We start from the raw sequence: 57671 nt of genomic DNA on the forward strand, positions 1-57671 counted from the left end.
GCAACGAAAACAAAAGAAAAAAAGGCGACCTGGCGGAAAGTAAATTTATCCCAGGCAATGACCGCCGCCATAACCAAATAAGCCATCACCCCGAAAAAGACCAAGTGAGCCGCTTTGTCATAAAAAGTGACGCGGGAAAAATCGGTCGGCAGATAGATCAGCGGATACCAAAGCAATGACAAAACAGCGGCCAGCCAACAAAGCAAAACAAAAATCAATAAATATTTTTTCATCGATAAAGTCAATTATTTTTTTTAAATTTCGACTTTTCCACCCAAGCAAAGCCCATGATCAGACAAACCATGATCGCGAACAGGACTCCGACCGCCAATAATTTACCCAGGCTTTGCAAAAAAAGCGCGCCCAAACCGAATAACAGGGAAAAACAATAAAAGATCAAAACCGTTTGGCGCTGTCCGATTCCCAAATCAAGCAGCCGATAATGCAGATGCGCCCGATCAGCCGTCTTGAAAGGATTTTTGCCGGTAGCGAGGCGGCGGATGATCGTCCAGACAAAATCCAAAAGCGGCAAACCTAAAACCAAAAGGGCGATAGCGATTTTTCCTCCGGAAATAATGGCTAATACTCCCAAAATATAGCCAATGAGCAGAGAGCCTCCTTCGCCTAAAAAAATCCTGGCCGGATACCAGTTAAAAACCAGAAAACCAAGACAGGCGGCGGCAAAGACAAGCGCCGCAAAAGCGATATCCGGCTGAAAATATTTAGTCGTGATGGTAAAAAGAAAAATGATCAAACCGCCGATGCCGCCAAGTCCGGTCACTAAACCATCCACGCCGTCCAAAAGTTTGGTGGCGTACATCATCGCCAATAACCAAATAACCGTGAACAAGACGGAAGCGATCCCGCTGAAATATAAAAAACCGCCCAGCGGATTAGTGATTTTACCGATACCGATCTGGCCGAGAAGAACGCAGGCGATCGCCAAGATCGGCCAAATAATTTGCTTGCTCGGTTTTAAATTATATTTATCATCAAGAAATCCGCCGATCATCAAGCAACAAGCGCCGCCAAAAAACCACCACCAATGCCGATAGGTCAGGATGCCCAAGACCAGCCGATCGTGAAATAAAAATAAGATTAAAAAAAATGCCGCAAAGACCGCCAGACCGCCAAGCAATGGGATTGGTTTCTCGTGAAATTTTCTTTGCCCATCAGGCCGGTCGATGACTCTTAATTTAATGGCTAACCTAACGGCTATAATGGTAAAAATCAAAGAAAAAACAAAGGCGAATACGGCGGGAATAAGGTAAGGCACCATTGACTTTGGTTAAAATATATTTATAATTTAAATACAGGGGGTTCTTTCGCAAACCGTTTACCGTCAGAAGGAGGTGAATTATGAACAGTCAAAAGATCAAATCGATCAGGTCAGGCAGACGGTATCGAAGCGCTCTGATTTTTTCTTCAGGTCCGCCGGAGCGGAAAAATCATCGGCCGGCTTTGGATGTTTATGCTAAAGTTGCCGAGGAAATCGCCGCTCAAGAAGGCAACAAAAATGTGTTGTCCGAACAAGCCCAAAGATTTTTGCGAATTTTGCAAAAAAATCTTTTGGGCGGCTTGCGCACTTAACCTGGAGGAACAATGACCAGAGCAACAATCTTAGGACGCGACTCTTTTTTAATAATTTTAAAAAAGATGCGCGTCCTTTGTCTTTTTATGACAGAAACATCATAACACTCTGCCCTTGATGATCTCAATATCGGCGTTGTCGTTGATCACCACCGTATCTCTTCTTTGCAATTCATTGCCCAGGATCTTTTTGGCAATATTGTCTTCGATCTTATCTTGGATCAAGCGGCGCAAGGGACGGGCGCCGAATTTAGGATCAAAGCCCAGATGAGCCAGCGTCAATAATCCGCCATCGCTTATTTCCAATCCCATTCCCTTGCTTTTCAGCATTTCGGCCACATCCGAGAGCATTAAACGGGCGATAGCGACGATATCATCTTCGGAGAGCGGCTTAAAGACGATAATGCCGTCGAAACGATTGATCAATTCCGGCCGCATCACTTGGCTTAACTGCTCGTTGATCAAAGAATTTTTGATATTCTCAAGCGGCGCGCCTTTATTCATTTCATCTTGGATGAATTGCGAACCGGCATTGGAAGTGGCGATGATAATGCTGCTGGTGAAATCGATGGTTTGGCCTTGGCCATCGGTCAGGCGCCCGTCGTCCATCACCTGCAAGAACAGATTGAAAATTTTGGGATTGGCTTTCTCGAATTCATCCAGCAAAATAAGCGAAAACGGTTTTTGCCTGACCGCTTCGGTCAGATAACCCTTAGTACCGTCGGTATCGCCGATCATTTTCTTGATGCTCGCCTCTTCCTGATATTCGCTCATATCCAATCTGACCAGCAGATCTTTTTTATGAAAATAAACCCGGGCGATAGTTTTCGCCAATTCGGTTTTTCCCACGCCGGTCGGCCCCATAAAAAGAAAACTGGCGATCGGCCGCTTGCCTTCGCGCATTTCCGTGCGGGCGCGGCGCAAGCTATTAGCCACCATATCGACTGCTTCCTTCTGGTCGATCATATATTTATGGATCTCTTCTTCCAAATTCAATAATTTCGCGCTTTCCTCGCCGCCCAGATCCTGCACGGGAATTTCCGTGAGCTGATTAATGGTCAGGGCAATATCGTTCTTGTCGCAAATATATTTTTTTCCCTTATGTTCGCCGGCGACTCTGACGGCGGTTTTTTCCAAAATTTGAATCGCCTTTTCCGGCAAAGATATTTCATGGATATATTTTCCGGCCAGCTCGACAGCCGCTTCGATCGCGTTGTAGGAAAAGAAAATATTATTGCGCGCTTCCAAATAGCCGATCTTGCTCTCCAGAATCTGGATCGCCTGATCGTTATCCGGCTCGGCAATTTTCAAGCGGGTCATCACCCGGCCGATCGCCGCTCTTTCCACGAACTGGACATAATTTTGGTCGTCAGCCGTGGCCAAACAGCGGATAAAGCCTTTTTCCAATTGCGTCGCCAGCACTTCGGAAAGTTCCAAACTGCCTTCGGCTCCGGCGGTGATGCCGATCAAATTTTCCAAATTATCGATAAAAAGAATAATGTTGCCGGCGCGATTTATTTCGTCGATGATCGCCAACAAGCGGGCTTCGGCATCCGCGGCCGTGGCTCCCGAAACCAACCGGGCGATATCCAGTTCGATCAACCGCTTATCGCGCATAAACTCCGGTACTTTTTCTTCAGTAACCATTTCCCGGGCAATGCCCTCGATGATCGTCTTTTTTCCCACCCCTTTCGGGCCAGTCAGTAAAACGCCATTTGATCCGGTTTTGAAAGCATCAAAAACCGCGGCGATTTCTTTGGCTCTGGCCACGCAAAGCTGCAATCTTCCCCATTTGGCGGCTAAAGTAAGGTCGTAGCCGTAATTATTCAAGATTGGAGTTGCTACGGCGGTATACGCCCGATCCATCACTGTTTTAGGCTTGAAAACCGCCAATTTCCGGTATAATTTATAATTAGCCACTTGCTGTTCGTTGATGCGAAACCAGGCAATGGCATTTTTAATTTTATTGGTATCGATTTTTAAATCCAAGAGAATTTCCTCGAGAGTCGGACTACTGGCAACACAAGGTAAGAGCAAATTCAGCACCGTGGTGTTGTCTTCCTTGAATTCATAAGCCTCGACAAAACCTTGCATGAGAATTTCCTTAACTTCGTTAGAGATCACCAGATCCGCTTCCTTTTTAAGCGTTTGAGGCAGCGTTTTGAGCTGGCTGCTCAATCTTTTCACTAAATCATGCCCGCTGACATTAAGACGGCTCATCAGGATAGATATTTTTACGGAACCCAGCATGGCATAAAATAAATGCAACGAAGTAAGTTCCGGATTTTTTAATCTCAGGGCTACTTGATAAGCATCCTCGATGATCGCCAATGTTTTATCGCGAAAGGTCAGGGAAACGTCCAGCCGTTTTTTATAATGGCGCAATTCATTCCAATTGTTGGGATAAATTTTTAACTCAACTAATTTAAATTCTTTGATCCGGGCTTCGTCATCGCGTGCTTTATCGGCCCGATAGATCAGAAACATCAGCCCCAGGAACCCGATCCAAAAAAATAAAATAAAAATATTTTTTTCCCGCCAGAAATATAATATTTTATTGACCAGATCAGCCTGCTGATTCTGCCAAACCCAAAAAACGAGCGAACCTAAGCCGCCGATAAACAAGAGCAGGGCCATTAGATCCAGCAATAAATCCAGAAAACGCCGGACTTGGCGCAAAAAAATCATCGCGCGGTTGATCCGCAACCCCCAATATAAAAAATTGCCCTGATAAAAAAGGCCTTCGCCTAAGCCGGCGCAATTAGGGCAAGAAAAATTCTTGTCATTAACGCCCGATCCTTGGCAAGTGGGGCAAGTAATAAAAGATATGTTATTATTTTCCGCCATATATTAAAAATATTCGGTTTGCCGATCAATTTACTAAATTAATCGGTTTCTTTTTGATCCAAGCTTCCACGTTGTCGATCATGATATCATTAGCCGTCCGGCAGGTCATATCGGTATGGAAAGCGATGTGCGGAGTTACGATAATCTTTGGCGATTGCCGGAGTTTTGAATAAATATCATTTTTCGTGTTAAAGATTCCTACTCCTGCCGGGTCAATAGCCGCGCCTTTCAGCCGGCCAGAGTCAATTGCTCCAATCAAAGCGTCAACATTATAGATATCGGTGTCGGTAATACTGACAAAGAAAGCACCTTCTTTCAGAGATTCAAAAAACTTTTTATCCAGCAAATTCTTTGTCTCCGGATTATTCGCCAAACAATTAACCACGAAATCAGCTTGCTTGATCAAATTGATAAGATCGCCGCCCCTCTTGAAATACGAAACTTCCATGTCAAATACTTCGCAGATTTTTCCGACTCTGATGCCGACATTACCCTTGCCCAAGATAACAACTTTTTTTCCGGCCAAGCCAGGCATGTGTTCCAATACATCTTTTTCGCCAACTTCCTCAATATTGATATATTTCAAAAGTTTGCGCGAAAGAATAATCATCATTCCGACAATCCACTCGGCAACCGCCGATTTATTGCAGCCTGGCGCGTTTGCCACTTTAACATTATTATGTGCCAATTTTTTCAAATCAAGCCAACCGACGCCGACAAAAGGCAGTGAAATAAATTTATTCTTCAAATCATAGATAATGTCCGCAATCGGCACGCTCTCGGCGCAAATAATATCGGCTTCAGATAATTTTCTTAAGCGTTCTTCCTTTGATCTTCCTTCTCCTTGCAAAAAATCAATTTCTCCGAGAGACTTTAACCTGCCTATCTGATCTTCGGCTAATTTCAAATTATCAGTAATGACAATCTTCATATCAAATAAAATTATTCCTATTTCGCCGTAATCTGCCACACGATCATATAAATTATCAAAATCGGCGCCAAGAACCAGATCCAAAAAACGATCAGGGCGATGATGATCCAGAAAATCAAAATTACGCTGCGGAAAATAATTTGGGCCAGCCGGATAAAAAAACTGATGATCGCGCCCTGGATATCGCGCTGGCCATACATCGGCACGAAGATGTTTTTTATCCAGACTAGCAATGCCAGCGATTTTTCTTTATCAGCGACGAAATTCGCCAAATTTTTGATAATCTTAAAAAGACCAAGGGAATACCACCAGAACGGAAAGAAAAAAATATCCATCAGAATACTAAAAAAAATGCCGCCTAAAGTTAAATTTGAGCTTTTTGAAGAAATCATTTTTGTATCATGTATAATGTATTATGTATAATGTGCCAGATACAAGATCCTTAATACATTATACATAATACTTAATACTATTATACCATTTTTACCCAAATAAAAAAGCCCCCGATAATTGTCATGGGAGCTTATCCGCAAAAGAAATCTTAGTCGTTTAAAGACAGGTTTGAAAACGGGCTGAACCGGATAAACTCAGCTATCCGTTGGTTGAAATCACTGCCCGGGATTAAATGGTCAACGATCTCTTTCCCGGCTAACGGCAGAAAGAACCGATATCTGGCCCGCGGGAGATAGATGTAACAAAAAAAAGTGCCTATCTCGAGTATTGGCCGACGGTTTTCCAGGGCGTCGCTATCACCGGTATAGATAAAAAATTCGCCAAGATACATAACCGGATACCAGCAATCGAGGTCATTCCTTAACCGCTCCAGAACGATCTCAAGAACGGCGTGCCTGTTTCTTAAATACCGGAAAAACCGGCAAATTGTTTTAATCATCACAACCTCCTTATCTTAGGCTAAATGGCTAAATCAAGAAAATAAGTTCATAATAAATTGTTTGTAAATGAGCAACGCTGCCTCGCTTATATTCTTTGAAACCATATTTCTCATAAAGCCGCCTGGCAGCCGCTTGATTAGTGTTAGTGTCAAGAATGATTTTTTCATAGCCCAATTCGCGAGCCCGATCAATCAAACGATCCAGGATTGTGGAACCGATTCCTTGCCTTTGATATTTTAGGTCAACTCGCATCCGTTTGATTTCCGCCGTCTGCTCATTAATTTTTCTTAAAGCGCCCATGCCAATTATTTCATCATTGAGCATTGCCATTAAAAATTCGCCCCGGTTATTCAAATAAATTTCTTTGATGTTGGAAAAATCCTGATTATACTTCGGGTCATCAAGAAAACTTTCGGTTTGTTTCAAGCCCTCGACATGCAAACGTAAAACAGTATCTTGATCCGAAGTCCGATATCGTCTTAGTTTTATTTTGCTCATGTTTTTCAATCGCTCCCTTCCTTAAAGTTTTGCGATCGCCTTCTTTATTTTATCGATGGTTTCGGACTTGCCTAAAACATCGGCCATCTCAAACGGCGAAGGGCTGGCTTTTTCGCCGGTTAGCGCCACGCGCATCGGCCAGAGATAATCCCCCACCCCTTTATTATTATCTTTGATATATTTAACCACGATCTCCTCTATTTTTTCCGTTTCCCAATCGGCATCAACGATTGCCTCCAAAATTTTCAATAAATCTTCCAACGAAGCGCGCGCGCTTTCGGGCGTTGATTTTTTCCAAACCAGCATCGCTTTATCGTATGACAGATTGTCCACAAAAAAGAATTTGGTATGCTCCCCTATTTCGGACAATTTTTTCAGCCGTTCGCGTTCCAAGGCGATGACCTTGCCGACGAATTGATCGGATTTTTTATGTTCATTAGAGGTTAATTTAAGATTCTCTTCCAGATACGGTTTGCACAAAGCGATCAATTCCGGCAATTCCTTCTTGCGGATATAGATTCCGTTCAGATAATCCAGCTTTTCCGCGCTGAAAACCGCCGGGCTAGTCCCGATATCCTGATATTTGAATTCCGCGATTGCCTCATCCATGGAAAAAATTTCCTTCTCGCCGGCAGGATGCCAGCCCAAAAGCGCGTTGTAATTCAGCAAAGCTTCCGGCAGATAACCCTTGGCGCGGAAATCTTCCACGGCAACATCATTATTGCGCTTGCTCAATTTTCCGCCGTTCTTATCCAAAACCAAAGGCAAGTGGATGAATTTCGGCGCTTCCCAGCCGAAAGATTTGTAAAGCAAAATATTTTTCGGCAAAGACGATATCCATTCATCGGCGCGGACGACATGGCTTGTTTCCATCAGATGATCATCGACAACCACGGCGAATTGATAAACCGGTATGCCGTTCGATTTTATCAAAACATAATCATCCAGATCAACCAGATTGAATTTTATATCGCCGCGCAATTCGTCATGCACGGTAATTTCTCCGGCAACGGGCAATTTGTGGCGGATGACATATTTTTCTCCGGCCGCGATCCTTTTAGCAACTTCTTCTTTGCTCAAGTCCCGGCAAGCGCGATCATAGCGCGGCGGTTTTTTCATCGCTTCGGCATCGGCGCGCATCTTAATCAATCTTTCTTCGGTGCAAAAACAAGGATAAGCCTCGCCCTTGGCCAATAATTCTTGAGTGTATTTTTTATAGATATCCAAACGCCGTGATTGAATGTATGGGCCGTAATCTCCAACATCCTTATTCTCATTCGGATGGGCGGCATTCGTAGTGCCGCGGATAGATCCTGGACCTTCATCGAATTTTATCCCGACCCAGTCCAAAATCTCAATCAATTTTTCAACAGCGCCCTCCACCTCTCTTTTTGAATCAGTATCTTCGATGCGCAAAAATAAAATTCCGCCCAACGATTTGGCGATCAGATAATTATAAAGCACGGTGCGCAAACTGCCGATATGCAGAAAACCGGTCGGCGACGGGGCGAATCTTAATCTGATTTTGTCGGACATAATATCGAAAAAGGTGATAAATTATGTTTTTATCTTACCATAATTTGCAGAAAAATAAAGGGCGAGGATTAGAAAAAATTTGTATTGACAAAATATTATTTAAATGCTATGATGTTTTTTTAATTTCATCGCACCTTATCATTTCAAGTCCAATAAAACATTTTTTAGGGGAGGTTCCATGTCTTCATTTTTCCTCATCTTAGGCCTGTTTCTCGTCGCTTTTGCTGTTTTGGGATACTTTACCGAAGGCAAGGCGTATTTCGCCAGAATCAAAAATTTGCAAAAACGGCGCGCAAAAAGTTCCAACTCGGGCATACCGCCATCGGAAGTCCAGAATGAAGCGATTTGCGCTTCGATATTCGTGACGATGATATTAGTCGTTGCGATTGTCGGACTAGCGATGTCGATAATTTCCCTGGACTGCAAAGTTCATTTCATTTCCTAACCCGCAAGGGCAGCAAAAAAGCGCTATCAATGACGATGGCGCTTTTTCATATCCTTTAATTACTATAAAAAGCCGTTATTTCTGTTTGACGAATTCTTTGAATTTTTTAAGGAAGCGCTGGGCCGAGCGCTTGCGGATCAGATGGACCGAATCGACCAATTTGTCAGAGTCGACCCATTTCCAGGCCGAATGATCCCAAAAATTTATCTTAATATCTTCATCGCGGCCGGTGAATTCGGCGATGAATAAACCCTGTGATTGGCCTTTGAAGCCGGTGTGCTTGCGGCGGGTCTTGGCCTGCATGCTGGTTTCGCCCGGACGATTGCCGAATTTATAGCGGTAGACATCTTTAAAAACTCGCTTGGCGATGAATTTATCGGAATTAATCTCTTCACTTAATTCTCTCGCTCCCGCGACGAGCAGTCTTTCCCGGTCCGTGCCGCCCTGGGGCAATTGCCAATGACCCGGTTCGTTCTGCCGCTCGACGATCAAAATTTTATACTTATCCCCCTCTTTCTTGTACAAAAGACAAGCGACATTATGGCGATAAAAAAACGGGTAGAAAATTTTTCTTTTGATAAATTCCCAGGGAAAGATAAAGATCGCGTTCCTGATCCGCTCTGATCTTTTTTGGCCCACGACCTGCGGATTGAAAAAAAAGCGCCAAAGCCATTCCATCCCGATGAAACGGATTATTTTCAGCGCCCGCTTGCGGCGGCCGGTCATAAAATCAAAGGTGCCGCCCACGCCCATCATGATTTTCGCCGACGGAATTTTCTTGATATTATGAAAAATAAATTTTTCCTGCCAGGGGAAACCTAAACCCACTAAAACGATCACTGGGCCGTAATTCAAGAATTTATCGCCTACTATCGTGTCAGTTTCGCGGCCGATGCTCTCGACCATAAAATCGAGCGTTGGATATTTTAAGCGCAAGGCGTCTTCGACTTCATTTTTTTTCGACAAGCCGCCTTTCCAGATCAATACCCCGACCTTGGTCTTTTCCGCCGCTGCCAAATCAAGCAGATCAGCGCTGAAATCCGCTCCGGTGATCCGCGGTAAATTTTTGCCGTTAAGCCAGCTGGCGATCTTCAAACCGATCCCGTCGCCCAAGCTCAAATCCGCGCTGTTCAAGATATAAAAAAGCTCCTCGTCGCGGTCGGCGGCCATGATGATTTCCGGATTGGGAGTGACGATAAAATGCTGCCCGCTTCCGGCCAAAAATTCTTTGGCCTTCAAAAGCAGTTTTTCCCTGTCCAGGTTTGTTATTTTGATGCCTAAAATAGAGATTGTTTCCATAATTTCATTATATCGGTTAAACCTAAAATTGCCAACAAAAAACCCGGTTTTACCAATAAACCGGGCTGTTTTAAATGCTATTTTTTAATGAGCTTCTGGCCGGCTTCAATAAGTGTCAAGAAATCCGATCTATTAGTACCGGCAAACATCAACTGAAACTTATTGAACTGCGTTAAGCTGATCCCCTCCAGCTTCTCGCCAGCCTCGACTTTTTTTAACATTTCGCCAAATTCTTCTTGCAAATTAATCCGGATCTTTGCGTGCCGCATCGAGCTGCCTCCATTGTTAAAATTAACTGGAAAAAGAATTTTTGTTAATATTAACTAAATACTAAATTTTTGTCAAGGATATGATTTGACAATATTTTATAAATACCCTATATTTATATTAGCACTCCCCTATTCCGAGTGCTAAATACAAAACTAATTCATAATTTATAATTTATAATTGATTATAATATGTTCAATAAATTCACGACCAAATCTCAAGAAGCCATTATTAACGCCCAGATAATCGCTCAGGAATATGGCCAGCAAAATATCGAAGCTTTGCATCTGCTCGCTTCCCTCTTGGACCAGGACGAAAGCCTGGTCAAGCCGATCTTGGAAAAGGCGCAGATCGATCCGGATAAAGTCCGGGATGATGTTTTTGATGCGATTGAAAAACTGCGTAAATCAACCACCCGCGGCTCCAATGCTTTCGGCGAAGGCGGTGTCGGCACGGTTTCCGGTTCAGCCGAAGCGGCTTTTGTTCTGGAACGCGCCAAAAAGGAAGCTGACAAGATGAAGGATGAATTTATTTCTACTGAACATATTCTATTGGCTTTGATCGGCATTAAAACCCAGGCTCAAGAAATATTATTGAAGGCGGGTTTGGAATATGAAAATATTTTGAAAATTTTAACCGAGTTGCGAGGCGGAAAAAATATCACTGAGCCCGATCCGGAAGTGAAATACCGCGTCTTGGAAAAATATACCGTTGATCTGACTGAATTGGCCCGAGCAAAAAAACTTGATCCGGTCATCGGCCGCGATACGGAGATCCGCCGCATTATGCAAGTCTTGCTTCGCCGCACTAAAAATAATCCGGTTTTGATCGGTGATGCCGGCACGGGCAAAACCGCGATCGTTGAAGGACTGGCGCAAAAAATAATTGCTAATGATGTGCCGGAAAATTTGCGCGATAAAAAAATCGTTTCGCTTGACCTGGGCGCGCTGATCGCCGGCGCGAAATTCCGCGGTGAGTTTGAAGAACGCCTTAAAGCGGTTATTAAAGAAATCGAATCGCAAGACGGCGGCGTAATTTTATTTATCGATGAATTGCATACTTTGGTCGGCGCCGGCGCTTCGGAAGGAGCGATGGACGCTTCTAATATGTTAAAGCCGGCCTTAGCGCGCGGCAAAATCCGGGCGATCGGCGCCACCACTACCAAAGAATACCAAAAATATATCGAGAAAGACCAAGCCTTAGAAAGACGTTTCCAGCCGATTTACGTGGCTGAACCAACGGTCGAAGATACAATCGATATTTTGCGCGGCATCAAGGAAAAATATGAAGTCCATCATGGCATCAGGATCACCGACGAAGCTTTGATCGCGGCCGCGAAATTGTCATCTCGTTATATTACTGACAGATTCTTGCCGGATAAAGCCGTGGATTTAATGGACGAAGCCGCCTCGGCTTTGCGGATGCAAGTCGATTCCACGCCGGAAGATCTGGAAAAAATGAAAAAAGAAATCCGCCATTTGGAAATAAATAAAATGAGCCTGACGAAAGGCAAAGAAAAAATTTCGCCGGAAATATCTGAAATAAATAAGCAGCTGGCCGAGCTGAAAGAAAAAGCCAATCAATTGGAACTGCATTGGAATAATGAAAAATCGGCTATTTCCAAGATCCGCGAATCAAAAAGAAAAATCGATGAACTGAAAATCCAGTCCGAGATCGCCGAGCGCCGCGGCGATGACTTGATGAAAGTCGCCGAGATCCGCTACGGCCAAATTCCGGCTTTGGAAAAAGAAGTGAAAAAGAATGAAAAAGAATTGGCGGAAATCCAAAAAAGCGGCCAATCGATCCTGAAAGAAGAGGTTGATGAAGAAGATATCGCCAAGGTCGTCGCCCGCTGGACCGGCATTCCCCTTTCCAAAATGCTCGAGTCGGAAACGCAAAAATTAACGCATCTGGAAGATGAATTGAAGAAAAAAGTCGTCGGCCAGGACGAAGCGATCAGTGCGATCGCCAAAGCGATACGGCGTTCCCGCGCCGGTATCAACGAAGAAAGCCATCCGATCGGCTCCTTTCTGTTCGTCGGCCCGACCGGCGTTGGCAAAACCCAATTAGCCAAAGCGCTGGCAGGATTTATGTTCGATGACGAAAACGCCTTGATCAGGATCGATATGAGCGAATATATGGAAAAGCATTCGGTCGCCAAAATAATCGGCTCGCCGCCCGGCTATGTCGGCCATGAAGAAGGCGGACAATTGACGGAAAAGATCCGCCGCCGCCCCTATTCGGTCATCTTATTCGATGAAATGGAAAAAGCCGATCCGGAAGTCTTTAATATTATGCTGCAAATTCTGGACGACGGCCGCATTACCGATTCCAAAGGCCGGATGGTCAACTTCAAGAATACCATCGTGATCATGACGTCCAATCTGGGCAATGAGATCATCAAGAAATTCTCGATCGGCTTCCGCGATTCCGAAGATGGCAAAAGCGAACGCGAGATCGGCTTTAAGGATATGAAAGAACAGATCGACAAGAAGCTCAAAGATCATTTCAAATTGGAATTTTTGAACCGCATCGACGAGATTGTCGTCTTCCATTCCTTGGATAAAGCATCTCTGGAACGCATTGTCGATTTGGAACTGGCAAAAGTCCAGAATCGTTTGCGTAATAAAGATATTACCCTCAAGATCAGCAATAAGGTTAAAAAAATGCTTTCCGACGAAGGCTTTGACATCACTTATGGCGCCCGGCCGTTAAAACGCCTGATCCAAAACCGCATTCTCGATGAATTGTCTTTGGAAATCATCGAGGGCAAGATCAAGGACGGCGACAAAGTAACGATCGATCTGGGCATCGAAAACAAAGTACTCTTGAGCGTTAAATAGTTTTGTCATTGCGAGGAGTCGACCGAAGGGAGACGACGAAGCAATCCCGCCGAGAATAGTATTCACGGGATTGTTTCGCTTCACTTCGTTCCGCTCGCAATGACAGTATTAAAAAATCCGCGGCGCAGGCTGCGGATTTTTGTTAATCCAAATTTAAAAGGCCACCGAGTCTTTTTTTAAAAGACTAAGTGGCCTGGCGTGGCTCATGCCGAAACGTTCTTCGACATCAGGGATTTGTACCCCGAAATTATGATAAAACTACACAGCTAATGTCCCGAACCACTGAATTGGGCGCCTAAGAGGCTATTTATTTACCGCTTTCGGCACCGGGGATTCGTACCCCGAAAAAACGTACTAATTAAAGTTTACCAAAATTAATTATTTTGTCAATAATATATTAAAAAACTGCCAATGATAGCAGTTCTATATTGAAAAAATATTTAAATTTAATTTTACTACAACTAAGTACCTAATCAACTAATTAACTAATAGCATCTTTCAAATCATTTTAACACACCCCGTCCCGCCGAGGCGGCGGTCCACCCCTCTCGAGAGGGGAATTTTTCATCTCCAGATCGGCACCGTAAAGCTGAACATCGAGCCCTTTCCAACTTCGGATTTTTCCAGTTTCAATTCGCCGCCATTGGCTTCCACGATTTTTTTGGCGATATAAAGTCCCAGTCCGGAACCGGACGGGCGTTCGTGCACCGCGCGCTTGCCGCGGACGAATTTTTCAAATAATTTTCCCTGATCTTCGAAATCGATGCCGCAGCCGCTGTCTTGAATATAAATTTTTAAAAACTCGTTGCCGATCAATCCGAAAGTGATCGCCACCGAGCCGGAATTGGTATAGGAAATGGCATTTTCCAATAAATTGCTGGCCACTTGGGTAATTTGTTTAGGGTCGCTTTTAATCCTGGGAATGTCAAAATTCTTTTCAACTTCCACCTTCAATCCCCGCTCTTTAACTACCGGCGAATTATTATTGGCATTATCCACCAACTTGCCGATGATTTCTTCCAAATTTGTTTCCCGCAAATCCAATTTCACTCCTTCGCCCTCAAAGGAAAAAGCTTTCCAAAAATCAGTGAAAATTTCCTCCATCCTTTTGACGCCTTCATCGACGAAGCTCAAGCCTTTTTCCAAAGAAAACGCGCCGGACTTGATCATAAAAATGGAATTCTTAATGATCGATACCGGCGTATTGAGCTGATGATTGACCACGCGCAAAAATTCATTCTTGACTTCCAGCAGCTTATTGAGATTGGTGTTTTTTTCTTCCAGTTCGGCGGCTTTTTTCTTGATGTCCTCGGTTTGTTCTTTGACTCGCTCTTCAAGTTTTTCGGTCAATTCCTCGAGAGCCTGGCTGGCTTTTCTTTGGGCAAAATTAGCTTTAATGATCCGGTCCGTGCTTTTATTCAAGACATAACCATAAACGATCACAAAAGTAAAAACACAAATGATCACTAACGCCGTAATCTTTCTTTCAGTTAGAAAAAAGAGGATGAGGAAAATACCAATCAAGGCTAAGCTGATAATTTGATATTGTAAAAAAAGACACTTGCGAAATTCTAATTCGCAATATTGACAGCGGCTATATGGCGAATAATTAAGGGTTTTGGCTAACCAGCAATTTTTATTGATATACCCGGGTCCGCCTATTTTTTCTCTTTGAATTTTTTTATCTTTTTTCATTACTGCTTCTTAAAGATCTTTTTGAAAAAAACATACATTAAAGTAGCCAGACAAAGACCGACAAAACAAGCCAAAAATATCAAGAAAGCCACGACTAGAATATAAATCCAGGCAAAATCAGCATAGATATTAAAATGAATCAATAAAAAACCGATAAAAAGCAGCATGGCCGTCATTCCGGAAACAAAACTTAATTCTCCCGATTCCTTCTGGATCGGCGCCGAACTTTTTTTTCCCATTTTTACAAAAACCAAATAATGAAGCTGATAGAAAAGATTAAGCTTCAGGGAAAAAGTTCCCAGGGCCATTAAAACACAGACGAGCAAAAGCAGCCATTCACCGTGAATTAAAAAAGCGACCACGGTTAAGCCGCCATAAACGGCTCGGGAAAATCGCAAAGATTTATCATAAATCGAGCAGGTGTTCATAAAATTATGATGATTAAATTTTAAATTTCTTTATGGGACTGTCGCTGAATGCTCTTTCGAGCATAAATTTACAAAATTCGAGCCAAATTTGTTTTAAAATTTTTTTGGTGATATGGTTTATCAGCTAAAAAATTTTAAAACAAATTTGCCGAATTTTGGAGATTTAGGCCGAATACAGCATTCAGTGGCAGTCCCTGCGAGAGGCGGCATCGGCTTTCATCCGATTGACTAATTTCCAAAGGCTGTTGGCGCGCAGCGGTGAAAAATTTTCCTTCAATCCAATCGCGTCAAAAAAATACAATTCGGCATCCGCGATCTCGTCCGGAATGCGCCCGGACAAAACTTCCAGCAATAGAGCGATGAATCCTTTGATCACGAAAGAGACGCTGTCAACCTGAAAAAACATCTTGCCATTCTCAAAGGTCGAATGATACCAGGTATTCACCTGGCAGCCTCTGATCAAATTGTCCTTGATTTTAAATTTCTGATCGAGCGGAGGCAAATTTTTCCCCAATCTGACCAAATAAGCGTATTTATCCGTCCAATCGCCGAAAGGCTTGAATTCGCCAATGATTTTTTCTTGCGCTTCCCGGGTCGTGCCTGAAATTTTCATCGCGGGAACAGCCTGGCTTTGTTCAAAAATCGCCTTGATTTTTTCCAATACTTCGCAAAAACAATCTATCTCCGCGAAAGTATTGTAAAAAGACAAAGAAGCGCGGACCGATCCTTCGGTTTTAAAATGCGCCCAGAGAGGATGCGTGCAATGATGGCCGGTGCGCACGGCAACGCCCATCCGGTCTAAATAAATTCCCACATCATAAGGGTGGGTGTTATCCAGCAAAAAGGACAGGATGCAAGTTTTTTTCTCCGCCGTTCCGTAAATTTTCAATCCGGGTACGGACATAAGTTTCGCTGTCGCGTAAGCCAATAATTTTTTCTCATAATCCGCTATTTTATCCAATCCTAGGTTCGAAATATAATCCAAAGCCGCGCCCAAGCCGATGGCGCCGATGTAATTCGGGGTGCCGGCTTCAAATTTGTTGGGCAAATCGGCGTAAGTAGTGTTGGCAAAAGTCACCCGATCGATCATATCCCCTCCGCCCTGATAAGGCGGCATTTCATTCAGCCAGCGTTCTTTGGCGTATAAAACTCCGATTCCCGTGGGCCCGTATATTTTGTGTCCGGAAAAAGCGTAAAAATCGCAGTCCAAATCTTGGACATCGACGCGTCCGTGCTGGATCGCCTGCGTCCCGTCGACCAAGACGGGAATATTATTTTTATGAGCGATGGCCGTAATTTCTTTGACCGGGTTTACGGTACCGAGAGAATTGGAAACGTGGACGACGGCTACCAGTTTGGTTTTGGAATTGATCAATTTTTTATATTCGTCCAATAATAATTCACCTTGGTCGTTGAAAGGAATTACTCTTAATTTAGCGCCCTTGCGCCGGCACATTATCTGCCAGGGAACAATGTTGCTGTGATGCTCCATTTCGGTGACGATGATCTCGTCGTTTTCTTTCACATATGCCTCGCCGAAAGAATATGCCGCTAAATTAATGGAGGCCGTGGTCCCGGCGGTAAAAATTATCTCCTGGACAGATTCGGCATTCAGATAAGCCCTGATCTTTTCTCTGGCCAATTCATATTTGATAGTCAGCTGTTCGCTTAAATAGTGAACTCCCCGGTGAATATTGCTGTTGTGTTTCGCGTGCAATTCATTGACGGTGCCGATAACGATTTTCGGCTTTTGCGTGGTCGCGCCATTATCAAAATAAACCAGGGGTTTTCCGTAAATTTTACGCTTCAAGATCGGAAAATCCTTCCTTATTTTTGCCACGTCAAAACCGGATGTTTTTTGTTTATTTTTTAAGCCGAACATAATATAAAAAATTGATTTTGGGCAAAAATAAAAAAGAGTCCTGCCGGTAAATTTTTGTGATCACGATCAGACATGCCCGTTAAATGCGATGAGTTAGACGATTATCAGATCATTAACGCTATTTGATCAAGGTGCGGACATTGCGGACGACGTCGTCGGGATTGAATTGCGATTTGGTGAAATAGCCGCTGGCGCCCAGGGCCATACCCTCGCTGATGGTCTTGTCGTCAGACAGATTACTGATGATCATTACCGGAATTTTTTCGGTTTTTTTGGTTTCTCGCAGCTTTTTTAAAACCGCCAAACCGTTCATTTCGCCGGGCAACATTATATCCAAAAGCATTACGTCAGGCAAAAAAACAGCCGCTACCCGATACCCGTCCTCGCCGTTCATTGCCGTTTGAACTTCAAAACCTTCTTTAGTGAAAACCGTTTCATAAATGTTCAGCAGGAACTCATCGTCTTCAACGATTAAAATTTTGGCTTTTTTTGAAGAGTCAGACATATTTTAGCAAATAAAGTTTTAATGTTTATATTATACAATAAATCGGGTTGCCTGCCAAGGCTCTTTTGCCCGCGCAATTTTCTTAAAAGATAAAGACGGTTAAATAATGATGCAAAAAAAATAAGACAGCGAGTACTGCCATTATTTTTTATGTCGATTCAAATCGACTTCAATCACTATTCTTCCGTCCTTTTCATCTTCAAATTCGACCATCACCGACTGTTTAAGCACATGAGTGCCGACCACAACGCCTTTTTTGCCGTCCACATTAACCTTCTGGCCGATCGACGGCATTTTTTCCGCCAAATCCTTGTAACCCTGATATTCATATTGCAAACAGCACATCAAGCGGCCGCAACAGCCGGAAATGCGCTCCGAGCCGCGATGGACGACTTGCTGGGCCTCAGCCATTTCCGAACTGATCGAAGAAAAATCCTTAATAAATCTTTTGCAGCACAAGGGTCGTCCGCAATGGCCGTAATCACCGGCCAGCCGAGCTTCGTCGCGGATGCCGATCTGGGTCAGGCGGATCTGCTTGCCGAAATGGCCGGTCAGATCTTTGACCAAGTCGCGAAAATCCACGCGGCCGTCGGCGATAAAAGCGAAATTGATCCGGTTGCCGGTGAAAGAAAAAACCACATCCACCAACTTCATCGGCAAATCGCGCTTCTCGATCATCTTGCGGCAAAAATCAAAAGCTTCTTCCTTTTCTTTCTTGGAAGGCAATTTTTCAAAATCGCCCTGATTCGCCAGGCGCAGGATCGGCTTGATCTCCCGTTTTTCGATCTTTTTTTCTTCCACGCCTTCGGCGTTGATCTCGCTGGAGATCACGACTTCTACTGACCCGGATTTATCCTCCACTTCCTCGAAACCGACCACCTCGCCCATTTCCATGCCCAATTCCGTATCAACAATAACCCTGTCCCCTTTATTGAGGGCCAGATTATTCGGGGAAAAATGATAAATTTTATCCCAGCGGGCGAATTGGATTTGGGCTACCTTCATAAACGAATTTCGTAATATAATCCGAACCTACAAAATATCCGAATACAACGAACATTAGGACGAACTCATGTTCGGTTCGTAGGGTTCGTAGTATTTGTGTATTTCGTAGGTTCGGATTATTTATTTACAAACTATACCGAACGAATTTCGTCACTTTCACGTTACCTAAAACCTGCTCAACCTTTTTCTTGTCATCCTTGATATATTCCTGCTTGACCAGGCAAACCGCTTCGTAAAATTTATTGATCTTGCCGGCAAGAATTTTTTCCATCACTGCCGCCGGTTTCTTTTCTTTGGCTAAAGCTTCGCCTTCGATCTCTTTTTCCTTGTCGACGTCGGCTTGCGGCACTTCGGCAGGCTCGATATATTTCGGATTGGCCGCGGCGACTTGCATGGCGATATCCACGGCCAAATCTTGTTTGCCGGCCGCATCTAAGGCAACCAGCACGCCGATCTTTCCGCCCATATGCGAATAGCCGGCCACGGTCGCGCCCGAAATGATATTAAAATTCTTAATAACTAACTTTTCTCCGATCGTTCCGGACAGCGCATCAAGATCTTCTTTAACAGTTCCTTTTCGCAGTTTCAAGGCAAACAAGGCGTCCATATCGGCGGGTTTAGAACAAATAATCAAGTCCAGAACGGCTTTGGCAAACGCCTGGAATTTTTCATTGCGCGCCACAAAATCTGTTTCGGCGTTAACCTCGACGATGTAACCTTCGTTTCCCTCTTCATTGACTGCCAATTGAATGCAGCCCTCTTTAGCTTCGCGGCCTTCGCGCTTGGCTGCTTTGGCAATCCCCTTCTTTCTCAAAAATTCCAAAGCTTTTTCCAAATCTTCGCCGGCTTCATCCAAAGCTTTTTTGCAATCCATCATGCCGGCTCCGCTTCTTTCACGTAATTGTTTGATGAGTTCCATTTTAGTTGATTGGTTAATCAGTTAATTAGTTGTGGTGACAAACAAGTTTTTGCAGACATTCAGCATCTCGCTGCTTAAATATCCGCAAAACGCGCCACCAGCCGAGGAATTAATTTACTTAAAAACTAATTCACCAATTAACTAATTGACTATTTTATTTTGAAGTTTTAATTTCTTGCTTTGCTTGAAGAAGATTTTCTTTGATGCAATCCATGATCAGTTTGACGGTTTTGGACGCATCGTCGTTTCCCGGAATGACATAATTCACCAGATCGGGATTAGAGTTCGTGTCGCAGATCGCGACGATTGGAATATTTTTAACCCTGGCCTCGCTCAGGGCAGTTTTTTCTTTCTTGATGTCCCAGATAAATAGCGCGTCGGGCAACTTGTTCAGATTGGTCAAACCGCCGACTTTCAATTCCAGACGCTTGATCTCCTTATCAAAATCCGAACGCTCCTTTTTGGTATAGCGGTCTAGTTTTCCCAAAGCTTTTTCTTCCTGCAATCCTTTATACTTATTGATCATTTTCCGGAAGATCGGAAAATTGGTCAGAACTCCGCCCGCCCATTTTTCCGAAATGTAGGGCATGCCCACAGCTTCGGCGGTCGCGCGCAAATCTTTTTTCACCTGGTTCTTGGTTCCGACAAAAAGAATCGTCTTCGATTCCTTGACCAGGTTTTCCATAAATTCCAAAGCGGTTCCCAGCATTTTTTGGCTCTTGGCCAAATCAATGATGTAAACTCCTTTGCGTTCCGTAAAAATATACGGTTTCATCTTCGGGTGCCATTTGCTGGCTGAGTGCCCAAAGTGCATGCCCGCTTCGAGCATGGCTTCGATTGTTGGCAATTTTGTGGCCATAGTTTTTTTACCCCGTCCGGTCCGTAGACCGGCGGTGGTCCTTTTTTACCCCGTCCCGCAAAGCGGGCGGGGGTTCCTCTATCCTAACGATTTTACTTATTTCGGCTAAAAATAAGCAAGGTTTCCCTTAAGCATTTAGGATATGAGAGATTTATGAATAAATACATTATCGGCGCTCGCTCGGGAATGATCTCACCAGAGGCGGATCATTTCGCTCGCTTGCTTGATAAACAAAACGGAAACGCCATAAATATGGCTTTTCCTTAACATTTAGCAGTTTACTACGGATTTTAGTCAATGTCAAACATTGTCCTTGACATTATTGAAAAATAATTATAAAATGGCAAAAACAACTTTGCAAGTACTTTTTTAAAAACTCTATAAAAATAGGAGGCAAAAAATGCAGTGCCAGCGTAAACCAACAATCATTATCACAAAAGCAGCCGTAACGCGTGGCTATCCGGAAAAAATCGGCGATATATTTATTGAACTTTTCAAGGCCAAGCTGATTGAACTTCCAGTAAATAAATCTGTGCCCCGCTCTTTCGATAGTAATCCTGAAAATCCCCTGCTTTTTGTGAAAAGCATCAGTAATCTTGTGGCGCTGGTGGTAAAAAACGGGGAGGAAGCCGAAATAGCGGCTGACCTGATTTGCGGCAAACTGACTTTCGAAGAGATAAAAGAAAGGGATGACGATCATCATTCTCATACCTTCCGTGAGGAAATATTAATAGCCTATTCCATTCTGACTGGTGAGGCGTTTAAACTCGCCAACGATCAAGATGAACTTCGGCGACTGATCGACGAGAAAATAAAGGCATCGGTCCGGTGATCTTAAAATACTGATCATCGCGGACGGCATATCCCCTTTTAGGGCTATGACATTGTAAATTAAAAGGCGTTTAGCGCGAGCTATCCGCCTTTTTTATTTTTTGTCATTTAAAAACATTTTTTCACTTTTTTTGAAAAAAGTGGCAAAATAATATTGTCGGGAATATACCCACCCCCCAACTTCGCTCCGCGGCGGAGCTTCGTTGGGCAAGCTGTCTTTTTTAAGATGAGCCACCCTTGCCCTACCGAAGCTTTAGCGTAGGCGGGCCTCCCGAGGAGAGGACTTTTTTACTTTTTACTTCTAACTTCTTACTTGATTATTCCTCCTCCCAACAGCTCATTCTTTTTATAAAATACCACGCTCTGGCCCGGGGTGATCGCACGCTGCGGCTGTCTGAATTTAACAACCAACAATCCCCTGTCGCCCTTAGTTATGGTGCAAAGAACTTCGGGATGATGATAGCGGATCACCGCCGAACATTTAAAAGGAAGCTTGGGGGCAAGACCAGAGATCCAATTAACTTTTTCTGCTAATAAATATTCACCCGACAAGGCCGGATCATCCGGATCATTAGTTACATACAAAGTGTTGGTCTTAAAATCGCGGCCGGTCACATAATACGGGCCCTTACCGCCGATCTCCACGCCCTTGCGCTGACCGATAGTATAAAGCGGCAAACCCTGATGTCCGCCGACGATCTTGCCAAAGGTGTCGACAATTTTACCCTTCTTAAGCTGCAGATATTTTTTTAAATAATCATTGTGGTCGCCGGACAAGAAGCAAACGTCCTGGCTTTCGGTTTTCAAATTGGGTAATTTTGCCCTGGCCGCCGCCGCCTTGACCTTTTCTTTAACCAGATCGCCCATCGGAAAAATAACATGCTTTAATTGCTCTTGGGTCAAATTATAAAGAAAATAAGTCTGATCTTTGGACAAATCTTTGGCGCGATAAATCTTGTACGTAGGAACGCGAGATTTTGCGTTCGAATTTCCGGGAACGCAAGATTTTGCGTTCCTACGAGATTTAACATTACGAAGTTTTACATAGTGCCCGGTCGCTAAATAATCGCAACCCAGGGCGCGCGCTTTTTTCAAAAGTTCGCCAAATTTAATGAGTTGATTGCACTTGACGCAAGGATTGGGAGTAATCCCCCGCTCATATGCTTTTAAAAAATATTCTTTAACATCATGATTAAATCGGCGCTTCACGTCAACCGGATAAAATTTGATGCCGATCTTCTGGCAGACTGCCCTGGCCGCCGCCTCGTCGCAGCAGCCGCGCTCAATCCCCAAGCGCATAAAAACGCCCAAGCAATCAAAGCCCTGGTCTTTCAAAATCTTGGCAGTTGTTGACGAGTCAACGCCGCCGCTCATTGCGACGGCCACACGCCGATTTGCGATTTTCGATTTGCGATTTTCGATTTGATTCATATTATTATTTGTCATCCTGAGCGCCTCGCGAAGGATCTATTTTGCAAGAACTCTGAATCTTACTGAATAAGATTTCTTTGCAAAAAATCAACTATAGTATTTCTAAATTTTTATCTTCATTGTTCAACTTCCCGAAAAATAGATCCTTCGTCGTCAGCCGAGGCGGCTTTCTCCTCAGGATGACAAAAATCGGCGAAAATTTCCAAATATTCGCGAGCTGTTTTCTTCCAGCTGAAATCTTTTGCACGTTCCAGGCCGCGGGCGGAATATGATCCTCTCAATTTTTCATCTTGCATTAATATTTGCAGAGCCTTGGCGATTGAATTTTCATCGTGCGGATCGACGAGCAAAGCCGCGTCGCCGGTCACTTCGGGTAAAGATGAAACTGCGGAAGTGATCACTGGAGTTCCCGAGGCCATTGCTTCCAAAACCGGCAAGCCAAAACCTTCATAAAAAGAAGGGTAAGCGAATATTTCCGCCAAATTATACAGCGCGGCACGCTCGTCTTTTTTGATATAGCCGATAATGTTTATTCTGGCTTTATTTTTCGCCTTATCAATGGCCTTAAAAATTTCCTTGTTTTTCCAGCCGCCCGAGCCGGCTAAAACCAAATGCCACTCCCCCATTCCGGGCAAATCGGCCACCGCATCAAAAGCGCCGATCAAGCCGGCTAAATTTTTGCGCGGCTCGAAAGTCCCGATGTTTAAAATGAATTTTTCCGGCAAGCCATATTTATTTTTTACGCTTGCCAATTCAAGATCATTTTGCCCCGTCGCAGTCTCCGCCGCGGGACTGCGACGCAACGGGCGAAATTCCGCGCCCACGCCCGCGTAAATCATTTTTATTTTATCAGCTGGCACGGAAAAATATCTGATAATATCTTGCCTGGTGTTTTCAGAAATGGCCACGATAATATCAGCCCGCTCGATCAATTTCCTGACGCCCAAAAATTTATGCCAAAAATTCTTCCGCGCGGAAAAAAATTCAGGATAAGAAATAAAGGATAAATCAGGAACCGTTAAAACCACCCGGCAATTCCGGGAAAAATTGGCAAAATTAAAATGCGGCTGCCAAAAAACATCCACGCCGCCCTGCGGAACCACCCCCAAACCCCTCCTTATAAAGGAGGGGGGCTGACCACCCCTACCCCCTCCTTTGAAAGGAGGGGAATTTTTTGCGGCAATGGCATCTAACTTCGGCCAATGAAAAATTTTCTGTAGAAAATAATTAAAAATTTTATTGGGATAATGAGTGGCGGCAATTTTAACATTATCCGAGTTCTGAAATCCCTGCCTTGCCGGCAGGCAGGCGAGTTCTGAAATCCGATTTGAAATATCGCGGCCGGAATTATAATACAAAACATATTCGTTCTGCCGGTCTTGGCGCAAAATTTCGGTCAACAAATCCAGCGTATACCAGGATACGCCCGAATATTCCTTGTCCATCAATGGCCTGATATCAATGCCGATTTTCATCTGTTTATTCTAATTACCTTGATAATATTTTAGCAAATTTTATCTGATTTTAAAAGAAAAAGGAGCTTGACAATAAGCTCCTTACTTTTGATCGCTTGGCGTAATTATTTAAAAGACGCGAAACTCTTGCCGTTTAAGTTTTCCTCGTCGAGCTTCCATAATCCAGAAAATTCATAATCCACCTTTTCATCTCCCTTGGGGCGTCCGGGTTCTTTCCGCAAAATCACACTATAGTTAATATTTGTGCCATATCTAAGCTCAAAAGTAACAATTTTTTCGGAAAATTTACCATTGCTAATGTCTTTTTCTTCTCTGCTGGGACCGCGGACCTCAAGCATTTGTCCGATAAATAACCTTCTGACCCTCTGAACCTTCCCGAAAAAAAATTTTTTCGGATTTCCTTTGAGATCACAAAGTACCAGGCTTAGGGACAAATTTTTCTTCACCATAATATACTCCTTCTGAAAGGGTGATAATCTATGATAATGTTAATGAACTGCTAAACAATCTTAGGATTATTGAACTTTCCAGCAGTTTTGTCAAGATAGTCGATAATTTTCTTCTTGAAATTTTCCGTGCTGAATTTTTCCGCCTGGGCGCGGATTATTTTTTCATCGAATTTGCTTTTATCAAAACTGCTGATTGCTTTTACGACCGAATCGACTGACTGTTCATCAAAAAATATTCCGGTTTGATTTTCGATTATCGTTTCCTCGGCGCCGCCCTTGCGATAAGCGATGGCTGGCGTGCCGCAGGCCATGGCTTCGACCACGGTGATGCCGAAATCCTCTTCTTGCGGATGGATAAAGGCGACGGCGTTGCGGAATAATTTAGCCAGTTGCGCGTCCTCAACCCGGCCGAGAAATTCGATATTAGCCGAATTGGCGGCGATTTTCATCAAGCGGCCGGTATCAATGCCGCTGCCAAAAATCTTTAATTTCTTCTCCGGCATTTTCTTAAATGCTTCTATGACGATATCGACCCGCTTATATGGCGCCAAGCGGCAGCCGCAGAGAAAATAATTTTCCGCTTTTAATTTTTCATCAGCCAATTCTGAAGTGATATTAAATAAATCTGTATTGACCGGCGGATAGATCACAGTTGAATCTCTTTTGTAATATTTTTGAATGCGTTTTTTTACCGTTTCTGAATTGGCAATGAACAAATCAACCCGGTCAGCGGCCAGTCTGTCCCAGATGCGGATATAATTTAAAACGAGAGAGATAATTTTTTTAAACCATTTATTGTACTTGAGTTCATTGATATAGGAATGAGTATCACTCCAAAGATAACGGGTTGGCGTATGGCAATAGTCGATATGCAATGTTTCCGGCCGGGTGATCACACCCTTGGCAAAAGATGCCGAATCGGACAAAACCAAATCAAATCCGGACAGATCGAAAAATTCCACGGCCATGGGCATGAACGGCATATACCATTGGTAATGACGGACGCCGCCGGGGAGTTTCTGAATGATCGAAGTATCGATCTTCCGGCCCGGATAATACTTGGCGATATTATTCTTTTCTGATAACAAAGTATAAATCGGCGCCTCGGGAAACATTTCCGCGAACACTTTCAATACTTTTTCCGCTCCCCCGTCTTGAGCGAGATGATCATGAACCAATGCGACACGCATGAAATTAGAAATTAGAAATTAGAAATTTGGAACTTTTTAATTTCCAATTTCAAATTTCCAATTTCGGTTTTACTCTGCTTTACGACCCTTTAATACCGCCAACGGCGTTCTTAGGAGAATGGTCAAATCCAAGAGGAACGACCAATTTTCAATATAATAAGTGTCTAATTTTACTTCTTCCTCAAAGCTTAAGTCCGAGCGGCCGGAAATCTGCGCCAGGCCGGTGATGCCCGGCTTCAAAGTCAGAACTTTCTTGTGATGACGTTCGTATTTGGCCACTTCTTCGGGCAGATGAGGGCGCGGCCCGACCAAGCTCATTCTGCCAGCCAAGACCAAGAATAATTCCGGCAATTCATCAATCGAGAAACGGCGGATGAATTTACCGACGCGAGTAATCCGAGGATCATCTTTAATTTTTACCAATGGCCCGCCCTGGCGAACATTCAAATCAGCCAATTCTTTGTAGCGCATGCTGTCGGTCCGGTTGCGCATCGACCGGAATTTAAAATAACGGAATAATTTACCGCCGACTCCGACGCGGAAAAGCGGCGCATCATCATCGCGGCGGGAAAAGAAAACCGGACCGTGCGATTCAAGTTTGATGGCAATGGCCGTTAATAATAAAATCGGACTAAGAATGATAATTAAAATTAAAGCGGCAATAAAATCGCAAATGCGCTTGATAATCCGGCCCCAGCCGTCAAGCGGAGTTTTCTTGACTTCCATGATCGGCAAGCCGGAAAATTCAGTCAACTCGGTTTTTAAAACTTTAGTTCCCAAGAGATCCGCCACATACTTGAAGGTCAAATGATGTTCGTCGGTAAAATCGAATAAGCGCAGAATTTCCGCCTTGCTCAAATTCGGATCAGCCTGGATGATTTCGTCGATCTCGTTATTTTTGATGAATTCCTCCAATTCTTGCGCCGTATTCAATTCAAAATCGCGAGTTCGCTTAACGACTTCAAAACCATAACCGCGATTAGCGGAAAAATCACCTACCAGCATGTCGCTGGTTTTGCTGGCTCCGACAATGACGACTTTTTTCGCGCCAATGCCATGAGATAGCAAGATCCGCTGAATGCCGCGGACGACCGTCCGGGCAAGGCTGACATAAATTATCGCCAAGATCCAGCCGGCTAAAACAATAAAACGCGAATCGAACAATTCGCGCCTGACAAAAATTAAAATCACAATCAACATCAAACCGGTCGAACAAGCCAGAACAACCCGATAAACTTCATTGACCAATTTTCTCGCGCTGTGGATGGTGTAAAGTCCGGCCAAGGCGAAAATAACCAGCCAAAAAACCGCCAGCAATAAAACAACATTCAAGTATGATTCAAATTTTAAATTAAAAACGACCGGGCGCAAACTTTTAAAAAGATCCGAGTAGCGCAAATAATAGGCGGTCATGCCGGCGGCAACGATCGCTAAATAATCAAGCGGGACCAATAAAGATGAGAAAAAGAGTTCAGAACGCTTCATGGTTATTAGTTAATTAGTTAATTGGTTAATTAGTTTGCAATTAAACAAGCTTTTGCAAATCAATTAGTAAACTAATTAACTAATTCACTAATTAACCAACAATCTAAATTCCAGTAATCTCAGGGCAAGCTATAAGCCGGATTCTGTCTGACCTCGCACCGAAGTGCAGGGTGATACAGCCATTAATCTGGTCGGGCTGTTGCCAGCCGACTCAAGCGAGCCACGTTCCTTCAAATCTTGCGATTTGAGTTTGCTCTTGCTTCAGATGGGGTTTACCACGCATTCCTGTCGCCAGGAAGCGAATCGGGTAGCCGATATTGATTAGGATATCCTCATAATCAACATCTTCACCCCGAAACTTTTCACGTTTTACCAATGCGCCTCGCGGAGCACCGGCTAGTATTGTCTCTGTGGCACTTTCCGTGGAATTACTCCCCGTGGACGTTATCCACCATCATTTTTTGTTCCGCAAAACGCGGAGCAAGAAGTCCGGACTTTCCTCCCCTCTCTGGCAAAAACCAAAAAAGAGCGGCTGTCCGCTTACCCTGATATTACTGAAATTTAATCGAATTATCAATGAACTTAAGCTGTATAGAATATAGCACAAGAGAAGGCAAAAAGTCAATATTAATGTTGACAAATTCAAATTTATGTGATATTATCGAAAGTCAACTGACATGCAAATTCAACCCTTTAAAAAGGAGCTGCTATGCCCGAAAATTGCTTTTGTTTACCAGTCGGCAACGAATGCGATGGCTGCGACGGCAAAAAAAAGGATTGTGCCATCAAAATCATAGTGGCAAAACACGAATCAATGGCAGTAAAAAAAGAGCTTCCATGCCCCAATTGCCCAATTCGCTTGGTGCGGGCAATGATCTTATAACCGCCTTTCCGCGGTACCCAAATTAAAATGGACTGAATCGTTTCAGCCCATTTTTTATTTTATAGCAATCTTTTTCATTAATTCCGAATAAAATTCTAAATTATTAAGCGAGGCCAAACGGGCGCCGAGCGGGTCGTTAATTTTGAAAAGATGGTGGATATAAGCTTTGGTGTGATCACGCAATTCGGAAATCCTGCTCGCCGGGTTGATCGGTGAAAAATCGGTCGCAAAACGGGAGTTGCCGATATTAAAAGTTCGATATTTAATGTCATTGCGAGCGCCTCGCGAAGCAATCCCGCTTTTACTTTTACCCGCGGGATTGCTTCGTCGCTGACGCTCCTCGCAATGACAAAAGAGTTTACCATGCCTCCCCTCGCGGGTGGGGATGACGCAGTCGAAAATGTCCCAGCCCATTTTGTAACAGCGGACAATATCTTCCGGCAAACCGACACCCAAGGCGAATTTTATTTTATTTTTAGGGATCAGCTCGGCAGTAAACTTTAAAACTTCTCCCAAAAATTTTCCTTCGCGGTCGACATGCCGCGCGCCAAAACCATAGCCGTCGAAATCGTGCTTAACCAATTCTTTAGTGCAGCGCTCGCGCAAATCAAGTTCGACGCCGCCCTGAATTACTCCAAAGATCAGCGGCCGCTTAGCGCGAGATATTTTTCTTTGCTTGATTTGTTTAAGATATTCTTTTTTACAGCGCGCGGCCCATTTGATCGTCCGCTCGACCGCCTTGGCAATATCAGCCCGGCTATATTCATTTGGCGGGCAATCGTCCAGACAAACCATCATATCCACACCCAGATCGAATTGAATCTGGATCGCTTTTTCCGGAGTGATCTCGTGCAATGAGCCGTCAGACGGCGAGCGGAAGATCGCACCTTGATCGGTAATTTTCCCCATCTTAGGATTTTTATGAATCAAGGAAAAAACCTGATACCCGCCGGAATCAGATAAGATCGGTCCATCCCAACCTATAAATTCATGAATTCCGCCCTTGCCTCGCCGAAGTCCCGCGCCAGCGGGACGAAGGCGGGCGGCCTTTTTGATGATTTTCATTCCCGGCTCAAGATAAAGATGTAAAGTATTTACCACCAGCGCCTCGATCCCCGCCCCGGCGACTTCTTCGGTCGATAAAAATTTAACCAGCCCTCTAGTGGCATCAGGCATAAAGAAAGGTACACGCAACGGCCCATGGTTTGTGATAATACCTTTTTTCATATTATTAAATAAGCAGGCAGATTGCCTGCTATTTTAAGCGAGATAAACAAAATTCATTTTAATGATTAACTCGACGCAAACACTCATTTTTATATTCGGGTTGAGAAATTTGTTGGCAATCAGCCGCAGTTTTAGCATTGTTCAATTGATCCATAAGATCGGTAAAGTCAAAATATTGAACGCAGTATGGCTTTTCGCGGCTAGGCAAGGCCTCACAATCGCTTCGCTTGATCCCGGAAACATTATTAATCACGGTAGCAACGCAATTCTGATTGATCGCGTCTGATTTTATTTGGTTACAAAGGCTGATCTTATTGGCCGAAACCGCCTGATCTCTAATTACCCAGTCAACGCAATCCTGCGCTAACGATTTATCGGAAATGCTGGCGCAAAAGGATTGGTTTTGGGAATTTTCCGCGACTAGCTTAATGCACTGATCGATATATTTAGGAATCTTATAACTAGCGCATTGGCTGATATCGTTATTCTTTTTAGCCAGATCAAGAGGAAAAGCTGACGAAGAAGAACCGGTCACTGCCGGAGGCTTAGTTCCGCCGGGGTTGTTGGAGATACCTGGCGGCAAATTTATGACAACTTTTTTAGAAAGCGAGTTGAATACAAACAAAGCGGTAAACAACATCAAAAAAACAGCGACAGCGGCAATGATGATTATATAGATATTTTTTTTGTTCATATTTTTACTGTATTTGGCAAAGAGGCAACACGTTAAAGATAAAATCACTGAATTCGACATGCGGATGAGCGGAACCTTGAGCATTATCAGGAAAGGAGGCATAGATGTTCAAAGCTTTAGGATTGTTAGGATTACGCCGAGCGGTACTGCATTGATTTATGCCCGAAATATCGCAGGAAATTGAATCAGCCGGCAGCACAAAATTATTAACGCCATTAAGATCAACGGTACCACCGACACCGCCAAGAGGATTTAAATCGCCGCCAATATTATAAGTAACGCCACCCTTGAGCATATTGTCAAGTATCGAACTTTCGATCCTGGTATAAATCTGTTCAGTCTCTGCCCCCGGGTTGGAACTATTTAAATTCTTAAAAGAGTAGCTGCTGGCGCCATTGGCATAACAATCCCTCAACTTTGTCCCGTTCTTATCGTAATCACTTGACCACTGGCAAACAATATCGGGGCCACTGCTGCCAAACGGGAAATCGATCGCATAGATTTGAATGCCGTAACTTTTCGCCGTTTTAACGCTATCAAGCGAACCGGACGAATCTATCCCGTCACTAAGGATGATGATGTATTTTTGACTGGCGCCGTAACACCCCAAAGTCTCATCAGTATCACAAGCATGCAGCATTTCCGTTGCTTTGATAATCGCTTCATTTGCTCCTGATTCGTTAGTCCCGTTTTTGTTATAATCGAGGTAAAAATCATATTTTCCCACAGCAGCATACTCGTATTGGTAATTTAAATTTCCCAAAGAATCAGAATTTCCATTCTTAAAATTAACCAAATTTTGAACATCACAAACCGGTACGGTCGATTGGGCCGTGCAAGAACCAAAACTTAGCGATCCCACGTAAATATTGCTTCTTTTTCCTTGACCGGCGCCATTAATATCATTGCTCATATTATAAAAACCAGTCAATCCGGCTTGAACTGCGGCTTTCAAGTTAGTCATATTAAATCGCGGCGGTCGTTGAGCTGCGGGATTTTCAAACCAGCCAAGATTGGACGCGTCTGTCACAAAAACCACTGCCTGAATATCGGGATGTTTTCCTTGAGCGTCGAAGTACTGGGCGGTAAATGATCCGCTCTTCACGCCGCGGCTATGGAGAATGTCATCCGATAACTGAAGTTGTTGTGTCTGACTCGGACCAATATTTAAAGTATTAGGAAGCGATATGGGTGAAGTTGGACCATCAGTTACCCATTGGCATTTATTGCAACAATTTGTGCTTAAATTGCTAAAATCGCATTGCTCGCCGAAATTAGTGGCGGAATGTTTAAGGATCATGATCGGATTAGATTTATCATTAGCAGTTTCTTGCGCGCCCTTAGAAAGTAATAGGCCGTCTTGGGCAACGCCATCGCCGCAGAAGCCGCCGTTGGCGGTAGCGCATTTATTGGTACAACCGTATTGCCAGAGAAAAGAGGACATGGAAGTCGTCGGCACGTTGCCCAAAATCAAACCGTTGTTATTTTTATAATTTTGGGCGCATTGCGGGGCCGTGAGCGGATTAGAAACGCCGGTGCACCCGCTGGCCCGAACGCACGCGACATAATCAATGCTGCCGTCTTTATTCAAGTATGCTCCGCAGTCGCAATCTTCATAGCCGTCGTTGGCATGGCCACCCTTGCTTTCGAAATTAGGAAACTGTTTGATTCCATCGCCGCAATAATTATTAACGCGCAGCGGAAAGGTGACCGTCGGGCTTGTCGCCCCATAAATATCAGACGCGCTGATCGTTATGTTATAGGGAACGGCGCTGGCGCTATCTTGAGTTGGCATGCCTCTGATAGTGTTGCCGTGTAAATACAGGCCGGAGGGAAGGCCATTGACCGTAATGGCTACTTGCTGGCCTTCGGGATCGGTGGCGTTAATCGCGCAACCGGTGTTGCCGTTGGGATTATCCATGTAAGTCATTCCCACCCGGGTGCTTTTATCGCAATTGAATGCCATGATGACCGGCGGTTTGTTAGTAATCTCCAGGCTAAACTGCTGACTGGTATAATTTTCGCATGGCGGCAAAGTATCAGACGCGGCTATCGAATAATTTTTTTCCAAGCCTGATTCATCAAAATAAGGCAAATCGTCTTTGGCTAAAGAGGCGATCTGATAATCAGTTTCCGGCGCCAAGGCAACGCCGGAATTTGATAAACTTTTATAATGCGTCGGACTATTCGGATTAGTTATATCCACAATTTCCAAAGTATTATCTCCCTGGCTGGCCACATAAGCATAGTTGCCGCTGACCTTAACCGAAACCGGATGAACCAAATGCGCGCCGCCATCGCCATTATTGATAATTCCCGCTTGTCGCATATTCGACGGATCAGAAATATCTATTATCTGCAGCGCACCGCTGTTATAAAGCGGCAAATAAGCATAATGTCCGTTGATTTCCAGGGAATACGGCCTCCCCGGCGAAGAAAACGATCCGGCAAAAGCGGGTGAAGTTTTGCTGGAAATATCAATGGCAACAATCGAAGCATCTTTCCAGTCATTTACAAAAGCATAATGGCCTGATAAAGCTGTTGCCAACGGCTGATTCAGGCTATTGCTGGTCAAACCCCCGATCAATGTCGGATTGGCAGGATTATTAATATCCACTATCTGGAAAGCATAGGCGCCGCCATTCCTTCTGGTTACGTAAGCGTAACCATTGTTGGTTATGACCGAATAAGGCTGAACGATAGCGACGCTATTGACGAATACGGGTTTGGTTTTATCGGAAACGTTAATAACGGAAAGGTTGCCGCCTTCCCAATCGGCCAGGTAAGCATAATTATTAACTACTGAAACGCCCAACGCGCCCGTCAGCTCGCTTAAACTGCCGGCGTGGGTGGGATTATTTTTCTTGGAAATATCCACTATTTCCAAAGCATTGTCGCCATGGCTCGCGATATAAGCATAATTGCCGGCGACGTACACAGAACCGGGATTACGCAACAGAGCTCCGCCATCGCCATTCTTGATTTGGCCGACCGCTTTAGGATTTGCCGGATTGGTAATATCGACGATGAGCATCGAGCTTCCCGCCCAGTTAACTACATAAGCATAATTATTGCTGATGAAAATATTATTGATAAAATCAAAATACGGCTGAGAAAGATTATTGGCTGGCGGAGTCGTGGGCTGAGTCGACGCCGAAACACAATTAGCCGTATTTTTAGCCGTGACTATTACATTATATTTTTCCGGAACAGCGACCGCGTAAGTCGGAACGGAAACATCGCAGCGGGCTCTGCCGTCGGAAGTAATAGAGAGCGGCTGATTGCATTGCAAGTCGATGATATTTCCCTGAACGGCAAAATCAAAAGTTAAGCCATCGTAATTTTTTCTGGAATTAAAAGCGTAAACGGGGAAATTAAGCTGTTTGCCCACCGTGACTTTTTGGTCGGCGACCGGATAGATAAAGCTCGCCCGCGAGCTGATATTGATTGGGCACGATTGAGAAAGCTGCCCGCTAACGCTGTCGCTTTTGTAAACGACCGTGATATCGAATATTCCGCCATCAGCGGCGTTAGCAGCGTCAATTTCTATTTTATGCGGGTCAGCGGTGCTCTTATAAGTGTAGCCCCGGGGCAGATTGTCAACGCGGAAGATGGATGGATTGTTTTGCGGATCGTTAACCGACACAAAACCGGTAAACGGCTGGTTTTGAGCGCCGATCAAGCTGCCGCAGCTGATAACCGGAACCGGAACGCGTGAATTGCTGCCGGGACAATAATCACTGGTAAAATCTCCAGTGGGATCAACAACGTATAATCCTGATTCCATTTCGGCGCAGACATTGAAATTTTTCCCCTTGGCATCGGTCGAATAGACTAAAACCCGGCTATCATAGGGCAGAGTCGGAGTTAGGTCGACAAATGAGCCGGCAAAACTTTTATCTTTGGCGTCCCAGCAAGTTAGCGGATCATATTTGGGATCGCCGCATCCGCCGATGAATTTATTGATCGGATCAAGGGGCGGGGCGCCGCCGATCTCGGCGGCGAATTCCTGATTCCAAGAAGGCCAAGTGGAAATTGTTTTTCCGGTCAGGTAAGTTCCCGAACCGAGCAGCGGATAATGGCCGACGCGATTGTTGTAAGAATCGATCTTTGATTTTAAATCACTGATGTCGCCCAAGCGCTTGATATCGCGGGTAATTCTGGCTTTTAAGCTGCCGCAATAACCGCCGCCGCAATCTTTATCCACCAAACAATATTGCTGACATGATCCCCGATTGCAAGTAAAGCCGTCGGGACAATCCCCGTCAGTACTGCAGGACGCGTTATCGCTCGATCTGCCGAAACAATTGCCATGTTCGGTTAAATTGGTATTAAAATTCCAATTGCTTAAAATTTTATTGAAGACCGTGATCGTTTCCGGACTTGCTTCTTGATTATACGAAATTAAGTAAATATTAGTATAAAGTTTGCTTTGCGAACCCAGGGCGCACGAACCGCTTGTCCCGTCGCAATCACTATCGCTGGCGCAGCTATTTCCATTATAAGCGTAGCTGACGCAAGTCGAATTAACGTTGGCCACGTTCACGAAAACTGTCCGGCCGTCTTGAATAGCCTGATAGCCGTCAACCGTGAGCGGCGTGGGATTGCCGGTGAATTTTTTGCTTTTATACCAAGCTAACGGACTAAGGTGCTGGGGATTGGCCAGAACCCTGACGGCGATGGCATCGCCTTCCGCCGCCGCGTCTTTTTTTTCAAAAACAAAAAAACCGGTCACAAACAAGACGGCGATCATCACCGCTAAAAACGACTTAAATATTCTGTTTGTTTTTCCGGGCATATGGTTTATCTATGCAACTATACTATATCACAAAAAATATTATTTTTGAAATTTGAGTTTGAGTAATAATTTATAGTTGATTGGTTAATTAGTTGATTAGTTGTGTTTCAAAATAATTATCAAATAACATCGAAACCAGATGCTATAAAACTAATTAACCAATTAACTAATTAACTTATTTGACCCGTCCGTCGCTCGACATGCCGGCGATACTGTCATCTTCCAGCTTGGTGGTTTTCGGCACCGAATTCTTGGAGAGCGGCGCGCCGGTGTTCGCGTCGGTAGCCGTTACTTTCGACCCCGAAATCAAAACGATGATTTTATTGCGCTGGTCTTCGGCGGGAGTCAGACTGACGTCGAATTCAGCGCTGGCTTGAAAAACCGTGATGGGCAAGCGGCCGATCAGCCAGGTAACTTTCTTTGTGGAATTATCATAAGTCAAGCTGCCGACCGAGGTGCGATTACGAGCGCTCCATTCCACTCCGTTAGGCAAAACGGTTTCTACGCCGACCTCATTGAGATCATGCAAATTATTAGTCAAATTCCAATAAACTTTAAAGGTGGTAGTCTGGCCGACCGTCGGCGGCAGCGGACCATCGCCGACCGGCAAATTATTCTCGTCAAAATATCTGACCTGCTCTTTGAAGCCAAGATCGCTGTTGATGATGCTATTGATCGTATTGCTCTGATTGTCAATTCCGGCCGAAGATGAAGACGCGGTCGACGAACCGATTGCTCCTAACTTATCCAAGCCGCCCACCGCATACTGCGCGTAACTCGTGATCTTGAAACTTTTCCCCAGATCATTTTCTTTAAAAGGCAAAACATTGATGGCAAAATCGATCATTCCATTTTCGCCCACGTCAATCTTGCTCAAACCCGGAATTTCATTCTTGGTCCAGGTGACGGTATTCCCCATTTCCCGGCCTTTGCGGGCGTCGCTCAAGGTCGTCCAATCGATAAAATCGCTGTTCAATACCGCCATGATCACCACGTCCTGCATCGGGGCTTCGCCCTTATTGGCATAAGCGATGGAATAATTCAAAGTTTGGCCGAAATTCACCGCCTGATCATCGTTGGAACCGTTCAAGATCAAATTCAAATTAAGATCGCTCTTCATCACCTGAAAAGGGATCACTTGCGTGAGAAAAGGATAATCTTTATTGGCGATATTTTGGACAAAGGTCAAAATTATCTGTTGATTATCCGCGGTCTTATTTTTGATATGGTATTTTATGGTAAATTTTTCTTCCTTAGCCTGCAAACCGGAAATCAGCCAACTGTTGCCCGTCGGTTCTTTGACTTTTTCCACTTTGAGCGAGTTGCCGTTTTCCGCGCCGGCCGCGCCGTTATTGACGATCGTATCGTCCAGCACGATATTATCATCCTTCTGCATCCGCATCGTGAACTGGGGCAGATAATCGGCCTCCAGCGGTTTCAAATTAATGTCGATCCTTTCTCCCTGGCCCACCAAAGCCGTATTGGAAAAATCAAAAGTTGGTTCAAAGCCGATATCTTTGACCACCACGCTGGCGGAATTGTCTTTCTTGAATTCACTGGAAAAATTTTCCGGCGTATAGAGCATCTGTGCCAGAAAAATGCCAGCCGCCCCGACTTTATCGATAATCTTGCCCTTGATGATTATTTTTCCCGAGCTGCGCGCGTTGATCCGGCCGATATTCCAAGTATCATTATTGACATCGGCCGGCGGATTAGCGCTGGTAAAAACAAAATTACCCGGATAGTCAGCCTTGATATTCACGTTTTTCAGGCCAACATATTCTTGATTATTATAACTCAAGATAAAACTCATATCCTGTCCGGCCGAAATCGTATCCGGAGCGGCAACAGTAAGATCCACCGCCGTCGAATCAGTGCCGCGATTATAAACGATATAATAGAAGGCGCCCAGACCGAGAACGATTATTACCAAGGCGAAAACCAAAAGATTGAAAAACCAAAAAACGATTCCCTGTTTCCGGCGAATGTTCATGCGATTAACATCGATCTTCTGGCCTTGATCGTCTTGATAAATTTCGGACAAGCTGTCTTCGATCTCCGTTTCCCGTTTTTCTTCCATTTCTTTGTGCAGCTTTTTTCTTCTGGCCAATAATTTTTTGGCCAGATCCGATTTGCCCTCGATGTTTTCTTCGACGCGGACTTTGATACCCATAGTTTGGTTAATTGGTTGATTAGTTAATTAGTTGTTGGACAAATTAGCTAATCGACTCAAAACAAGAATCGGCTTAAAAATAATTCAATTTTTTTATAAAATAATCTTGATAACACTACAACTAATTAACTAATTAACCAATTAACTAATCAACTAATTACCTTCAATAACCGCTGCCCAATATTTGTCGCTGTCCAGCTTACCGCTCGCTTGCCAGCCGTTCGTGCCGATCGTCAAATCGGCGGGATAATTCCAATCGACTTTAAAATTGTCCGACAAAACCAGCGTGGAACTGACGATAGTGGAAACGGCGCCCGGCTGTTTCTGCCACATTAAAGAATAAACCAGCAGATCCTTATTTTCGGTTTTAACCATTTTATCAATCAACCCCTCCAGTCCCGGCCTGACCACGACCGGTTCGGTTTTCTTTTCTAACTTAAACGGCAAGCGATATTTAATAATAATGACCGCGGTTTGGCCCGGATCGACCATGCTCCAGTTGGCAAAAACGGTTTTGCCGCTGTCAAGATAAATCGTGGTGCTCGCGTGCGCGCTGTCGACAAAAGCATTGTCCCCTTCTTCGGCCGCGACATCAGGATCAAGCTGGCCGCTCGGATCGGGAATATTGAAATAAATCTTGTCCGGCGCTTGCCAGCCGCTCGCGTCGATCAATTGGCTCCCGGCCGGAACATAAATTCTCAGCCAATCAACGTTACGCTCGCCGGAAAAAAGCTGGCTCGTTGTCGCCGTATTGGCTCGCGTGATGGTCACGGTATCAATGATCGTTCCGTCAGCGGCGACATCAGCGCGCTGGTCGATCGTTTCTTTCATCAAGCGATCGCTCTTGCCGCCGGCGATATTAGTATCAGCCACTAATAAATAATCCTTACTGGTTTCTTTGATCCGGCCGCCCCAATTTCTCGCCTCAACTTCGGTTTGCAGATCCTGATCGGTTAAATACAACAAAATCTGCTTTTCATTCAAATCCAATTGCAGACCGGATAAGAGCGCGACGAATTTATCGCGGTCAAGGCGCCGGGGAATTTCCGCCATTAATTTTTGGATGAATTGGCCGATCACCTTTTTCGGCTTGTTTTCCGCCAGGTCATAAGGCAATTTCGCGTCAGCCGCTTTTTCTTGTTCGATGACCGTCCGTAAATTCGTCCAAAGATTATCGGCGGTCATTACCAGACCGTTAGTGTCAGTCATATCGATCGGACCGATAACCTGCAAAATACGCTCAAGCACCGTGGGCGTAAAAGCAATTACGCCATCCGTGGTCGGGCCGCCGCTCTTGGCATAAAACCAGCTTAACTTTTGCGCGCTTTTTTCCCAATCCGGCCACCAGTTGGCGTCCCAAAAATACCAGCGCGGATTGACCAAGGTTAAAGGTTGCGGCGGAATAATATATTTGCTCATTCCCCCTTTTGTGTCATAACTGCCGCCTGGCGGCGCTTCAATGCCGGTGATTTTTCCCCGGCTCAAATCAAGGAGAGCGTAGCTGCCGACAAAACCGCCGCTGGCCCTCATCTCGGCATTGTCTTCAAAGACGAGCAAATAGCGTTTATCTGCCTGGGCGCCGAGAAAAATATTTAATTTCTTCACCAAATCGATATTTTTCGACAGGATCATGTTCAAATCCGCCGCCTTTTGCTTCAAGGAATTGAATTGATCGTGATAAGCGGCCGGGATGGCGTTAACGTCGATCCTGGCTATCTCATCATTTATTTTTTTCGCGTCAGCTTCGGCTAAAACTTCATATCGCACAAAATCATCGATCTTGGCCGATAAAGCCTGGTCGTTCCGCTCCAGCAAGCTGTTGACCGCCAAAGTTAAATTATTTCCCAAACTCGCGGCATCTTCGCCGGCGGCGATGATTTCCCGGCTTTGCGCGGCCAAGCGGATCTCGCTGTTGGGAATAATTTTGCCCAGCTCAAAAATAATGCCGCTCACGGCCGAGAGATCGTTATTGGCCTGAGCAAAGCTTTCCCGCGCGGCATCGAAATTTTCACTGGCTTGTTTCAAATCTAATCCGTTTGCCGCGGCCGCCGCCGATTGCAGATCAGTGATGGCGCGGTCAGTCGCGCCCAAAACTTTGCCGCGCAGATCCCTGACCCCGACGGTATTATATAAATTCAATAGTCCCAGCGGCAGGATGATCAGCAAAGATAGAAAAACAAAAGTGAAAATATGGCGGAAGGGATGAAACTTTTTCTTTTTTAATTCCTCCGCCAGCACCCGTTGATAGAGATAATCTTCGGTGGTGCGGCCCAAAAGATAATGGATAACTTCGCGCGGAAACGACCAAAGCGATTGCCAGAAAACGCCGAACGAACCTTCGCGCGACGCCTCGAGCGAAGGAATGTTTTTTTTCTCGCGTTTTTTATCGGCCATCTTTCTGATAATGACGCCCCTCGCGCGCTTACCGCCCCGTTTCTTGGCCTGCCGAAAAAATATCAATTTGCCGATCCGCCAGAATAAAATCCAAATAAACCGGATAATAAATAGCGGCAGCCACCAGAGTTTTAAAACTCTGGTAAAAAAATTAAAAAATGAAACTAAAACATTTTGTTTTTTTTCTTCGTCATCCTCGTCCAGATATTCCTTGACGATTTCCCGCTCGATAAAATCTTCTTTCTTTTCCAACTTTTTATAATGACGCAAAAAATCAACGTGATGCGTCTTTTCTTTTTTGCCAAAAAAATTCAGGCGGAAAACAAAAAATCCGCCCTTAGTCTTTTGGGCAAGCGTAATTTCCGCTTTATTTTCCGGCTCCCGCATTTTCTTCAGATCAACCACGCGGCCGGCCTCATTTTTTTTGAAAAAATCATCCATTTTTTATTAAATCCAAAACATAAAATCCTAAATCCAAAACAAATTAAAAAAATTAAAATCTAAAATTATAAAATTTTTAATCTTTGATATTTAAATTTTAGATTTGTTTTGAATTTTGTGCTTAGGGTTTTGGATTTCTAAAAATTCAAGAAACATATCTGCTTAGTAGATCAAGATAGCTTCAATATACCGTTATAAACTTCTAAAGTCTGTCTGGCGCATTCCCACCAATTATATTTTTTAATCTGCTGGTGTCCTTTTTTGATCAGTACTTCGCGCAATTCTTGGTCGGCGTACAGGCGATCGATCTTCATAAACATATCAGCTTTATCGGTCGGATCAAAAAATAATGCCGCCTCGCCCAAAATTTCCGGCAGGCTCGCCCGGTTGGAACTCGCTACCGGGCAGCCCTTGGCCATCGCCTCCAAAGCCGGCAAGCCAAAACCCTCGTAAAACGAAGGAAAAACATAAAACAGCGCCTGCCGATAAAGAACTTCCAATTCCACGTCCGGAACATAGCCCGTGAAAATCACCGGGGACTCGGGTACGTTTTCGTTCCAAAGATTCAAGCTCGCCGCCTTTTCTTTCAATCGCTTGTAAAAATAATCCTCCTTGCCCACCAAAACCAGCCTTAAAGCCGGATATTTTTTGTGCAATTCAACAAAAACTTCGAGCAATGCTTCCAGATTTTTATGCGGATAAACATTGCCAACATACAAAATAAAGTTGTCAGCTATATTATAACTTAAAAGCGTCTTCCTGTCATCCATTTTTTTGACAAAAAGAGAATCATTGCCATGCGCCAGATTGGCCACGCCTTCATAAGTGACAACGACCTTGTCCGGACCGATCTTGAACTTGTCAACCACGTCTTTTTTGGTGAATTCCGAAACTGCGATCACCTTGCGGGCGCGCTTAACGGCCAAGGCGATAACGATCTGATAAAAAAAATTTTTTATTTTATACAACCAAGGCGATAAGGTGCTGGCGCGGATCGTGGGAAATTTTGTCAGGATCAAATCATGGATCGTCACCGTGAATCTTACTGGCATTAAAATCGGCACGTTAAAATGCGGAAAATGCATCAGATCAAGGCGCTCTCTCCAGACCAAGTATGGCAGGGAAATTTGTTCCGCCAAAGAATACCAGCGAGCCGTTACGGCGATTTTTTTTACTCGCGGCTCGGCTGACTCGAATTCGTCAAAATTTTGCGGACTTAAAAAGATCACGTACTCGTTTTGTTGATCGATCTTGATCACATTATCCACGACTTCCTGGACATATCGCCCCAATCCTTTGCCCAAAGGTCCGTAGAAACGGGCGTCGATCCCGATCCGCTTGGCTCTCATTTTTTGCGCATTGATCATAATGCCATTATATCAGGCTGATTACCCGCTTACAATGTGCATAACCTCTCTGGAAACGGCGATTTATAGTTGACAGAAATTGCAATAATACTTTAAATTTTAAAAACCGCGATCAGCCGGAAAAACAATGCCCAGCTGAAGGGACGCGAGCCATTTTAAGAATTGTGATTTTATGCTAAGCTATCGACAGATTAAGCGACAATCGCGCGCTCGGTTATGAATAAAAATTTTAAAAAAATATTAAGCATCAGCCTGGGAATACTATTCCTTATTTTTCTGATATTATTGCCGCAAATTTTAATCCAGAGCACGGTCAAAAGCGTCAATCTGGCGGTAAAATTAAAAAATGACGTGACGCGGAAAAAAATCGGCCAGCCGCCCATCGCGACGATCGAACCGATCGAGAAAGTAGGATTTTATCATTTTCTTCCCGGCGCCAAAACCTATTATTTGGGCTCTATCGACCAAGATCTGAACTGCCCTTCCTGTTCGGCTAAAACCGGTTCGGCCGGAACGACTTTGCGGCCCGAAGAACAAGTGATTACTGAAGCTGAAAATACGGGGGCGGAAATAATTTCTCTGGCCGATTCTGACTTCCAAAATACCAACGATTATAATTTTAATTTAGCCCGGCTGGCCAAACAAAACGGTTTTCACACCACCCTCTCTTACGACGGCTGCTTGGATTTAACAACTCTAAAAAATATTTTGCCCTTTCTGGACGCGGTAAAAATTGAAATAGGCAATAGGGAAAATAATTATTGCGCCAAAATTTCCGGGTCAGAACTTTCCGCCAGCGAAGCAAAAATTCAAGCGATCAAAGCCTCGGGCGTTCATCTGGAAATTGTCGATTATTTGAATCTTGCTTCGAGCACGACGATGGAAATAAATAAATTCATTACCGCGATCAGTGACAGCGCGGGAAAAGATTCGATCATTCATTTTTCTTCCAATGACGGGGCCGCCGCCGCTTCCACTACGCCAATGATCATCGCCGCCCGCGAACAAGCGCTGCGCGCCGGGTTCAAATATGTTTATATCGGCGGCTTTGATTATCCGCTGGGGGAAAATACTTATTGCGCCGACGGCACGGTCGCCTTGAATCGCCAAGACGATTATTTGCTGAAAAATAATCTTGTCGATGGCAAATGCGCCGACGACACGGCGATACCGGGAATCTGGAAATAAAAAAATATAACGCGAATACTACAAATTATACGCGAATACAGCGAACCATTTTTAATTCCCCTCTTGCTTGCCCCGCAAAGCGAAGCGATGCGTGGGGGAGGGGTGGCCCGCCCCGGGCGGGACGGGGTGTGTTATTAGTTTCGCAGAGTTCGTGGTATTAGCGTAAAATTCGTTGTATTCGTGTTATATAAACAAGGTTGATATTTTTAAAAACCTCGCCGCAAATTGGGCGAGGATTTTTTATTTTTAAAATGCAATACTAATAAATACGAATACATACTAATATGACGAATAATTTTTTAGCACGCATTCGTCATATTAGTATGTATTCGCAGATTAGTATTACATCTTCAACAAATAAAATAGTGGCAATAAAATCGCCAAGACTAACGAACCCCATTCGAAGATCGCCCACCACCAGGGCACGCCATAAGTATCCTGGCGCAGGGAAAAATAATCGCGCGCGAACCAGTCGTCAACTTCGTATTTACGGATGTGATGATCGCGATCTTTATTATCCTTAAATACCATGAGAATTTTTCCGCCATAAAAAAGTTTGAAAACTTTCTGCGAAAAAGGCAAAAATAATTTTACGCCCCAGCCGATCCCGAACAGATCTAAAAGCGGATGAGTCAAGGCCGCGACGCTGATCAATAAAGAAATTTTCCAGCCGCCGATCAGCCAGGTCAGCAGAAAAATTATCAGCGGCAATAAAAGCGAGTGGGAGAGATTGTCCCGATGCAGATGAAAATATTTCGAACGGTAGTTTAATTTTTTGTTGAGAAAATAACTCAAAATATCCGGGGAAAACCCCCAAAAAGCGCCAACGATCAAAAAAAGCGGCGTAATGTCAAAACCGAGCGCCTGGCCCAGAAATAAAAAAATTAATTCTCCGGCAATTAAGTGCTCAAACATTTTTTAGTTGATTAGTTGATTGGTTAATTAGTTGTATAGCATATTTATTTCTCTAAAATAAAAACATTACAACTAATTAACTAATCAACTAATTTACTATTATTATACCACAAAAAAACGGGGTTGCCTTTGGCTACAGCAACCCCTTAAGTGCAAACAGCTCCTGTCTCTCCCAGTTAACCCCAATCGCGCCTTAACCGCCAACGGGAGAAGGCGACCATCCGGTCGGGCCAGAGACTCAGACCGAGTTATGCTTGCACCACAACATCGGGTTTATCACCTGACGTTTTTGTATGATTTAATTTTCTGATTCAATTCTTTTCCTCTCCGCCCGGATCCGGTCCATCTCGGTCAGGTATTTTTTGCGCATCCGGATATTTTTCGGGGTAATTTCCAAATATTCATCTTCTTTCATAATTTCCAAACCGCGCTCTAAAGTAACCGGCAAAGCTGGAGTTAATAAGATCGCTTCGTCAGAACCGGAAGCTCTCATATTGGACAAGCGCTTGCCCTTGATCGGATTAACGGTAAGATCATTGCCCTTGGCCACATTACCCACCACCATTCCTTCATAAACTTCAGTATTGGGATCAATATATAAAGCGCCGCGCTCCTGCAGATTCCAAAGCGAAAAAGCCAGCGCCTTCCCCTGCTCCTGGGAAACCATCGAACCAAGGTCGTGCTTTTCGATTTCGCCGGCGAACGGCTTAAAACCGATGAAGCGCGCGCAGAGAATTCCTTCGCCGCGGGTATCCATGATGAATTCGCCGCGGTAGCCTAAGAGCCCGCGGGTCGGTATTTCGAACACGATCCTGGTCTGGCCGAATTCCGGTTTCATTTCTGTCATTCTCCCCTTCCGCTTGGACATTTTCTCGATCACGACGCCAGTCATATTTTCCGGCACGTCGATCACGGCTTCTTCGTACGGCTCCAAAGTCTGGCCGTCTTTTTCCTTATAAATAACGGTCGGCTGGGAAACTTGCAACTCAAAACCTTCGCGGCGCATATTTTCCAAAAGGATGGCGATATGCATTTCGCCGCGGCCGTAAACTTTATAAAATTCGCCGGAGGAAAAATCGACTTTCAAGCCGACGTTAACTTCCAGTTCCTTCTCTAATCTTTCTTTGATCTGCCGGCTGGTGACATATTTGCCGTCGCGTCCGGCAAACGGCGAATTGTTCACTAAAAAATTCAAGGAAATGGTCGGCTCATCGATATCGATCGCCGGCAGCGGTTCTTGCGCGTCGTTCTGGCAGATCGTTTCGCCGATATAAATATCCGGCAAACCGGCCAGCATGATAATATCTCCGGCCTCGGCCTGCGCTTCTTCTTCACGCTTCAAGCCTTTGAAAGTGAAAAGTTTGGTGATTTTTCCGGTACGAATTCCGCCGGTCGGCTGTTTGATGATTACGTTATCAGTTGATTTGATCGTGCCTTCATAAATCCGGCAGATCGCCAAGCGGCCGATGAAATTATCATAAGCCAGATTAAACGGCTGCAAGCGGAAAGGCTTGGCCGATAATTCAGCCGAAGAAGCGACCGGAACGTGCTCTAAAACAGTATCCAGAATCGGCGACAGATCTTTGGCCTCGTCTTCCATTTTCAATTTAGCGATGCCGGCGCGGGCCGCGGCATAGACGACCGGAAAATCCAATTGCTCGTCATTAGCGCCTAAATCCAAAAATAATTCAAAGATCATTTCTTCGACAGTTTCGACGCGGGCGGCCGGCTTATCGATCTTATTGATAACCACGATCGGTTTCAAACCGAGCTCCAAGGCTTTTTTCAAAACAAATTTAGTCTGCGGCATCGGGCCTTCCTGCGCGTCAACGACCAGCAAAACCGAATCGATCGAACGCAAAACGCGCTCGACTTCGGAACCGAAATCGGCGTGGCCGGGCGTATCGACGATGTTTATTTTCGTCCCTTTATAGATAACCGAGGTATTTTTGGAATAAATCGTAATGCCGCGCTCCTGTTCCAGAGCGTTCGAGTCCATGCTGACGCCTTCCTCGGCCATGCCGGTTTGGCGCATCAGCGCGTCGGTTAAAGTTGTCTTGCCATGATCGACGTGCGCGATAATGGCTATATTACGTATATCCATAAACTTACTTGTGTATATAATGCGAACCTACGAATTTTACGCGAATACCGCAAACTATTTATCGAATAAATTCTAGTAATTCGTTAAATCTATTCGTGGTATTCGCGAACAATTCATGGTATTCGTATTATATAACCGCCATATCAGTAACGAGTCATTAAAATAAAAAACTGCCCGGAAAAAGCAGAATTAACTGACTTATTAAAGATAATTATATATTAAAAATCTAAAAAAGTCAAATACTACAGCAAATTATCTTAAAAATATGGGCAATATTGACATTATATTAAAAATATGATATTGTGCTAACCAGTTCAAATTAAGCTGTATTTTACAACCCATTCCAATCCAAAGAAAGGATAAGTTATGAAAAGACTTATCGCCTTGTTGTTCGTCGTTTTAACGTTGTCGTTGGCCTGCAGCAAAACCATTGTCGGGCCAATCCATCACGACCAATCCCCTGCCTTGTATGTTTCTCTGGACAGCGCCAACGCGTTGACGACCAAACTCCCCTATCAACTGGGCGGATGCGTCACTCAATTTTTGGCGGCCGTAAAATTGCAGGCCAAGGACAGTCTGGTGCAGATCGACACCCTCAAAGTATTTTGTTCCGCATCAACGCCGGCCAATATTTTCTGCAATCTGCTTCTGGTCGATGATCAAGGCAATGTGCTTGCTGCCAATCCCAATGTGCAGTCGACGACAATTTTCACCAACGTCGGCAAGATCGGTGATCAGGCCCGGACAATTTATCTGAAAGCTGATTTGAATAAAATCGGCAAAGATGAAGTCGGACAGATCAATGCCACGGCGAGTTTCCGCTTCGGTGGCATTGCCGCTAGCTACGCAGGAAGTAAAAAAGCGATTTCTAACATCCGCTACGAGAACGATTCCAGTCTTGAGCAAACCAATCCGTCACAAACTATCACCGTCGTTGCGGCCAAAATCGCCGCGGTTGATTTGGTCAATTCTAATGAAACAGCGGCGGTAGCGGCAAAAATCAGCGGAACCGGCTGGTGCAATGTGGCGATTATCAAAGTGGCAACCTCCGCCTCCTCAAACACCATCGCGAACGGCGATCCGGCTCGAATAATTTTGGATAAGATCAGAGTTAATATCCAAAAAAATTCAGGGATGACGATTAGCGAGGCGCAAATCGGTCGCGTTCGACCGAGCGATATTTACTTCCTTTCCGCCACTTATTCGGCCACTACTGAATTTGACATGACCCAGCCGTCGATTGGATCCGATGAAGAAATCGATCCCGTGAGCTCGGTCTATTATCTCGTTAGAGTAAATATTTCCGCGTTAGCCCCGGGCGGCCAGAACTGGATCGAAGTCGATCTTAACGATCTGGAAGGCGATGCCACCTCGGCCAATTTTGTCTGGCGCGACGGCAGCGACGCCGCGCAAAAATTTCCCCTTAAGCTTACACTCAACCAGCTTACTGGAAACAAAATTACCGAGTAGCAAAATAAGCGATTCAAACCCAAGCCCTTGGAAAACCAGGGGCTTGCTTTTTTATCAGGAAATAAAAATCCCCTGTTCTTTCAAACAAGGGATTTGATCGCTTTTTTATAAAGCGATTTTGCGGCGGATCACTTTATACGGAGATTACCCGTATATCCTGGTTGAGGGACAATGTTTGATCGAAGCTTCAGGAACAACGCTTCCGACTTCGCCATTTAAGCTGCCGCAATCAAAAATGCCGAATCGAATTAAAATAACGATAAATGAATTTGATTCGGGTTCAGTTTTAAGCGTTAATGAAGCCCCGATAAAACCTTGGCTAAAAATCAAAGCGGGATTGCTGTTTGATTCAACTGAAGGATTCGCGAGATTGAGTTCATACTCGACAACTCCGCCAACTTTTACCAGAGGATTTTTTTTCTTTTCTCCATGTCCCCCATTCTCTCTGTTTGTGTTCGCGATCATTGCCGCAACTATCTTATCGAAAGTTTGGGCTAACCAATTCCGATCGTGCAAACGATTTTCTTTTCCGAACAATGCCCGCAAAGCTCCAGAATCAACCACGCAAGCATGCGGACTTGATTCAACTCTCAAAGTGTCCATCTACTTTCCTCCTAATTTTGGAGTGATTTAAAAAAGAACAGTTAATTTTTCCCAATTAAAAAACCCGCCTAATTTTTCATTAGCGAGCTGAAACTAATTCAGATTGGTTTGTTTATATTAACGCGGCTACAGTATTCTTCGATCTCCATTTCTTAGACGGAAAAGTTTCTTTGAAAAATCATGACGAACTTCTCCCCAAAAAATAAAAAATGATTATGACGTAATCTTAGAATATAATATTTTATTTGTCAACAGTTTTTCGTCAATAACCCCCTCTACTTTTTGCAATAGTAATAGGAATTCAAACCGTTCTCCGACCAGACCGGACAGGCGGCGCAGATACAGCCTTTCGAAGCGACCTCGCATTGGCTTTTTCCTTTGGCGCAGAATAATTTATCCGCGTTTTTTTTCAGGCATTCATCAGCTTGATAGCTCGGGCAGCCGAGACAAATGCACTTCTTAAAATTTTCCGGAGTATTGGTCACTGCTGACATAAAATTTAGTAATTATTTTTTAATTTATACTAAAATCATTTTTCCAATCGGTCGTTTTCGCCTCGCGCGCCAATTTAGCCGCCAGCATCACATTAGAGGCCAAAGAATAAATTTCTTTGGTGAAACAATCGCTCAGCACGATCTTTTTATCTTCGTAAGTCGGATTGCAGACCGAAGACATCGCGTACATATTATTGAACGGCGGGAACAACATCCCGAAGTGCGACAAAGTCATCATCAAGCAGCTGATCGCCATCGAAGTCCCCTCTTCATGGCCGGCGGTGATGATGCCGCCGATCTTGCCGGAAAACCGGCGCAAAAATCCGCTTCCGGGCACGTCATAATCAACATTCATTTGAACGAATTTCGTGTGCTTGATATTCAATTCCTTGTCTTTGGGCGAATCCGGATTAGCTGGCGGCAAGCTACCGTCCAAACTGATACAGCGATCGATAAAAGTCGCCATTAGAGTGGAAATTTTAAAATTATTGACCGGCGTGGCGAAAATGATCGCGTCCGCGTCTAAAATTTTATCATAAAGAATATTGCTCATATCATCGGCGCGGTCAGTCCCTTTGGGATAGCAGGAACAATAAAAATGGCATTGGGTATTGGTCGTGGAATAACAGGCCTTGCAATATTTGATATGATGATCGCGCAAAGAAATAAATTCGGTTTTAGCGCCTTGCTCTTCACAAAATTTCAAGCAGCGTTTCAATAATTCGGCCGTGTTGGAATCCTCCTGGGCCATATCATTTACGTCCCGGGCTGAACCGGAAATGCCCAGCACTTTTATCTCGCCGGTTTTCGGAGTCCCTAAACGCTCGGCCTCTTTGATCGTGGCTTCGCGGATTTCCTTAAATCTTGCCAGTGTCTTCTCATCAATTTCCAAAACTTTCATCAACTCTTCGTCGGAATATTTTAAATCATTGGCCATAATTGTTTGATGAATTAATTATCTTCTCTGATAATTATAGCAAATCTGGCACAAATTGAAAAAGACAAAAAAACCACAAAAAAACCGGCCAAAAAGGCCGGATTTATTTTACAAGCTCGGGAGCTTGGATTCGAACCAAGATTATCGCGTCCAGAGCGCGACGTCTTACCTTTGGACGACTCCCGAAAAATATAATCAATATTTTTAGTATTTTCTAAACTTTAACAAATTAATGATCGCTTCAACTTCCGCTTTCCTTGAAATTTGCACCACATTTTCGCCTTTGTGCGGATGGAAACCTAATCCGCGCAAAAGAAAATAAACAATTCTTAAAAGCGATTTATTGCAATTTTTGAAAAAAAATTTATAAGTATAGGTTGGGGCATGAACGCAATATGATCCCTCGGCCTCATAAAGTCCTCTTAAAAATCTTATCTTATAATCTTCACGGGGTAAAACCCAACCTGGTATTTTAAAAACGATGCCCTTCTTAGGGCCGACGGGAATCTGCAATCTTTTGCTTATAAACTTTTCATAAATAGTGACTGTGGTACAATTTGAATGGCTCTTTTTGCCAACATGAGACTTCCTATAAAAGACGCTTTCAACTAAAAAGGCGACTCTCTTTATCAATCCCTGGTTATTGCTGTTCAAAGAAATTCTCAACACTTCCGTTCTTTGAAGGGCGCCTAAATAACCATCACCCAAAACCATACCTATCAATTCCGCCAAATCGCCGTTCCTTTCCAGCTCCGGATAATGCGAACGAATTAAACCGTTCTTTTTCGCTTTTTCCCTCCATTTAAAAAAATTGTCTATTTTTTTAACCTTTAACGTATTGGAAATTTTCAAAACAGAAGGATGCGTGTATTTAGTTTTCCCCTTATTCCAACTTGATTTCATATGCTTTAAATATAACATGAAAATCAAGTTTTTCCTACCATTAGACGATCTCCCAAAATCAATTATGAATTATTAATTATAAATTTATAATAAAAGCACCTGAAAATTGGCGCTAAAAAAATATTAAATCATTTGCGTCAGCCTGTCAATTTATAATTAATAATTTATAATTTATTATCCCACTATTTTCCCCCCGAAAGTTTTCAAGAGATCAGACATCATATCATTCCCCTTCTCATTTTCCGGCGGCAGTTCATCAGCCGGAACTTCGAGCTCGATATCATTTTCCGGCGCAGCAACTTTATTGCCCGCTTCAGCAACTTCCATATTTTCATCGATCACCGCTTCAATAATTAATTGTGTGCCGTAAACTTCGCGCAGCACATTCTGCACGATCTCTTTCATCTTGGCTTCATTGATGCGGTCTTTATGGAACTTGTATTTAAAGGCCAGACAAAGCTTATTACCGTGGAGATCCCGCGGCTGGCAAAGATGCAGGATGAACGACAGGGAATGATTGTATTTTTTTATCTTGGCCAAGACTTCGCTCCAGCGGGACATGATCTTTTCCTGATCAGGAACCGCGCCGCCCGAAAATTTAATCGGCTCTCCAGAATCAATTTTTTTTTCATTTTCAGGACCGGCGCTGGCCGTCCGACTTTTCGCCGCTCCTTCGACAGCCGCGCTAACGGCCGCCTTTGCCGGTGATACTTTTTCCAGGCACAATTCAGCGATTGCCAATTCTACCGGCAATTGGATGATAAAGCTGTTTTTCATCTCCGCTTTCGCCGCAATCATTTTTTCCAAGATCGCGATCAAATATCCGATCTCTAAATTTTTCTTCAGATCATTGATCTTAATTTCAAAACTCTCGCCGATATCAAGGCCAAGGCGTTCGCCGAGGCTTGGATTGATCTTGGACAATAAAATTTTCCGCAAAATTTCCACGAAGTCCCCGACGAACTTTTCCGGATCAACGCCGTCGTCGATGAATTTATTGATCAAAGCGATGGCGCCGGAGGCATCCTTCTTGATTAAAAATTCCAACAATTTGATAATTTCGGCAATGTCCGATCGGGGTATCACCAAATCCGCTTCGGCGCGGGTGATCTCTTTGCCCGAGATCGAAACCAATTGGCCCAAAAGGCTTTCGGCATCGCGCATATGGCCCTCGGCCTGGCGGGCGATGGCTTCCAAGATTTCACGATCCGCCTTGATCCCCTCCTGCTTAATGATATAAGATAGTTTTTTAACCGTATCCTCGATGCTGATGCGGCGGAAATCAAAGCGTTCGCAGCGCGAGATGATCGTGGCCGGAACCTTATGGATTTCCGTCGTGCAGAGAATAAAAATTACGTGCGCCGGCGGCTCTTCGATCAATTTTAACAGCGCGTTAAAGGCCGAGATGGAAAGCATATGCACTTCGTCGATGATAAAAACTTTATATTTATATTTGCTTGGCGTAACGCGGGCGGAAGCGATGATATTTTCCCGCACATTATCCACGCCGGTATGCGAAGCCGCGTCGATCTCCACGATATCCAGACTGCGGCCGGCTATAATTTCCAAACAGGACGAACATTTATCGCAAGGCTCGAACTCCCCTTCTTTGCGATTTAGACAATTCACCGCTTTTGCCATCAAGCGGGCAAAAGTCGTCTTGCCGACGGCTCTAGGACCGCAAAAAAGATAGGCATGGGCGATCTTGCCCGTGCCGATCTCGTTTTGCAGAGTAATTTTGATATGATTCTGCCCCACCGCTTCCTTAAAAGTCTGGGGACGATATTTTCTATACAGCGTTGCCATAAGGGAAATTAGAAATTAGAAATTAGAAATTTGGAAACTAATTTCCAATTTCAAATTTCCAATTTCTGCTTGATTCAGTAAAAAATCTTACTTTAAAAAAAACTATTTACTCTTAATAACATTATCTACCGCTCCCCAGGCGCTGTCGCCGGCGATCGGAACGAGCAAGACAACCTTGTCGCCCTGAATGCCTTTGTAATAAGTGATGCTCGCCGTGATGACGCGGAACTTTTTATGTTCAGCCTTAACCAGATAATTCCCGTTGGCGTCTTTTTCCAGTTTGCCGATCAAGCGTTTTCTTTCCACCGGCTTGGTTTGTTTATAAATAAAAGTGCCGCGGTCCGTAATCGTCAATTTTAGCATATCGCCTTCCACTAATTTTGATTTGGAAGCGTAGTTGGCCGGGACGCTGTATTCTTTGCCGTCCGGACCGATCATATTTTCGCCGTTAAAAACCCCTTCGATAACTTTGCCGCCTTCTTCTTCGTCAGCGATCAAGCCGTCGCTTATTTCACCAATACTGATGCGCTCTTCATCGCCATCATCAAGCAAACCGCCGAATAATGAAACCAAATTGACGGAACTTTTTTGAATATTTTCCAAAAGCTGTTTGGCTAAAATAATTTTTGATTTGGAAACGATAACGCTGTCTTCACTGACATATTCTCCGTCGTCTCCATCGGAATCCTCTTCCAAATCTTCATCTTCATCCTCGCCCTCGTCTTCGGTCAGATCGCTTTCTTCAACTTCATCCTCGTCCGCCGTAGCTTTAGCGAAGGCGGGCTCGTCCGCCGTAGCCTTGGCGAAGGCGGATTCATCAGCTTCCATTTCTTCTTCCGCCTCATCTTCCTCCGCCTGCTCGTCGCTTTCCTCCTCATCGGCAATCAAAGGATTAACAGCGGCAGGAGCAAAGATCGGCGGCGATACTTTCAAATCATCCTCTTCATCCAAATCAAAATCCTCGTCCTCGTCCACCGTAGCTTTAGCGAAGGTGGGCTCGTCCGCCACAACCTCATCGGCGGAAACGGGCTCGTCCGCTTCTTCGTCTAAATCTTCTTCCAAATTTTCTTCAGCCTCGTTTAAAATTTCATCATTGTCGGTAAGGTCATCAGACCCTAAACCGGCATTAAAATTAGAAATTGGCATATTTTTGTTTTTATTTTCACCCAAAGGGTGATCACCCCTTGGGTGAAGTTTTTGTCTTTATTTATACCTACATGATATATGAAAAAAGCCCCTTTTTCAAGGGGCTTAAATCGTTCGGTTTTACTTGGCAAGATTGATGAACGGCAGCGTCGCGTCCGGTATCATCTGCGTCGGGAGCTTGCCGTCCCATTTTTCCACGGCCTTCAAATTGACATATTCCCGGCCGCCCTGCTGGGTGATGGCCTGGGCCTGGATTTGGATGGCTTTAGCCTCGGCCTCGGCCTGGGCAAGCCGCTGTTCAGCTTCCAGTTTTACTCTTTCCAAATCATTTCTGGCCTTAAGAGCCTGCTGCTGGGAAACCTGTTTTGATTCAACGGCTTTCTCGTATTCGTCGCTGAAAGAAAAATCAGTAATGGAAAATTCAACCACATTGAAATAAACCGATAATCTTTTCAAAAGCTCTTCTTTGATGCTTTCTTTGACTTTCGGCCTGGCCTCGATCAATTCCTGGGCGGTAAAATTGGCCACGCCAGCCTTAACGCTCTCCTGGATCGCCGGATCGATCAATCTTGCTTGATAATCTTTGCCGACCTCCTGCCATAATTTATTTACGCTTTGCGGCTTGATGTTGTAATTCAAAGCCAAAGTGGCGTTAACGGTCTGGATGTCCTTTGAATAAGCCAGAGTTTTCGTTTCAATCTTTAAAGTCTTAACATCTAATTTTATCACCTGTTGATAGATCGGAATCCTAAAATGCAAGCCTTCTTCCATAATTTCTCCGGAAACCGCTCCCCAATTAAGCACGACCCCCCTTTCTCCGGCCGGTATGATCACGAAAGGATTCAAGGCCGAAAAAATAATGATGGCGATGATTATTCCGCCTGCCCACAAAGTTAATTTTTTCATTTGTTTAGTTTGGTTCCGGCAAAATCTCGCCAAGCGGATTCTGCCGAAGCGGCGCGATAGCGTCAAAATCCCCGGTAAGAGATTATGACGAAACCAAATTCGCGCATTAAAAATTTATTATCTATCTTTTATCATTCAAATACCGCGCTCATTCATCAGAACAGCGTCAGGCGTTTATTGATCTCCGCCTCGATTAACGCCCGATCGCGCCCGTATTTAAGGCGGCTTAAAGTTCTTATTTTTCCGGCGACTTCCGGCCGATCCTGGCCCGGCAAGGGCCACATCGTGCGCATCGAGAAGGGGCGCGAGGCGGTGTTGTCGATTAATAATTTAACGTAAGCGGTGTAAGCCTCGATGTTGATCAGGTCATATTCGTTAAAAACCGGGGAATATTCCTTGGCCAAAATTTCCGCGTCTTCCGAACCGATCTTAAAAGCGAACCAGCTTCCGACGTTGCCAAACACGGCCGAACGGATCGCCTCCCCTTCTTTGCCGAGCTGGCCGAGATATTGATGGGCGATGATCATATTCAAACCGTATTTGCGCGCTTCCGACAAAATCGTATTGATCGAGTCAGTGGTAAAGTTTTGGAATTCATCGATGTATAAATAAAAATCTTTGCGCGCCGAATCAGGCATATCGGCGCGGGATAAAGCCGCCATCAAAATTTTGCCGACGATGAGCAAGCCGAGCAAATAAGCGTTCATATCGCCGATCTTTCCTTTGGACAGATCGACTAAAAGGATTTTTTGCTTATCCATCACGTCGCGCAGGTTGAAGGAGCTTTTCTGCTGGCCGATGATCGGACGCATCGTATCATTGGAAACGAATTGCGTCAATTTGGAAGTGATATAAGGCACGATATTGGCGAGCGCCGCTTCGCCGCCGGCTTTTTCCGCCTGCTTCTGCCAGAAATCAACCACGGTGATGTCCGGGCAATTTTGGATTTTCAATTTGCGGAAATCCGGATCGGATAAAACTCTGGGCACTTCCATCAGAGTCGAACCGGATTCGACGTGCGACATGATCAGCAATAAAGCATTGCGCATATACTGCTCGAACATCGGGCCGCCGGTGGTTTTCAAATCATATAATTTGTCAAAAATCTTGATCAGTTCATTGATGACGAAAGTTTTCTGTTCCGGATAGCGCTCGTCGAATTCGATCAGATTCAAACCCATCGGCCGTTCCATATCGGCCGGCGAAAACAAGATGACATCTTCGGCGCGCTCGGGCGGAATGCGACGCAAGATATCTTCGATCAGATCGCCATGCGGATCCATCACGCAGACTCCTTCGCCGTTCAAAATATCCTGAATCGCCAAACCGGCGATCAAGACCGATTTACCCGTACCGGATTTGCCGATGATGTACATATGGCGGCGCCGGTCAGCCCGCTTAATGCGGATTTCTTTGGCCACGCCGCGATAAACATTTTTCCCCAAAACTATTCCCTCGGTAGGGATATTCGACGGCGCCGGTGCTTGTCGCGCCGTCAACCAGGCGATGTTGGGCGTTTCCAAATTTTTCAGAGGAAAATGATAAATGCTGTCCAGCTCCTCGGTGTTCAAAATAAAGCTGATCCGCTCGTTAAAGCGGCGATAAATGAAATCACGGACGACCCCGCCGTTGAACCGATAATTCTTTTGCTTGAAAATATTGCCATATTCATAATAATTATATTCGGCGAACGCGTTGGCCATATTCAAAAGATAGGCCTTGCCGTTAGGCTCATTATTAGTGCTGACAATAACGCGGATATTGACATCAAGACCGGCCTTGGAATTTTTTTCTTCCATGCTCTTGAGCATCTCCTCTTCCATCTGGGATAATTTTTTCGGCTCCTTTTTCTCCTTTTCCCGTTCGCTTTTCGGCTTGGCTTCTTTCGCCACGCTGCCCAAAAAATTCAAGACCTGATTAAACACGCCGCCGCCGATCGCTTCGCCTACTTTTTTGCCGCGATTGACTTCCCGCACCACTGCCGAAATTTTCCGATGCCAGGAACCTCTGGCAGATCGAACCACCAGCTGTACCGCCATTGATTCGTCCTTATCCAATTTGCTCATCACGTTAACCAGCGAATTCATCGGATCGATCTCCATTTTATTGTAAGTGCGGAGAGGAAAAACAAAACTTTTCCTGGTTTTCAAAACACTGGCGAAAACCTTGGCGGACGGATTGAAAATGTTATAATCCGGCACTTCTTCAACCAGCGCGTCCGGATAATGAGCGTGAATTTGCTGTTCGATATAGCGCGCCGATTCCGCGGGCGTTACCACGTAAAAATAAATTTTCTTTTCCGAGGCGACGATCTCGAAAGAAAAATGATCCGCCCTGCCCACCAGCCAGGCCTTAAGCCCGCGCTGGGCCCGAGCCCCGCCGATACTGTTAAAAATCGCTTCGCCCACGGCGATTTCTTCGCGCAACTCCTGCACGGTTTGCTCTTTTCTCTCCTCGCCCGGTTTTTCTTTGGGTAATCTGACCATAAAAACCGTCTGGGTCAGATATTGATTGCGGACAAAATAATTGCGCAAAATTCTCAAGGCGATCAAAACGATAATTAAAAAAATAGCCGCGATGGCGACATAAAAAATAATTGACAGCCAATCGACGTTGGCCGGCGCGGAATAAATATTGGGATAATTTACGGCGTAATCCATATATACAAATCATGGAGCAAAGAACAAAGAACACAAATATCGAAAATAAACACTTACAAAGTTATTTGCTCCATGCTCTTTGCTCTATGTTCTATGCTCTTTTTTTAATTTAATGATCTCGTCCGCTTTGATCTTCGCTTCCTGCTCCAAGAAGAATTTATTGACCCCGGGAATTAGCGAAAGCCATTTGCGGATCAGATTAACTATCTTGCCAATATTAATTTTTGTTTTTTCCAAGAGCTTTTCGATTTTTTTGGCGGTTTTTTCCCCTTCTTTGCGAAATTCCGCCTGCTTTTCCAAGGGCAAGCCTAAATAAATCTCCTCTAATCCGACAGACAGAAAATTCTCGATCTGTTTTTCCCGCTCCTCATATTCGGAAATCACGCTCTTGACCGGCCGGGCCGCGGCCGGCGCTGCCGCGGGAATTTCCCCGATTTTTTCCTGGGCTTTTTGCGCGGCTTGCTCCGCCTTTTCCAAAGTCAAATCTGGCCGTTCGCTGGGAACGCCGGTTTCAGCCTCGATTTTCTTCGGAGCTTCGAGATTTGACCCGATATTCAATTCAGTTGGCATATCTTAAGTATAACATAAATTAAGGGTAGATAAAACTCTGAATTATAATCCGAACCTACGAAATACCCGAATACAACGAACATTTTCATCCGAAAATTTCTTATTAATCTTGTATTCGTTTCGCAGCCGTTTGTAGTATTCGGATTTTTCGTGGGTTCGGATTATTTGTGCTATAATATAATCATTGCTAACAAGGAGAAAATGTCCCACTACAAAAAAATCACCAAAAACATCCAGGAGCTCGTCATCACCGGCGGCAAAGGCGGCAACGCGATCCGCTGGTTTAATATTGCCAATCCGGGCAAGGAAGAATTGGATTTTCTGCGCAAGATGAAAAAATACAGTTTTGATTTTCATGAATTGCGCGCTTCCTCGGTCAAGGTGCAGGCCGAACGCCCGATCATCGAACAAAAAGGAAAATATTTTTTTCTCATCCTTCATTTTCCGGTTTTCAAAGATGAGGAAATCGTCGCCGCTGAAATCGATTTTTTCATCGCTCACGGATTATTGATTACCCTGCATGACGGCCGGCTAAAAATTCTCGATGACTTTTTCAACACCGCCAGAAAAGACGGCTCTTCTTTGATGGTCAAAAAATTCCCTTCTTCAGCCGTGCTCTTGGCCGAACTGCTGGAAAAATTAGTGACTGATTGCTATGGAATAATGGATAAAAATAATGTCAAAATAAA

47 protein-coding genes, 1 tRNA gene, 1 other RNA gene and 1 pseudogene (2 of these 50 cut by a window edge) are annotated in these 57671 nt (G+C 44.4%); 8 read left to right on the forward strand and 42 right to left on the reverse strand.

What is annotated here, in order from left to right; translation table 11 throughout:
- Both PHE24_01900 and PHE24_01905 read right to left on the reverse strand, forming a co-directional pair.
- A protein-coding gene (locus PHE24_01900; GenBank protein ID MDD4901867.1) for an epoxyqueuosine reductase QueH crosses the window boundary here: on the reverse strand, window positions 1-233 show its 5' end (the start). The gene continues 691 nt to the left of window position 1, outside the view; only the first 233 of its 924 coding nucleotides appear in the window; its start codon is at window positions 231-233; its stop codon lies beyond the left edge, outside the window.
- Window positions 234-241: 8 nt separating this feature from the next.
- Window positions 242-1279 (reverse strand): MraY family glycosyltransferase, encoded by a 1038-nt coding sequence (locus PHE24_01905; GenBank protein ID MDD4901868.1) that lies wholly within the window; start codon window positions 1277-1279, stop codon window positions 242-244.
- A gap of 80 nt (window positions 1280-1359) precedes the next feature.
- On the opposite strand from PHE24_01905, the gene PHE24_01910 reads away from it, so the two are divergent.
- Window positions 1360-1590, forward strand: a complete 231-nt coding sequence (locus PHE24_01910; protein MDD4901869.1) for a hypothetical protein — start codon at window positions 1360-1362, stop codon at window positions 1588-1590.
- Between the two features lie 99 nt (window positions 1591-1689).
- On the opposite strand, the gene PHE24_01915 is transcribed toward PHE24_01910, so the two are convergent.
- The 6 genes from PHE24_01915 to gltX form a co-directional block, all read right to left on the reverse strand.
- Complete coding sequence (locus PHE24_01915; protein MDD4901870.1) at window positions 1690-4437, reverse strand: ATP-dependent Clp protease ATP-binding subunit; 2748 nt, start codon at window positions 4435-4437, stop codon at window positions 1690-1692.
- A 25-nt stretch (window positions 4438-4462) separates the two neighbouring features.
- Complete coding sequence (locus PHE24_01920) at window positions 4463-5368, reverse strand: NAD(P)-dependent oxidoreductase (GenBank protein MDD4901871.1); 906 nt, start codon at window positions 5366-5368, stop codon at window positions 4463-4465.
- Between the two features lie 17 nt (window positions 5369-5385).
- The gene (locus tag PHE24_01925; protein ID MDD4901872.1) at window positions 5386-5760 is read right to left on the reverse strand and encodes a hypothetical protein; all 375 of its coding nucleotides are present in this window, start codon (window positions 5758-5760) and stop codon (window positions 5386-5388) included.
- 149 nt (window positions 5761-5909) lie between these two features.
- Window positions 5910-6260 carry a hypothetical protein gene (locus PHE24_01930; protein ID MDD4901873.1) on the reverse strand — a complete coding sequence of 117 codons (351 nt, stop codon included), beginning with the start codon at window positions 6258-6260 and terminating at the stop codon, window positions 5910-5912.
- 28 nt (window positions 6261-6288) lie between these two features.
- The gene (locus PHE24_01935) at window positions 6289-6759 is read right to left on the reverse strand and encodes a GNAT family N-acetyltransferase (GenBank protein MDD4901874.1); all 471 of its coding nucleotides are present in this window, start codon (window positions 6757-6759) and stop codon (window positions 6289-6291) included.
- A gap of 21 nt (window positions 6760-6780) precedes the next feature.
- Window positions 6781-8295, reverse strand: a complete 1515-nt coding sequence (gene gltX, locus PHE24_01940) for a glutamate--tRNA ligase (protein MDD4901875.1) — start codon at window positions 8293-8295, stop codon at window positions 6781-6783.
- A gap of 178 nt (window positions 8296-8473) precedes the next feature.
- Between gltX and PHE24_01945 the strand changes: the two genes are divergently transcribed.
- Window positions 8474-8740, forward strand: coding sequence for a hypothetical protein (locus tag PHE24_01945; protein ID MDD4901876.1), 267 nt, complete (start codon window positions 8474-8476; stop codon window positions 8738-8740).
- Window positions 8741-8815: 75 nt separating this feature from the next.
- Here the strand turns inward: PHE24_01945 and PHE24_01950 are convergent, their stop codons facing one another.
- Window positions 8816-10039 (reverse strand): WecB/TagA/CpsF family glycosyltransferase, encoded by a 1224-nt coding sequence (locus tag PHE24_01950; protein ID MDD4901877.1) that lies wholly within the window; start codon window positions 10037-10039, stop codon window positions 8816-8818.
- A gap of 77 nt (window positions 10040-10116) precedes the next feature.
- Entirely contained in the window at window positions 10117-10308 is a 192-nt protein-coding gene (locus PHE24_01955) for a hypothetical protein (GenBank protein MDD4901878.1), read from the reverse strand.
- Window positions 10309-10497: 189 nt separating this feature from the next.
- Between PHE24_01955 and PHE24_01960 the strand changes: the two genes are divergently transcribed.
- Complete coding sequence (locus PHE24_01960; protein MDD4901879.1) at window positions 10498-13149, forward strand: AAA family ATPase; 2652 nt, start codon at window positions 10498-10500, stop codon at window positions 13147-13149.
- A 564-nt stretch (window positions 13150-13713) separates the two neighbouring features.
- Here PHE24_01960 and PHE24_01965 read toward each other — a convergent pair.
- The 8 genes and pseudogenes from PHE24_01965 to rpsB form a co-directional block, all read right to left on the reverse strand.
- A complete protein-coding gene (locus PHE24_01965) occupies window positions 13714-14844 on the reverse strand; it encodes a HAMP domain-containing sensor histidine kinase (GenBank protein ID MDD4901880.1) in 1131 nt (376 codons plus the stop codon).
- On the reverse strand, window positions 14844-15272 hold the full coding sequence (locus PHE24_01970; GenBank protein MDD4901881.1) for a DUF4395 family protein: 429 nt from the start codon (window positions 15270-15272) through the stop codon (window positions 14844-14846). The genes PHE24_01965 and PHE24_01970 overlap by 1 nt, the downstream gene beginning before the upstream one ends.
- 181 nt (window positions 15273-15453) lie before the next feature.
- Window positions 15454-15885: a SufE family protein gene (locus PHE24_01975; GenBank protein ID MDD4901882.1), complete on the reverse strand. Its 432-nt coding sequence runs from the start codon at window positions 15883-15885 to the stop codon at window positions 15454-15456.
- Between the two features lie 24 nt (window positions 15886-15909).
- Window positions 15910-17154: pseudogene (locus PHE24_01980) on the reverse strand (cysteine desulfurase).
- Between the two features lie 118 nt (window positions 17155-17272).
- Window positions 17273-17659 carry a response regulator gene (locus PHE24_01985; GenBank protein MDD4901883.1) on the reverse strand — a complete coding sequence of 129 codons (387 nt, stop codon included), beginning with the start codon at window positions 17657-17659 and terminating at the stop codon, window positions 17273-17275.
- Between the two features lie 141 nt (window positions 17660-17800).
- Window positions 17801-18664, reverse strand: a complete 864-nt coding sequence (gene ricT, locus PHE24_01990; protein MDD4901884.1) for a regulatory iron-sulfur-containing complex subunit RicT — start codon at window positions 18662-18664, stop codon at window positions 17801-17803.
- Window positions 18665-18788: 124 nt separating this feature from the next.
- Window positions 18789-19583, reverse strand: coding sequence for a translation elongation factor Ts (gene tsf / locus PHE24_01995; protein ID MDD4901885.1), 795 nt, complete (start codon window positions 19581-19583; stop codon window positions 18789-18791).
- A 154-nt stretch (window positions 19584-19737) separates the two neighbouring features.
- Window positions 19738-20442 (reverse strand): 30S ribosomal protein S2, encoded by a 705-nt coding sequence (gene rpsB, locus PHE24_02000; protein ID MDD4901886.1) that lies wholly within the window; start codon window positions 20440-20442, stop codon window positions 19738-19740.
- 400 nt (window positions 20443-20842) lie between these two features.
- Between rpsB and PHE24_02005 the strand changes: the two genes are divergently transcribed.
- Complete coding sequence (locus PHE24_02005; protein ID MDD4901887.1) at window positions 20843-21274, forward strand: hypothetical protein; 432 nt, start codon at window positions 20843-20845, stop codon at window positions 21272-21274.
- A gap of 308 nt (window positions 21275-21582) precedes the next feature.
- On the opposite strand, the gene mnmA is transcribed toward PHE24_02005, so the two are convergent.
- The 6 genes from mnmA to rnpB all read right to left on the reverse strand — a co-directional run bounded on the left by mnmA (window position 21583) and on the right by rnpB (window position 27851).
- Window positions 21583-22704 carry a tRNA 2-thiouridine(34) synthase MnmA gene (mnmA, locus tag PHE24_02010; GenBank protein MDD4901888.1) on the reverse strand — a complete coding sequence of 374 codons (1122 nt, stop codon included), beginning with the start codon at window positions 22702-22704 and terminating at the stop codon, window positions 21583-21585.
- A gap of 116 nt (window positions 22705-22820) precedes the next feature.
- Window positions 22821-24179 (reverse strand): glycosyltransferase family 1 protein, encoded by a 1359-nt coding sequence (locus PHE24_02015; protein ID MDD4901889.1) that lies wholly within the window; start codon window positions 24177-24179, stop codon window positions 22821-22823.
- A 104-nt stretch (window positions 24180-24283) separates the two neighbouring features.
- Window positions 24284-24628 carry a hypothetical protein gene (locus PHE24_02020; GenBank protein MDD4901890.1) on the reverse strand — a complete coding sequence of 115 codons (345 nt, stop codon included), beginning with the start codon at window positions 24626-24628 and terminating at the stop codon, window positions 24284-24286.
- Between the two features lie 50 nt (window positions 24629-24678).
- On the reverse strand, window positions 24679-25818 hold the full coding sequence (locus PHE24_02025) for a glycosyltransferase (GenBank protein ID MDD4901891.1): 1140 nt from the start codon (window positions 25816-25818) through the stop codon (window positions 24679-24681).
- Between the two features lie 69 nt (window positions 25819-25887).
- Window positions 25888-27303, reverse strand: coding sequence for a sugar transferase (locus tag PHE24_02030; protein ID MDD4901892.1), 1416 nt, complete (start codon window positions 27301-27303; stop codon window positions 25888-25890).
- 116 nt (window positions 27304-27419) lie between these two features.
- Window positions 27420-27851, reverse strand: an RNA gene (rnpB, locus tag PHE24_02035) — RNase P RNA component class A.
- A 161-nt stretch (window positions 27852-28012) separates the two neighbouring features.
- Here rnpB and PHE24_02040 point away from each other — a divergent pair.
- Window positions 28013-28186, forward strand: coding sequence for a hypothetical protein (locus PHE24_02040; GenBank protein MDD4901893.1), 174 nt, complete (start codon window positions 28013-28015; stop codon window positions 28184-28186).
- A gap of 54 nt (window positions 28187-28240) precedes the next feature.
- Here PHE24_02040 and PHE24_02045 read toward each other — a convergent pair whose 3' ends face one another.
- From PHE24_02045 to PHE24_02070, 6 genes are all read right to left on the reverse strand, one after another.
- On the reverse strand, window positions 28241-29413 hold the full coding sequence (locus PHE24_02045; protein MDD4901894.1) for a tRNA guanosine(34) transglycosylase Tgt: 1173 nt from the start codon (window positions 29411-29413) through the stop codon (window positions 28241-28243).
- 58 nt (window positions 29414-29471) lie between these two features.
- On the reverse strand, window positions 29472-30107 hold the full coding sequence (locus tag PHE24_02050; GenBank protein MDD4901895.1) for a hypothetical protein: 636 nt from the start codon (window positions 30105-30107) through the stop codon (window positions 29472-29474).
- 4 nt (window positions 30108-30111) lie between these two features.
- A complete protein-coding gene (locus PHE24_02055; protein MDD4901896.1) occupies window positions 30112-34905 on the reverse strand; it encodes a hypothetical protein in 4794 nt (1597 codons plus the stop codon).
- Between the two features lie 175 nt (window positions 34906-35080).
- The gene (locus PHE24_02060) at window positions 35081-37078 is read right to left on the reverse strand and encodes a hypothetical protein (GenBank protein MDD4901897.1); all 1998 of its coding nucleotides are present in this window, start codon (window positions 37076-37078) and stop codon (window positions 35081-35083) included.
- Between the two features lie 153 nt (window positions 37079-37231).
- Window positions 37232-39913 (reverse strand): DUF4012 domain-containing protein, encoded by a 2682-nt coding sequence (locus PHE24_02065; GenBank protein MDD4901898.1) that lies wholly within the window; start codon window positions 39911-39913, stop codon window positions 37232-37234.
- A 170-nt stretch (window positions 39914-40083) separates the two neighbouring features.
- Window positions 40084-41280, reverse strand: coding sequence for a glycosyltransferase family 1 protein (locus PHE24_02070; protein MDD4901899.1), 1197 nt, complete (start codon window positions 41278-41280; stop codon window positions 40084-40086).
- A 216-nt stretch (window positions 41281-41496) separates the two neighbouring features.
- Between PHE24_02070 and PHE24_02075 the strand changes: the two genes are divergently transcribed.
- Window positions 41497-42468: a hypothetical protein gene (locus PHE24_02075; GenBank protein ID MDD4901900.1), complete on the forward strand. Its 972-nt coding sequence runs from the start codon at window positions 41497-41499 to the stop codon at window positions 42466-42468.
- A 342-nt stretch (window positions 42469-42810) separates the two neighbouring features.
- Here PHE24_02075 and PHE24_02080 read toward each other — a convergent pair whose 3' ends face one another.
- Both PHE24_02080 and typA read right to left on the reverse strand, forming a co-directional pair.
- Complete coding sequence (locus tag PHE24_02080) at window positions 42811-43383, reverse strand: metal-dependent hydrolase (GenBank protein ID MDD4901901.1); 573 nt, start codon at window positions 43381-43383, stop codon at window positions 42811-42813.
- Window positions 43384-43681: 298 nt separating this feature from the next.
- A complete protein-coding gene (typA, locus tag PHE24_02085) occupies window positions 43682-45487 on the reverse strand; it encodes a translational GTPase TypA (GenBank protein MDD4901902.1) in 1806 nt (601 codons plus the stop codon).
- Between the two features lie 366 nt (window positions 45488-45853).
- On the opposite strand from typA, the gene PHE24_02090 reads away from it, so the two are divergent.
- Window positions 45854-46957 carry a hypothetical protein gene (locus tag PHE24_02090; protein MDD4901903.1) on the forward strand — a complete coding sequence of 368 codons (1104 nt, stop codon included), beginning with the start codon at window positions 45854-45856 and terminating at the stop codon, window positions 46955-46957.
- 144 nt (window positions 46958-47101) lie between these two features.
- On the opposite strand, the gene PHE24_02095 is transcribed toward PHE24_02090, so the two are convergent.
- From PHE24_02095 to PHE24_02140, 10 genes are all read right to left on the reverse strand, one after another.
- Window positions 47102-47560 (reverse strand): hypothetical protein, encoded by a 459-nt coding sequence (locus PHE24_02095; GenBank protein MDD4901904.1) that lies wholly within the window; start codon window positions 47558-47560, stop codon window positions 47102-47104.
- A gap of 275 nt (window positions 47561-47835) precedes the next feature.
- A complete protein-coding gene (locus PHE24_02100; protein ID MDD4901905.1) occupies window positions 47836-48054 on the reverse strand; it encodes a DUF2769 domain-containing protein in 219 nt (72 codons plus the stop codon).
- A 19-nt stretch (window positions 48055-48073) separates the two neighbouring features.
- Window positions 48074-48991 (reverse strand): flavodoxin family protein, encoded by a 918-nt coding sequence (locus tag PHE24_02105; GenBank protein ID MDD4901906.1) that lies wholly within the window; start codon window positions 48989-48991, stop codon window positions 48074-48076.
- 115 nt (window positions 48992-49106) lie between these two features.
- A tRNA-Gln gene (locus tag PHE24_02110) sits at window positions 49107-49177 on the reverse strand.
- 18 nt (window positions 49178-49195) lie between these two features.
- Window positions 49196-49894, reverse strand: coding sequence for an LAGLIDADG family homing endonuclease (locus PHE24_02115; GenBank protein ID MDD4901907.1), 699 nt, complete (start codon window positions 49892-49894; stop codon window positions 49196-49198).
- 174 nt (window positions 49895-50068) lie between these two features.
- Window positions 50069-51700, reverse strand: a complete 1632-nt coding sequence (gene dnaX / locus PHE24_02120) for a DNA polymerase III subunit gamma/tau (GenBank protein ID MDD4901908.1) — start codon at window positions 51698-51700, stop codon at window positions 50069-50071.
- A 102-nt stretch (window positions 51701-51802) separates the two neighbouring features.
- A complete protein-coding gene (locus PHE24_02125; protein ID MDD4901909.1) occupies window positions 51803-52846 on the reverse strand; it encodes a hypothetical protein in 1044 nt (347 codons plus the stop codon).
- 120 nt (window positions 52847-52966) lie between these two features.
- Window positions 52967-53752, reverse strand: a complete 786-nt coding sequence (locus PHE24_02130; protein ID MDD4901910.1) for a prohibitin family protein — start codon at window positions 53750-53752, stop codon at window positions 52967-52969.
- Between the two features lie 155 nt (window positions 53753-53907).
- Window positions 53908-56412: a type IV secretion system DNA-binding domain-containing protein gene (locus PHE24_02135; protein ID MDD4901911.1), complete on the reverse strand. Its 2505-nt coding sequence runs from the start codon at window positions 56410-56412 to the stop codon at window positions 53908-53910.
- An 84-nt stretch (window positions 56413-56496) separates the two neighbouring features.
- Window positions 56497-56982: a hypothetical protein gene (locus PHE24_02140; protein MDD4901912.1), complete on the reverse strand. Its 486-nt coding sequence runs from the start codon at window positions 56980-56982 to the stop codon at window positions 56497-56499.
- Window positions 56983-57183: 201 nt separating this feature from the next.
- On the opposite strand from PHE24_02140, the gene PHE24_02145 reads away from it, so the two are divergent.
- Window positions 57184-57671: the 5' portion of a CorA family divalent cation transporter gene (locus PHE24_02145; GenBank protein ID MDD4901913.1), read on the forward strand. Its footprint extends 484 nt past the window's final position; 488 of the gene's 972 nt are visible here — the first part of the coding sequence; the start codon lies at window positions 57184-57186; its stop codon lies beyond the right edge, outside the window.

Source organism: Patescibacteria group bacterium, assembly GCA_028707065.1.
Lineage (GTDB): Bacteria > Patescibacteriota > Patescibacteriia > Patescibacteriales > WJLG01 > JAQTUZ01.

What these genes read in the sequence shown, in the direction of transcription:
- PHE24_01935 (MDD4901874.1), bottom strand. Translation starts at nt 6,759, where the DNA reads ATGAGCAAAATAAAACTAAGACGATATCGGACTTCGGATCAAGATACT.
- PHE24_01945 (MDD4901876.1), top strand. Translation starts at nt 8,474, where the DNA reads ATGTCTTCATTTTTCCTCATCTTAGGCCTGTTTCTCGTCGCTTTTGCT.
- PHE24_02135 (MDD4901911.1), bottom strand. Translation starts at nt 56,412, where the DNA reads ATGGATTACGCCGTAAATTATCCCAATATTTATTCCGCGCCGGCCAAC.
- PHE24_02060 (MDD4901897.1), bottom strand. Translation starts at nt 37,078, where the DNA reads ATGGGTATCAAAGTCCGCGTCGAAGAAAACATCGAGGGCAAATCGGAT.
- PHE24_02050 (MDD4901895.1), bottom strand. Translation starts at nt 30,107, where the DNA reads ATGAACAAAAAAAATATCTATATAATCATCATTGCCGCTGTCGCTGTT.
- PHE24_02075 (MDD4901900.1), top strand. Translation starts at nt 41,497, where the DNA reads ATGAATAAAAATTTTAAAAAAATATTAAGCATCAGCCTGGGAATACTA.
- PHE24_02070 (MDD4901899.1), bottom strand. Translation starts at nt 41,280, where the DNA reads ATGATCAATGCGCAAAAAATGAGAGCCAAGCGGATCGGGATCGACGCC.
- PHE24_02095 (MDD4901904.1), bottom strand. Translation starts at nt 47,560, where the DNA reads ATGGACACTTTGAGAGTTGAATCAAGTCCGCATGCTTGCGTGGTTGAT.
- rpsB (MDD4901886.1), bottom strand. Translation starts at nt 20,442, where the DNA reads ATGGCCACAAAATTGCCAACAATCGAAGCCATGCTCGAAGCGGGCATG.
- PHE24_02030 (MDD4901892.1), bottom strand. Translation starts at nt 27,303, where the DNA reads ATGAAGCGTTCTGAACTCTTTTTCTCATCTTTATTGGTCCCGCTTGAT.
- PHE24_02015 (MDD4901889.1), bottom strand. Translation starts at nt 24,179, where the DNA reads ATGAAAATCGGCATTGATATCAGGCCATTGATGGACAAGGAATATTCG.
- PHE24_02105 (MDD4901906.1), bottom strand. Translation starts at nt 48,991, where the DNA reads ATGGCCAATGATTTAAAATATTCCGACGAAGAGTTGATGAAAGTTTTG.
- PHE24_02130 (MDD4901910.1), bottom strand. Translation starts at nt 53,752, where the DNA reads ATGAAAAAATTAACTTTGTGGGCAGGCGGAATAATCATCGCCATCATT.
- PHE24_02090 (MDD4901903.1), top strand. Translation starts at nt 45,854, where the DNA reads ATGAAAAGACTTATCGCCTTGTTGTTCGTCGTTTTAACGTTGTCGTTG.
- mnmA (MDD4901888.1), bottom strand. Translation starts at nt 22,704, where the DNA reads ATGAATCAAATCGAAAATCGCAAATCGAAAATCGCAAATCGGCGTGTG.
- PHE24_01910 (MDD4901869.1), top strand. Translation starts at nt 1,360, where the DNA reads ATGAACAGTCAAAAGATCAAATCGATCAGGTCAGGCAGACGGTATCGA.
- ricT (MDD4901884.1), bottom strand. Translation starts at nt 18,664, where the DNA reads ATGAAGGTAGCCCAAATCCAATTCGCCCGCTGGGATAAAATTTATCAT.
- PHE24_01950 (MDD4901877.1), bottom strand. Translation starts at nt 10,039, where the DNA reads ATGGAAACAATCTCTATTTTAGGCATCAAAATAACAAACCTGGACAGG.
- PHE24_01955 (MDD4901878.1), bottom strand. Translation starts at nt 10,308, where the DNA reads ATGCGGCACGCAAAGATCCGGATTAATTTGCAAGAAGAATTTGGCGAA.
- PHE24_01975 (MDD4901882.1), bottom strand. Translation starts at nt 15,885, where the DNA reads ATGAAAATTTCAGGCACGACCCGGGAAGCGCAAGAAAAAATCATTGGC.
- PHE24_01915 (MDD4901870.1), bottom strand. Translation starts at nt 4,437, where the DNA reads ATGGCGGAAAATAATAACATATCTTTTATTACTTGCCCCACTTGCCAA.
- PHE24_01970 (MDD4901881.1), bottom strand. Translation starts at nt 15,272, where the DNA reads ATGAACACCTGCTCGATTTATGATAAATCTTTGCGATTTTCCCGAGCC.
- dnaX (MDD4901908.1), bottom strand. Translation starts at nt 51,700, where the DNA reads ATGGCAACGCTGTATAGAAAATATCGTCCCCAGACTTTTAAGGAAGCG.
- PHE24_02100 (MDD4901905.1), bottom strand. Translation starts at nt 48,054, where the DNA reads ATGTCAGCAGTGACCAATACTCCGGAAAATTTTAAGAAGTGCATTTGT.
- PHE24_02140 (MDD4901912.1), bottom strand. Translation starts at nt 56,982, where the DNA reads ATGCCAACTGAATTGAATATCGGGTCAAATCTCGAAGCTCCGAAGAAA.
- PHE24_01960 (MDD4901879.1), top strand. Translation starts at nt 10,498, where the DNA reads ATGTTCAATAAATTCACGACCAAATCTCAAGAAGCCATTATTAACGCC.
- typA (MDD4901902.1), bottom strand. Translation starts at nt 45,487, where the DNA reads ATGGATATACGTAATATAGCCATTATCGCGCACGTCGATCATGGCAAG.
- PHE24_02025 (MDD4901891.1), bottom strand. Translation starts at nt 25,818, where the DNA reads ATGCGTGTCGCATTGGTTCATGATCATCTCGCTCAAGACGGGGGAGCG.
- PHE24_01965 (MDD4901880.1), bottom strand. Translation starts at nt 14,844, where the DNA reads ATGAAAAAAGATAAAAAAATTCAAAGAGAAAAAATAGGCGGACCCGGG.
- PHE24_02080 (MDD4901901.1), bottom strand. Translation starts at nt 43,383, where the DNA reads ATGTTTGAGCACTTAATTGCCGGAGAATTAATTTTTTTATTTCTGGGC.
- PHE24_01920 (MDD4901871.1), bottom strand. Translation starts at nt 5,368, where the DNA reads ATGAAGATTGTCATTACTGATAATTTGAAATTAGCCGAAGATCAGATA.
- PHE24_02065 (MDD4901898.1), bottom strand. Translation starts at nt 39,913, where the DNA reads ATGGATGATTTTTTCAAAAAAAATGAGGCCGGCCGCGTGGTTGATCTG.
- PHE24_01925 (MDD4901872.1), bottom strand. Translation starts at nt 5,760, where the DNA reads ATGATTTCTTCAAAAAGCTCAAATTTAACTTTAGGCGGCATTTTTTTT.
- PHE24_01985 (MDD4901883.1), bottom strand. Translation starts at nt 17,659, where the DNA reads ATGTCTGACTCTTCAAAAAAAGCCAAAATTTTAATCGTTGAAGACGAT.
- PHE24_02005 (MDD4901887.1), top strand. Translation starts at nt 20,843, where the DNA reads ATGCAGTGCCAGCGTAAACCAACAATCATTATCACAAAAGCAGCCGTA.
- PHE24_01930 (MDD4901873.1), bottom strand. Translation starts at nt 6,260, where the DNA reads ATGATTAAAACAATTTGCCGGTTTTTCCGGTATTTAAGAAACAGGCAC.
- PHE24_02125 (MDD4901909.1), bottom strand. Translation starts at nt 52,846, where the DNA reads ATGCCAATTTCTAATTTTAATGCCGGTTTAGGGTCTGATGACCTTACC.
- gltX (MDD4901875.1), bottom strand. Translation starts at nt 8,295, where the DNA reads ATGTCCGACAAAATCAGATTAAGATTCGCCCCGTCGCCGACCGGTTTT.
- PHE24_02045 (MDD4901894.1), bottom strand. Translation starts at nt 29,413, where the DNA reads ATGAAAAAAGGTATTATCACAAACCATGGGCCGTTGCGTGTACCTTTC.
- PHE24_01905 (MDD4901868.1), bottom strand. Translation starts at nt 1,279, where the DNA reads ATGGTGCCTTACCTTATTCCCGCCGTATTCGCCTTTGTTTTTTCTTTG.
- PHE24_02020 (MDD4901890.1), bottom strand. Translation starts at nt 24,628, where the DNA reads ATGGTGAAGAAAAATTTGTCCCTAAGCCTGGTACTTTGTGATCTCAAA.
- tsf (MDD4901885.1), bottom strand. Translation starts at nt 19,583, where the DNA reads ATGGAACTCATCAAACAATTACGTGAAAGAAGCGGAGCCGGCATGATG.
- PHE24_02055 (MDD4901896.1), bottom strand. Translation starts at nt 34,905, where the DNA reads ATGCCCGGAAAAACAAACAGAATATTTAAGTCGTTTTTAGCGGTGATG.
- PHE24_02115 (MDD4901907.1), bottom strand. Translation starts at nt 49,894, where the DNA reads ATGAAATCAAGTTGGAATAAGGGGAAAACTAAATACACGCATCCTTCT.
- PHE24_02040 (MDD4901893.1), top strand. Translation starts at nt 28,013, where the DNA reads ATGCCCGAAAATTGCTTTTGTTTACCAGTCGGCAACGAATGCGATGGC.